At 72.2% G+C, this 46236-nt stretch carries 39 protein-coding genes and 1 pseudogene (1 of these 40 running past the window's edge); 20 read left to right on the top strand and 20 right to left on the bottom strand.

Annotation, left to right across the window (positions count from 1 at the left end; all coding sequences use genetic code 11):
* From ACZ41I_RS30780 to ACZ41I_RS30795, 4 genes are all read left to right on the top strand, one after another.
* A protein-coding gene (locus ACZ41I_RS30780; RefSeq protein ID WP_468515593.1) for a hypothetical protein crosses the window boundary here: on the top strand, positions 1-230 show its 3' portion. Its footprint begins 73 nt before the window's first position; the window shows 230 of its 303 coding nt (coding positions 74-303); the start codon falls outside the window, past its left edge; it ends in the stop codon at positions 228-230.
* Positions 227-2503: a TOMM precursor leader peptide-binding protein gene (locus tag ACZ41I_RS30785; protein WP_399776284.1), complete on the top strand. Its 2277-nt coding sequence runs from the start codon at positions 227-229 to the stop codon at positions 2501-2503. The genes ACZ41I_RS30780 and ACZ41I_RS30785 overlap by 4 nt, the downstream gene beginning before the upstream one ends.
* 162 nt (positions 2504-2665) lie before the next feature.
* Positions 2666-3832, top strand: a complete 1167-nt coding sequence (locus ACZ41I_RS30790) for a sensor histidine kinase (protein WP_468327232.1) — start codon at positions 2666-2668, stop codon at positions 3830-3832.
* Between the two features lie 38 nt (positions 3833-3870).
* A complete protein-coding gene (locus tag ACZ41I_RS30795) occupies positions 3871-4482 on the top strand; it encodes a response regulator transcription factor (RefSeq protein ID WP_363215324.1) in 612 nt (203 codons plus the stop codon).
* A gap of 192 nt (positions 4483-4674) precedes the next feature.
* On the opposite strand, the pseudogene ACZ41I_RS30800 reads toward ACZ41I_RS30795, so the two are convergent.
* From ACZ41I_RS30800 to ACZ41I_RS30845, 10 genes and pseudogenes are all read right to left on the bottom strand, one after another.
* Positions 4675-5199 (bottom strand): annotated as a pseudogene (locus tag ACZ41I_RS30800) (4'-phosphopantetheinyl transferase family protein); the annotation flags it as partial.
* Between the two features lie 109 nt (positions 5200-5308).
* Entirely contained in the window at positions 5309-6568 is a 1260-nt protein-coding gene (locus tag ACZ41I_RS30805) for an acyltransferase domain-containing protein (RefSeq protein WP_363215308.1), read from the bottom strand.
* 48 nt (positions 6569-6616) lie between these two features.
* On the bottom strand, positions 6617-8350 hold the full coding sequence (locus ACZ41I_RS30810; protein ID WP_468515594.1) for an acyl-CoA dehydrogenase family protein: 1734 nt from the start codon (positions 8348-8350) through the stop codon (positions 6617-6619).
* Entirely contained in the window at positions 8347-10134 is a 1788-nt protein-coding gene (locus ACZ41I_RS30815) for a fatty acyl-AMP ligase (protein ID WP_468515595.1), read from the bottom strand. The genes ACZ41I_RS30810 and ACZ41I_RS30815 overlap by 4 nt, the downstream gene beginning before the upstream one ends.
* A gap of 11 nt (positions 10135-10145) precedes the next feature.
* Positions 10146-10337 (bottom strand): acyl-CoA carboxylase subunit epsilon, encoded by a 192-nt coding sequence (locus tag ACZ41I_RS30820; protein WP_363215311.1) that lies wholly within the window; start codon positions 10335-10337, stop codon positions 10146-10148.
* Between the two features lie 117 nt (positions 10338-10454).
* The gene (locus ACZ41I_RS30825; RefSeq protein WP_399776276.1) at positions 10455-11084 is read right to left on the bottom strand and encodes an antibiotic biosynthesis monooxygenase family protein; all 630 of its coding nucleotides are present in this window, start codon (positions 11082-11084) and stop codon (positions 10455-10457) included.
* Positions 11071-12087, bottom strand: coding sequence for an aromatase/cyclase (locus ACZ41I_RS30830; RefSeq protein WP_399776274.1), 1017 nt, complete (start codon positions 12085-12087; stop codon positions 11071-11073). Before ACZ41I_RS30830 ends, ACZ41I_RS30825 begins: the two co-directional genes overlap by 14 nt.
* Positions 12088-12210: 123 nt before the next feature.
* The gene (locus tag ACZ41I_RS30835) at positions 12211-13242 is read right to left on the bottom strand and encodes a ketoacyl-ACP synthase III family protein (protein ID WP_399776272.1); all 1032 of its coding nucleotides are present in this window, start codon (positions 13240-13242) and stop codon (positions 12211-12213) included.
* 25 nt (positions 13243-13267) lie between these two features.
* Complete coding sequence (gene cimA, locus ACZ41I_RS30840) at positions 13268-14887, bottom strand: citramalate synthase (protein WP_399776270.1); 1620 nt, start codon at positions 14885-14887, stop codon at positions 13268-13270.
* 110 nt (positions 14888-14997) lie between these two features.
* Positions 14998-16020, bottom strand: coding sequence for a CaiB/BaiF CoA transferase family protein (locus ACZ41I_RS30845; protein ID WP_363215316.1), 1023 nt, complete (start codon positions 16018-16020; stop codon positions 14998-15000).
* Positions 16021-16239: 219 nt separating this feature from the next.
* On the opposite strand from ACZ41I_RS30845, the gene ACZ41I_RS30850 reads away from it, so the two are divergent.
* Entirely contained in the window at positions 16240-17361 is a 1122-nt protein-coding gene (locus ACZ41I_RS30850; protein WP_468515596.1) for an epoxide hydrolase family protein, read from the top strand.
* A 155-nt stretch (positions 17362-17516) separates the two neighbouring features.
* Positions 17517-18353: a mycofactocin-coupled SDR family oxidoreductase gene (locus tag ACZ41I_RS30855; RefSeq protein WP_363215318.1), complete on the top strand. Its 837-nt coding sequence runs from the start codon at positions 17517-17519 to the stop codon at positions 18351-18353.
* A 93-nt stretch (positions 18354-18446) separates the two neighbouring features.
* Here ACZ41I_RS30855 and ACZ41I_RS30860 read toward each other — a convergent pair whose 3' ends face one another.
* A complete protein-coding gene (locus tag ACZ41I_RS30860) occupies positions 18447-19511 on the bottom strand; it encodes a glucose-1-phosphate thymidylyltransferase (RefSeq protein ID WP_468515597.1) in 1065 nt (354 codons plus the stop codon).
* Between the two features lie 195 nt (positions 19512-19706).
* On the opposite strand from ACZ41I_RS30860, the gene ACZ41I_RS30865 reads away from it, so the two are divergent.
* The 4 genes from ACZ41I_RS30865 to ACZ41I_RS30880 all read left to right on the top strand — a co-directional run bounded on the left by ACZ41I_RS30865 (position 19707) and on the right by ACZ41I_RS30880 (position 24014).
* On the top strand, positions 19707-20867 hold the full coding sequence (locus tag ACZ41I_RS30865; protein WP_468515598.1) for a winged helix DNA-binding domain-containing protein: 1161 nt from the start codon (positions 19707-19709) through the stop codon (positions 20865-20867).
* Positions 20868-20965: 98 nt separating this feature from the next.
* Positions 20966-21496 (top strand): nuclear transport factor 2 family protein, encoded by a 531-nt coding sequence (locus tag ACZ41I_RS30870; protein ID WP_363218783.1) that lies wholly within the window; start codon positions 20966-20968, stop codon positions 21494-21496.
* A 27-nt stretch (positions 21497-21523) separates the two neighbouring features.
* Positions 21524-22990 (top strand): NDP-hexose 2,3-dehydratase family protein, encoded by a 1467-nt coding sequence (locus tag ACZ41I_RS30875; RefSeq protein WP_399776264.1) that lies wholly within the window; start codon positions 21524-21526, stop codon positions 22988-22990.
* A complete protein-coding gene (locus ACZ41I_RS30880; protein ID WP_468515599.1) occupies positions 22920-24014 on the top strand; it encodes a winged helix DNA-binding domain-containing protein in 1095 nt (364 codons plus the stop codon). The genes ACZ41I_RS30875 and ACZ41I_RS30880 overlap by 71 nt, the downstream gene beginning before the upstream one ends.
* On the opposite strand, the gene ACZ41I_RS30885 is transcribed toward ACZ41I_RS30880, so the two are convergent.
* The 3 genes from ACZ41I_RS30885 to ACZ41I_RS30895 are packed head-to-tail and all read right to left on the bottom strand — an operon-like array spanning position 24001 to position 26836.
* Positions 24001-24969 carry an NAD-dependent epimerase/dehydratase family protein gene (locus tag ACZ41I_RS30885; protein ID WP_399776260.1) on the bottom strand — a complete coding sequence of 323 codons (969 nt, stop codon included), beginning with the start codon at positions 24967-24969 and terminating at the stop codon, positions 24001-24003. The genes ACZ41I_RS30880 and ACZ41I_RS30885 overlap by 14 nt on opposite strands.
* Positions 24970-24980: 11 nt before the next feature.
* A complete protein-coding gene (locus ACZ41I_RS30890) occupies positions 24981-25562 on the bottom strand; it encodes a dTDP-4-dehydrorhamnose 3,5-epimerase family protein (protein WP_399776259.1) in 582 nt (193 codons plus the stop codon).
* Between the two features lie 41 nt (positions 25563-25603).
* A complete protein-coding gene (locus tag ACZ41I_RS30895) occupies positions 25604-26836 on the bottom strand; it encodes a class I SAM-dependent methyltransferase (RefSeq protein ID WP_468327221.1) in 1233 nt (410 codons plus the stop codon).
* A 182-nt stretch (positions 26837-27018) separates the two neighbouring features.
* Between ACZ41I_RS30895 and ACZ41I_RS30900 the strand changes: the two genes are divergently transcribed.
* On the top strand, positions 27019-28185 hold the full coding sequence (locus ACZ41I_RS30900) for a winged helix DNA-binding domain-containing protein (protein WP_468515600.1): 1167 nt from the start codon (positions 27019-27021) through the stop codon (positions 28183-28185).
* A gap of 153 nt (positions 28186-28338) precedes the next feature.
* Complete coding sequence (locus ACZ41I_RS30905) at positions 28339-29886, top strand: MFS transporter (RefSeq protein WP_363218776.1); 1548 nt, start codon at positions 28339-28341, stop codon at positions 29884-29886.
* Positions 29887-29978: 92 nt separating this feature from the next.
* Here the strand turns inward: ACZ41I_RS30905 and ACZ41I_RS30910 are convergent, their stop codons facing one another.
* From ACZ41I_RS30910 to ACZ41I_RS30925, 4 genes are all read right to left on the bottom strand, one after another.
* On the bottom strand, positions 29979-30701 hold the full coding sequence (locus ACZ41I_RS30910) for an SDR family oxidoreductase (protein WP_363218775.1): 723 nt from the start codon (positions 30699-30701) through the stop codon (positions 29979-29981).
* Positions 30702-30844: 143 nt separating this feature from the next.
* Entirely contained in the window at positions 30845-31867 is a 1023-nt protein-coding gene (locus ACZ41I_RS30915) for a methyltransferase (protein ID WP_468327218.1), read from the bottom strand.
* A gap of 65 nt (positions 31868-31932) precedes the next feature.
* A complete protein-coding gene (locus ACZ41I_RS30920) occupies positions 31933-32979 on the bottom strand; it encodes a methyltransferase (RefSeq protein ID WP_363218773.1) in 1047 nt (348 codons plus the stop codon).
* 82 nt (positions 32980-33061) lie between these two features.
* Positions 33062-34078, bottom strand: a complete 1017-nt coding sequence (locus tag ACZ41I_RS30925; RefSeq protein ID WP_363218772.1) for a Gfo/Idh/MocA family protein — start codon at positions 34076-34078, stop codon at positions 33062-33064.
* Between the two features lie 165 nt (positions 34079-34243).
* Between ACZ41I_RS30925 and ACZ41I_RS30930 the strand changes: the two genes are divergently transcribed.
* Positions 34244-34624: a hypothetical protein gene (locus tag ACZ41I_RS30930; protein WP_363218771.1), complete on the top strand. Its 381-nt coding sequence runs from the start codon at positions 34244-34246 to the stop codon at positions 34622-34624.
* 69 nt (positions 34625-34693) lie between these two features.
* Entirely contained in the window at positions 34694-35716 is a 1023-nt protein-coding gene (locus tag ACZ41I_RS30935; RefSeq protein ID WP_399776248.1) for a methyltransferase, read from the top strand.
* Between the two features lie 80 nt (positions 35717-35796).
* On the opposite strand, the gene ACZ41I_RS30940 is transcribed toward ACZ41I_RS30935, so the two are convergent.
* Entirely contained in the window at positions 35797-36294 is a 498-nt protein-coding gene (locus ACZ41I_RS30940; RefSeq protein ID WP_468515601.1) for a VOC family protein, read from the bottom strand.
* A gap of 225 nt (positions 36295-36519) precedes the next feature.
* On the opposite strand from ACZ41I_RS30940, the gene ACZ41I_RS30945 reads away from it, so the two are divergent.
* Positions 36520-37743: a cytochrome P450 family protein gene (locus ACZ41I_RS30945; protein WP_468515602.1), complete on the top strand. Its 1224-nt coding sequence runs from the start codon at positions 36520-36522 to the stop codon at positions 37741-37743.
* A 64-nt stretch (positions 37744-37807) separates the two neighbouring features.
* Here ACZ41I_RS30945 and ACZ41I_RS30950 read toward each other — a convergent pair whose 3' ends face one another.
* The gene (locus ACZ41I_RS30950; protein ID WP_363218767.1) at positions 37808-39034 is read right to left on the bottom strand and encodes a cytochrome P450 family protein; all 1227 of its coding nucleotides are present in this window, start codon (positions 39032-39034) and stop codon (positions 37808-37810) included.
* A 281-nt stretch (positions 39035-39315) separates the two neighbouring features.
* On the opposite strand from ACZ41I_RS30950, the gene ACZ41I_RS30955 reads away from it, so the two are divergent.
* From ACZ41I_RS30955 to ACZ41I_RS30975, 5 genes are all read left to right on the top strand, one after another.
* The gene (locus tag ACZ41I_RS30955) at positions 39316-40605 is read left to right on the top strand and encodes a nucleotide disphospho-sugar-binding domain-containing protein (RefSeq protein ID WP_363218766.1); all 1290 of its coding nucleotides are present in this window, start codon (positions 39316-39318) and stop codon (positions 40603-40605) included.
* 89 nt (positions 40606-40694) lie between these two features.
* Positions 40695-42101 (top strand): adenosylhomocysteinase, encoded by a 1407-nt coding sequence (gene ahcY / locus ACZ41I_RS30960; RefSeq protein ID WP_468327211.1) that lies wholly within the window; start codon positions 40695-40697, stop codon positions 42099-42101.
* A gap of 32 nt (positions 42102-42133) precedes the next feature.
* On the top strand, positions 42134-43342 hold the full coding sequence (gene metK, locus ACZ41I_RS30965) for a methionine adenosyltransferase (protein WP_363220994.1): 1209 nt from the start codon (positions 42134-42136) through the stop codon (positions 43340-43342).
* 1 nt (position 43343) lies between these two features.
* Complete coding sequence (locus ACZ41I_RS30970) at positions 43344-44339, top strand: carbohydrate kinase family protein (protein WP_363220995.1); 996 nt, start codon at positions 43344-43346, stop codon at positions 44337-44339.
* A gap of 62 nt (positions 44340-44401) precedes the next feature.
* A partial coding sequence (locus ACZ41I_RS30975; RefSeq protein WP_468515607.1) for a homocysteine S-methyltransferase family protein occupies positions 44402-46236 on the top strand: 1835 nt, incomplete at its 3' end.

Below are 46236 nucleotides of genomic sequence, written 5' to 3' on the forward strand. Positions count from 1 at the left end.
TGACGGCGCGTGCGGGACTCGAACCGGAGCTCGCCGCACGTTATCTCACCGACCCGGTGTCGGTCCTCGCGGAGTTCGGAGTGGTGGCGGCGGAGCCGGTGTATCTGTCCGGCGCCACCGGGGAAACGTTTGTGCTGGAGGACCTGGACCGGATGGACACGTCCATCAGTTACGACAGCATCTGGTGCAACCAGCAGGGCCCGATCGTCGGCTCCCTGCCCCTCGCATGAACAGAGCCGCCCTGCCCTCCGCGGCACCCCAGGTGGGCTTCAAGCCCCACCTGCGCGTCGAGGTCGTCGGCGGAGAGGCCGTGTATCTGCTGTCCGAGCGCGGTACGACCGCCCTGCACGGTCCGGACGTGGAGATTCTCGCGCCGCTGCTGGACGGGACCCGGACCCTGGAGGCCGTTCTCCAGGAGGCCGCGGCCGTGGTGGACGTCGCCGCTGCGGGCCGGACGATCGCCGCGCTCGCCCAGGCCCAGCTCATCGGATATCGCGCTCCGTCGGCGGACGCCGCGGCCGAAGCGTACTGGGAACTCGCGGGCCTGAGCGGCGCGGGCGCCCAGGCGGCGCTGCACGGCACGCCGGTGCACCTCCTGGTGCTGGGCCGCACGGACCCCGGGCCCGTCCGCGAGGAGTGCCTCGCCTCCGGTCTCACCCTGGCCGACGACGACGCGTCCGCCGCGTTCACGCTGGTCGTGTGCGAGGACTACCTGGACCCGGCGCTGGCCGGCGTGGACGCGCGGCACCGGGCCGCGGGCCGGCCCTGGCTGCTGGCCAAGCCGTGCGGCGTCGAGGCCTGGGTCGGCCCGGTGTTCGGGGTCGCCGGCCGGGCCTGCTGGTCGTGCCTGGCGCACCGGCTGCGCGGGCACCGCGCCACGCAGGCGCCGGTGCAGCGGGTACTCGGGCTGCCCGGTCCGGTGGCGCTTCCGCGGGCCTTTCTGGCGTCCGTCCGGGCACTGGGGCTGCAGAGCGCCGTTCTGGAGACGATGAAGTGGGTCGCCGGGATGCGCTACGCCGAACAGGCCGACCTGTGTACCGTCGACACCCACACCCTGCGTACCCGCCACCACACGGTGACCCGGCGCCCGCAGTGCCCCGAGTGCGGCGACCCCGCTCTGGTGGCGGCGGGCGTACAGCGCCCGGTGTGCTTCGTCTCCCGCCCGAAGTCGGCCACGGCCGGCGGCGGTCACCGGGCGCTGCCGCCCGAGAGCGTGCTCACCCGCTACCGGCACCTCGTCGACCCGCTCACCGGTGTGGTCCCCGAGCTGCGGCCCGCCCCCGGCACTCCCAAGGGCCTCAACCACTATGTCTCCGGCCGCAACCCCGCGCTGCGCGCCGACTCGCTCGCCGCCCTGCGGCACGGACTGCGCAGTCACAGCGGCGGCAAGGGGATCACACCGCTGGAGGCCGAGGTCGGCGCGCTGTGCGAGGCGGTCGAACGCTACAGCGCGACCCGCCAGGGGGACGAACCGGTCGTGGTCGACACCCTCGCCGGGCTCGGTGAGAGCGCGCTGCACCCCAACGCCTGCCAGTTGTACGCGGACCGGCAGTTCGCCGAGCGGGAGCGACACAACCGCACGGCCGCCGGGTTCCAGCAGGTCCCGCCGCCCTTCGACCCGCATGCTCCCACCGAATGGACGCCCGTGTGGTCGGTGACCGCGGGCACCCACCGGCTGCTGCCCACCTCGATGCTCTACTTCGGGCCCGCACCCGGCGGACGGCTGTCGGCGCCGTGGGCGGACTCCAACGGCAACGCGGCCGGCAGCAGCCTGGAGGACGCGGCGCTCCAGGGATTCCTCGAAGTGGTCGAGCGGGACGCAGTGGCCCTGTGGTGGTACAACCGCACCCGGCAGCCCGCCGTCGACCTGGACGCCTTCGACGAGCCCTGGCTCGGTGAGATCCGCGCGGCGTACGCCGGGCTGCGCCGCGATCTGTGGGTGCTGGACCTCACCGCGGACTTCGGCATCCCCGTCATGGCCGCCGTCTCCTGCCGCAACGACAGAACGGCCCAGCGCATCTGCTTCGGGTTCGGCGCCCATCTCGACCCGCGTACGGCACTGCGCCGCGCGGTGACCGAGATGGCGCAGCTGCTCCCGCCTTCGGACGTGGAAGCGGAGGCGGACGGCGGGTTCGCCTCCCTCCATCCGGAACTGGCCTCCTGGTGGTCGGGGGCGACCACCCGGAATCAGCCATATCTCCTGCCGGACCCGGCCGAGTCGCCCCGCACACCCGATAGTTATGTGTATAAGCCACGAAATGACCTGCTGGGCGACCTCACAGCGGTTCAGAGGCTGGTGGAGGAGCGCGGCATGGAACTGCTCGTCCTCGATCAGACTCGGCCTGACGTGCGGCTTCCCGTGGTGAAAGTGATCGTTCCCGGAATGCGTCCCTTCTGGGGCAGGTACGCGCCCGGCCGGCTCTTCGACACCCCCGTGGCGCTCGGCCGCCTTCCGCGCGCGACGCATTACGACGACCTCAACCCGATTCCGTTGTTCGTGTAAATCCGGTTGAGGTCAGCCATCGGTGGCCCGTTCCTACGGTGAGCCATACCATGCGTTGCGCCATGTCTCCCGGGCGAGGAGGTCACGATGCCGGAAACTTCCCGGAGAACGGAAGGTACCGAGGGTGCCGCGAGTTCCCCGCCGGCATCGAGCCGCCTGGCCATGGCTCCCCGCCTCGCCCGCACGATCGTGCAGCTCGTGCTCATCTGCTATTGCTCAGTCGTCGTCATCAACGTGCTCAGCACAGGAGGGGCCAGTACGCCCAGGCTGGCGGTCTGCGTCACCGGCGTCGTGCTGGAGTTCGGCGTACAGTCCGTCCTCGCCTCGCCCGCCGCCCGCACCTGGCCCCTGCGGCGGCGGCTGGCCACGCTGGGGGTGCAGGCAGTCCTGACCTATCTGCCCGTCGCCTGGTTCGGGCTCGACTGGGGCAGCATGCAGGGGCCGCTCGCCGCGACCGTCCTGCTCACCCTGCCCAGCCGCGTCGGCTGGCCGATGTTCGGAGCGGTCGTGGTCGGCGCCCCGATGTTCCCCCTGGTGAAGGGTTCGAGCCCGCTGTACTGCAGCTATGTCCTCATCTCCGTCATCCTGGCGGGTCTCGTGATCTACGGCCTGACCCGGCTGAACGACCTGGTGTGGGAACTCAACGAAACCCGGGGACAGTTGACACGCATGGCCGTGACCCAAGAACGCCTCCGCTTCGCCCGCGACCTGCACGACCTGCTCGGGTACAGCCTCTCCACCATCACGCTCAAGGGCGAGCTCGTCAGCCGGCTGATCCCGGTCCGGCCGGAGCAGGCCGCCGAGGAGACCACGTCCATGCTCCTCGTCGCCCGCCAGGCCCTCGCCGATGTGCGCCTCGTCTCCCGCGGCTACCGGGACATGTCACTGTGCGACGAGGCGGAGTCGGCGGCGAAGGTCCTGGAGTCGGCCGAGGTGCAGGTCGAGACCGATGTGCGAGTCGAGCGGCTGCACCCGGTGGTCGACACGGTCCTCGCGACCACGTTGCGGGAGGGAGTCACCAACATCCTCCGGCACAGCAAGGCCGAGGTATGTAACATCAGTGCAACCAGCGGGACGGAAACGGTTTTCCTCACACTGATCAACGACGGGGTCACGAACGGGCCGGAGCCTGGCACGCATTCCGGGGGTGGAAGCGGTCTGGGCAATCTCCGCACGCGGCTCACCGAGATCGGCGGGGAGCTGACGGCCGGCGTCGACGAGGACGGCCTGTTCCGCCTCGTGGCACGGGCACCGCTCCAGCCACGCCAGGGCGAGGCCGGGACGACCACGGTCGCCGCCACTCCCGACCAGGGGAGAGCCACGGCCTGACCAGACGAGACACCGCTACCTGGGGGAGGTAACAGGTGCTGTCCATCAACATCCTTCTCGCCGAGGATGTGCACATGATTCGCGGTGCTCTCGTCGCACTGCTGGAACTCGAACCCGATCTGCGGGTCGTCGCCTCCGTGGAACGGGGCGACACGATCGTCAGCACCGCGCTCGAAGTCCGGCCCGACGTCGCGGTGATCGACGTCGACCTGCCGGGGATGGACGGTCTGACGGCCGCCGCCGAACTGCACGAACAGCTCCCCAGCTGCCGCGCCCTGATCCTGACCAGCCTGGGCAAGCCCGGCACCCTGCGCCGCGCCATGTCGGCGCATGTCTCCGGCTTCCTCCTGAAGGACTCCCCTCCGGACCAGCTCGCCTCCGCCGTGCGCTCGGTGGCGCGCGGCGGACGTGTCGTGGACCCCCAACTCGCGCTGACCGCCTGGGACTACCCGGACAATCCGCTGTCCCGCCGGGAGATGGAGGTACTACGGCTGGCGGCCCGCGGGGCCGACGCCGCCGAGATCGCCGGCTGCCTGTATCTCACCAAGGGCACCGTCCGCAACTACCTCACCTCGATCGTGGGCAAGCTCGGCGCCCGCAACCGGGTCGACGCCATCCGCATCGCCGAGGAGGCCGGCTGGATCCCCTGAGCGGGCCGGGCCGGGCCCGGCTCCGAGCAGCGCGTCCAGCAGCCCCTCGTCCAGCGTCGTACCCACCGACACGTCCGCCAGCTCGCCGAACCCGCTGTCGAAGACGGCCACGCTCACCACATGGCGGTCGCCGACGGCGAAGGTGGCGAACGTCCAGCCGTCGTCGTCGGTGGCCGTGCCGTCGGGGCGGACCAGACGGGCACCGGACGCGCCGTGCAGCGCGAAGCCGAACTCGGTGAAACGGAACCTGAGGCCCTGGCCGAGCGCCTTGCTGTAGGCCTCCTTCAGGGTCCACAGCCGCACCATGGTGTCGTTGCGGGCACGGTCGCCGCCCCGGTCGAGACGGTGTTTCTCGAAGGGCGTGCAGGCCTGCGCCTCGGACCCGGTGTACGCGAGCCGGCGGTCGGCGCGTTCCACGTCGACCCCGATCCGGCCCCGGCGGGTGACGCCGACGACCATCGTCTCGTCGGTGTGGCTGAGGCTGATGTCGATCTGGTCCAGGCCCCGCACATAGGGCCGGCCGCCCGGCAGATACGCCACGTCCACCAGGTGCGGCAGCGTCTGCACGGCCGCCGCGGCGGTGTACCGCAGAAACAGCCGGGAAGCGAGGAAGCGCTCCCGCATGCCGGGCCTGCCGAGCTTCTCGTACCGGACCCAGTCACGGCCGAGGAGCAGCCGCAGGTCCGCCGCGCCGGCGTCCGGCTGCCAGCCCGGCATCCTGCCGTACACCAGGACGCTGCCGGTGCGCACGAGTTCCTCGTGCACCCGCTCCCAGGCGCTGTCCGGTCCCGGCGCGGACAGCGGCCGGCCGATCGTCGTCACCGGCTCACGCCCCTGCCAGCGCCGCCGCCAGCGGTCCCGCGTCGAGCGCCGAGATCACCCCGGCCAGGTCCACCGCGTCGCTCTCCGGCCCGCGGCACACCGCCAGGCAGGCCGGTCCCCCGCTGCCGCCCATGCGGCGCAGGAACGGCGTGAGCACCACCCGCGGCCCGATCTCCACCACATGGGTGGGGGTCTGCTGGGCGAGCATCGCCCGCGCGGCGTCGGCGAAGCGGACGGGGGAGGTGATCTGCTCGCTCCAGTACGGCCCGTAGAGCGGTTCGGTGGTCAGCCGGCCGTACAGCGTGGAGTAGAACGGCACCCGGGCGGCGCCGCCCGCGACCCGGCGGGCCACGGCGTCGAACTTCGGCACCATGGGCGCCATCAGCGGCGAGTGGAAGGGGTGGGTCACCGTCAGATGGCGGCAGGCGATGCCCCGGCTCTCCAGCTGTCCCTGGATGCGCTCCAGCCCCGCCCGGTCGCCGGAGAGCACGGTGGCCTTGGCGGCGTTGATCGCGCTGATGCCGACGCCGGGCTCGGACGCGACCAGCTCGGCCGCCTCGAACGGGGCCGCGCAGGTGGCCATCATGCCGCCGTCGGAGGGCAGGTACTGCATGAAGGCGCCGCGCAGCGCGACCAGCCTGGCGGCGTCGGGCAGCGACAGCGCCCCCGCGACGGCGGCCGCCGCGAACTCCCCGATGCCGTGGCCCAGCACGGCGACCGGCATCACGCCCTCCTCCCGCAGGGTCTGCGCGAGGGCGTACTCCACGGCGAACAGCGCGGGCTGGGTGAACGCGGTCTGGTGGATGCGCGGATCGTTGCCGAGGATCAGCTCCACCACGGACGTTCCGGTGTACGGCAGCAACTCGGCGGCGGCCTGGTCGAGATGGGCGCGGTAACCGGTGCAGTTCCAGTACAGGCCGGAGGTCATGCCGGGGTGCTGGGAGCCCTGGCCGGTGAACACGAAGGCCGCCCGGACCAGGCCGCCGCCCGCCGGACGCGGGTCGTGCTGGGCCATGTACCGGGCCAGCTCGCGCACGGTGGGATGTGTCTCGATGTCGGTGGGGTCGATCACCGGGCCGAACTCCTCCTCGATGTCGCCGTACAGGCTGAGCGCGGTCACCGAGTCGAAACCGCCGTACTCATGGAACGGAACGTTCTCGTCCACCGGCACGCCCAGGTAGTGGGTGAGCCGCTCCGTGAGCCATTCGCGCTGGGCCGCGCCGAAGGAGTCGTCGTGTGCGTCGTCGTGCTGGGGTTCGGGCATGGTCGGTGCTCCATCTCGGGCTCGGGTGGGGTGACCTCCGCCGGCGGATCACGCCAGCGCGGAACCGTACAGGTCGTAGCTGCGGCGGCCGTGCAGGCGGGCCAGTGCCTCCGCAAGTACGCGCTGTTCACCGGCGGCGGGCCGGTCGGGCAGGGGCAGGCCGAGCCGGCGGCCGAGGCGGTGGAGCACCGCGGACGGCCATGCCGGGTCGGCCAGGAACGCGTCGGTGCCGTCCCGCGCCTGCTCGCGCCAGATCCCCAGGCAGCACGCCGCCGCCAGCACCAGGGTGTAGCGGTCGGCGAGCGCGAAGGTGTGCGGGCTCGCCAGCGCCGTACGGTCACCGGGGTCGATCTCGGCGAACGCCTTGGTCAGATCGCGCAGTTCACCGGTGAAGGCCTGTGCCAGGGCGCGCAGCAGGGGCCGGTCCTCGCGTCCCGGCGCGGTGGGCCCGGCGGACTCCAGCCAGTCGGTGCAGGCGACGAGGGTGGCGGCCAGCGGGTCACCGTCGCCGAGCAGGGAAAGAAGCGGCAGGTCGAGCGGCGGCAGGTCCTCGTGGGGCCGGAACAGCGCGGCGGGCGCCTGGTCCTCGGCGAACCAGCAGTGCCGGGCGAAGTGCGGCAGCTGCGGCAGGATGCTGACCTGGCGGCCCGCGCTGCCGGCGTGGCCCAGCGAGGTGACGGGCAGGTCGCGCAGCTGCTTCTGGAACATCCCGTAGGTCCCGCTCACGGCGAAGCTCTCCTCGCCGAGCACCGCCGCCATCTCGTCCATCGTCTCGGCGGCCAGCCGGGGCGCGAGATAGGCCGCCGACGCCGCGTACGCGCTCATCTGCCGCGGCAGCAGATGCAGCGACCGGGTGGCGACCAGGGCGAGGCAGTCGATGAGCAGCAGGTCGAGGAAGGCACCGGTGAGCACGTCGCGCACATGCCGTACGTCGAGTGAGGAACGGCCGTCGTCGCGGCGCCGGGTGGCGAAGGCGGCCACGGTGCGCAGGGCGGTGTCGACGCCGGCGAGGACGATCGACGGGATGAGGCCGCGGATCAGCAGGGAGGACCGCAGGGAGAGCTGGTAGCCGTCGCCGTCCGCGCCGAGCACCGCGCCGGCGGGGACCACACAGCCGGTGAAGGAGAGACCGCCGAACTGCGCGCCGCGCATGCCGGTGGTGGTGTGCCGTTCCAGGTCGGTGATCTGCCCGGCGGGCAGCGCGGCCCGGTCGATCAGCAGCACCGCGTGGCTGCGCCCGCCCGCGGCGTCGGAGGTGCGGACGAAGACCACGAGGCCGCGGGAGCGTGCCGCGTTGGCGATGGCGGTCTTGCTGCCGCTGATGCGCAGGCCGCCGTCCGTGGCCTCGGCCCGCAGCTCGTCGCGTACGAAGTCGTTGCCGTGCGCGACCTCGTGCCGGGCGACGGCGACGCGTTCGCCGTCGAGCAGCAGCCGCGCGACCAGGGCGCGCTGCTCGGCGTCACCCGCGATCCACACCGGCACGGCGGCGAAGAAGCAGCTCAGGCCGTAGCCGAAGCCGAGCGAGGCGTCCCTGCGGAAGACCGGCCGCAGGATCCGCCCGAGTACGTCCATCCGCCGCAGCCTGCCGCCGAGTTCGGCGGGCACGAACTCGGCGTTGAGGCCGAAGGCGTCCAGGATCCGCTCGGCGCCCGGCGGCGCGGTGCCCTGCGCGTCCGCGGCGACCAGGCTCTCGCCGCCCAGCGGGTTCGCCGGGTCGTCGAGCGGCCCGAAGGCGCGCTCCAAGGCGTCGATGCGTTCCTGCACATCGTGTTGTGTCGTCATCGGCGTCCCCTCTGCTTCCGGGGCGGCGGCTGCCGCACGAGCCGCTGCACCTCGGGGTCGAGCCACTGGTGCAGGGCGGTGAGTTCCCCGTTGAGGAACAGGCGGCGCATCGCGGCCCGCTCCAGCTTGCCGCTGGTGGTGCGGCGCACGGTGCCGGGCCGCACCAGGAGCACACCGCCGGCCCGCACGTCGTACTGGGCGGTCAGGGCGCTCTGCACCGATCCGGCGAGCTCGGCGAAGTCGACGCCGTAGCGGCTGCGGCCCCGCAACTCCTGCACGACGACGACACGTTCGCGCTCGCCGGGCACCCCGAAGGCGGCCGTCGCACCGAACAGGGCGCTGACCTCGCGTATCGAGCGCTCCAGGTCCTGCGGGTACAGATTGCGGCCCGCCACCACGATCACGTCCTTGATGCGCCCGGTCACATGGAGCCGTCCGTCGACGAGGGCGCCGAGGTCCCCGGTGCGCAGATAACCGCTGCCGCCGTTCCTGATCCGGCCGCCGAAGACGTCGGCGGTCTCGGCGGGCCGTGACCAGTAGCCGCGGGCGACGGCGGCGCCGCGCACCCAGATCTCCCCGACGTGTCCCTCGGCGACCTCCTCGCAGCTGTCCGGGTCGACGATGCGCAGCTCGACGGAGGCGGGGCGGCCGCAGGACACGGTCTCGCGCTCGGGGCCGCCGGCGGTGAGCGAGGTGGGCAGAGCGCACCCGTCGAACGCGGAGGCGTCCCGGTCCCCGGCGACGAGCAGGGTCGCCTCGGCGAGGCCGTAGCAGGGCACGAGCGCGTCGGGGCGCAGGCCCGCGGGCGCGAAGCGTTCGGCGAAGGCGCGCATGGTGGCCGCGGTCACCGGCTCGCCGCCGTTGACGGCGATCCGCCAGCCCGACAGGTCCAGGCCGGCGAGCTGGCTGTCGTTGATCCTGCGTACGCACAGGTCGTACGCGAAGTCGGGGGCCCCGCTGACCGTGAGGCCGTACCGCGAGATGGTCTCCAGCCAGTGCGCCGGGCGCTTGACGAACGCGACCGGGGACAGCAGCACGGCGGTGCCGCCCAGCCACAGCGCGTGCAGCAGCTGGCCGACCAGGCCCATGTCGTGGTGGAGCGGCAGCCAGCCGCCGATCCGGCTGCCCGGCGTGGTGCCGAGCGCCGCGCTGATCGCCTCGTGGCCCGCGAGCAGCGCCCGGTGTGTGATGACGACACCGCGCGGCTCCCGGGTGGAGCCCGACGTGTACTGGAGGAACGCCGGGTCGTCGGGGTCCCGGCGGGCCGGCTGCCACGGCTCGTCCGAGGGGCGGTGGGCCTGCGGGGCCGGGTGGCCGGTGTCGGTCGGGATGCAGGTGAGGGAGCCGTGGCCGGTGCGGGCCAGCAGCTGGGTCACCTCGGGGGCCTCGGCGAGCGAGGTCAGCACACAGCTCGCGGCGGCGTCCTTGACGATGCCCGCGATGCGCTCGTCGTGCCGGGCCGAGCCGCCGGGCGGCGCGGCCGGGACCGCGACCACGCCCGCGTACAGGCAGGCGAGGAAGCTGATGCCGAACTGGGCCCGGGAGCGGTGCAGGATCAGGGCGCGCTCGCCGGGGCCGGCGTGGGCGGCGAGCCGGGCGGCGAGTGCGCGGGCCGCACGGTCGAGCCCGGCGTAGGTGTGCGTCTCGGGCCGCAGCGCACCGTCCTTCTCGGTGAGCAGGATCAGCGCGGGGCGGGCCGGTGACTCGGCGGCCCTCTCGCGCACGATGTCGGTGAATGTCCGTGCCGGCTGGTCGCTCAACGCCTCCCCCTTCGCTGTCTGCACCCTCGGCTCCCTCATCGACGGGGCCAGGACACCGCCGGGCCCGGACCGCCGCCCTTGACCCGCCAGTCCGCGAACACCGTGCCCGGCAGGTCCTCGGGCTCCTGTGCGCGGCGCGCCAGGGCGATCAGCACGGCGGTGACCGCGGCGAGTTCGGCCGCGTCGGGCCGGCCTCGCACCACGGTGATACGGGTGTCGTTCGCCATGGGGACAGCGTGCACCCGCCCCCTAGAGAGGTCCTCGTGCCGCGGACGCAGCAGAGCCGAGGACCGGCGGCCCTCGGCTCGTCTCCCGCTGGATCACGGGCGGTCCCCTGCGGGGTGTCATTCGATGGTGCGCTCGTACGCCACGTGCTGCGTGCGCTGTACGTCGAGCCGGGCGAAGCGGCCGAGGTCCTCGCGGGCGCTCTTGAACACGGCGCTCTCCAGTCCCTGGTCCATGGCGTCGGTGTCGCGCCACCACAGGACGCCCGTGTAGACGGCCGGCCGGAGGATGGAGCGCAGCAGATCACTGCCGCCGAAGCCGTCCGACTCGCCGAGCTTGCCGGCGAGTTCACCGAAGTCGCGTTCGAAGGCCCGCCAGTCCCCGGTGACCTGGGCGCGCAGCAGCAGCACGCTGTGGGTGCCGGGCTCGGCGGCGTCGCGCAGTACCCGGCCGGTGCTGACGGCCTGGTCCGCCTCCGTCTCGACGAGCGGTTCGAGCCGCTCGACGTGGCCGAGGAACGTCTCGTCGTGCACGGTGTCGAGGAAGCCGCGCAGGGTGCGCCAGTGGCCGAGGTGCACATAGACGTGCGGCAGATCCACCAGCCGCACCGTCACCAGGAACGAGAAGTCCTCTCGTCTGCGCAGGAACTGGGAGTGCTCGCGGAACAGCCGCTCGAACTTCTTGGTGTCGCCCTTGACCTCGAACGTGTTGATGACGGTGACAGGGCCGGCGATCTCACGTCCCGGCATGCACTTCCTCCGCGAACTTCTTGGCGTGGCGCAAAGTGGTGGAGCTGTTGGTGCCCAGGGCCTTGCGGACCAGGGCCCTGGCCTCGGCGAGCGTGGCCTGCGGGCCGAGCGTGCTGCTCACCCCTGCGGGGTCGAGCACGACCGTGTGCCAGGAGGTGACGGTGAGGGTGCCGTCGTCGTCGCCGCTCGGCTCGATGGTCCAGCGGCCGGTGTGCACCCGCATCGCGACCGGTACCCGCAGCTGCTTGTAGACGATCTGCCTGCGGTCCTCGAAGCAGACCCGCACCGAGGTGGTGTTGTGCAGGGAGCCGTCCGGGCTGCGGGTGTCCATGTCGATGTGCTGGATGCCCGGCTCGTCCTCGGTGAGGCCGAGCCGGGCCACGTGCGGCAGCCGCTCGGGCCAGCGGTCGGCGCGGTCGAGGAAGGCGTAGACGTCGCCGGCCGCGCCCGCGACGGTCACCGAGTCACTGAACGTGAACTGCAGCTCCGCGCCGGCGTCGCCGAGTTCGGCCGCGTTCTTGAGCGCGGCGAGCTCGGCGACGCTGTTGCGGTCGACGGCGCGCTCGATCAGCTCCTCGGCGGCCGGGTCGCCGCCGATGGCCCGGTAGTCGTGCAGCAGCACCACGCGCGTCGTGCCGTCGTCGACGGGCTCGATGCGCCAGGTGCCGCCCATGGCGGCGACGGGGGCCGCCGGGACGGTCTGCCGGAAGGTGATGACGCGGGCGGCGGGGTCGAGGGTGCGGCGCGAGGTCCACGTGCGTACCTGCTCGTTGGCGATGGCCCAGATGCGCAGGACCTGGTGGTGCGTGTCTTGGGTGTCCTCCTCTTCGAGAACCTCGACGTGGACCGTCGGCCCGAACACCTGGGGCCACGCGCCGACATCGGCCACCAGCGCGTAGACGGCGTCCGGGGACGCGGCCACGGTGATGGTGTGCTCGGTGACGTGCAGCTCCCCGGCCAGGGGCTGTCCGGCCGCTGTCTCGCTCGTAACGATCGTCGCCACGGCGGTGTCCTTCCTCGGTTCGCGCCGTACGGGACGGCGATCAGCAGATTGACACAGGTGCCCTAGAGCCCGCCTTGATCCCCGGTGGAAACCGGCCGGGCCGAGGGCGGGGCGAAGGGCCTCTCAGGGGGCCCAGGCGGGCCGTTCGGTGATCTCCAGCACGGCGCAGCCCCAGCTGTAGCCCGCGCCGACACCGATCAGGACGCAGCGGTCACCGGGCCGTGCCCGGCCGGAGACCAGCAGGTGGTCGAGGCCGGCGAACTGGTCGCCCGCGCCGAGATGGCCGACGGTTCTGCTGAACTCCCAGGCGGTGCGCTCCGGTTCGATGCCGAAGGGCTTGTAGTAGATGGCCTGCAGCCGGCGGCGCCCGAAGTGCGGCAGCACCACCCAGGAGGCGTCGCCGAGTTCCATGCCGGCGTCGGCGAGGGCCTGTTTGACCACCGTCTGCTGGCCGTTGTTGGCCCGTGTGATGGCGAACGACATCCCGACCCTGCCGACGAAGGCGCGCTTGGCCTCCTCGAAGTCCACGGGGATGCGGTTGCTGAACGGGGCCGGGGTGAACGGCTCGTCGCCGCGGTGCATCGGCTCCAGCTGCGGGTCGGCGTGCACCGCGAGCGAGACCAGCCGGGCGAAGCCGCCGCGCCGGGACAGGACGAGGGCGGTGGCGCCGTCCGCGTAGGGGGTACCGGGGTCGGTGCGCCAGCGGTCGATGCCGGGCTCGCAGAACCGGTCGGCGGTGGTGAGCAGTGCATCGCCGTGGCCGTGGCCGGCGGTGAGGTAGGCGGTGGCGAGGTCGAGGGCGGCCAGTCCGCCGTTGGACATCTGCCGGATCTCCAGCGCCGGGCAGTGGTTGCCGAGCGCCTCGCGCTGCACGTACGAGGCGACCGGCCACAGGTCCTGCCCCTGGTGGTACGTGTCCGCGTGCAGCAGCAGGTCCACGTCGCCGGGTCCGCTGCCGGCCCGCCGCAGCGCGTCCCGCGCGGCGCGGGCCGCCATCTCGGCGGCGGACTCGTCGGGCGAGTACGCCACCGACACCACCCCGGTGGTCGCGGCGAGCCCCGCCGGGCAGGAACCCGCGGCCACCGCGTCGTCGATGCTCAGCGAGGCCGGGAGACGTACGGAGGTCGCCCGCAGGTAGATCTCTTCCACGCGCACAGCCGCTCCTGGGAGTTCGAAGGTGTCAGCCGGCCGGCGCGGCCACCAGGCCGGGGGCGGTGGTGCCCCCGGGCCGGCCCGGGCCGCCGGACAGGACGTGGTGGAGGCCGTCGAGCAGGGCGCGCAGGGCCGCTGCCGTGGCGTGGGTGTCCACACCGACGGTGCCCCAGTCGCGCTCTCCGTCCTGGAAGGTCAGCAGCACCCGCACCAGGGGCGGCTGCCCGCTGTCCCCCGCCAGCTCCCGTGTCCGGTGCTCCCGGAGCCGCAGCCGGGCCGCCTCGGGGAAGAACGGGTCGAGTGCCCGGTGCAGGGCGTCGTCGAGGGCGTGCACGGGCTCGCGGCCCCGGCCGGTGGCGGTCAGCGGCGCCCCGTCGGAGCGCAGCCGCACCGTGGCCGTGGCGCCCGCGCCGTCCGAGCCGAGACGGACCTGCCACGACTCGACGTCGAAGGGCGGCCGGCCGGGCTGCTCGCCCAGTTCCTCGCGCAGCAGCAGCGCGAAGGAGGCGTCGGCGGACTCGAAGGTGTAGCCGCGGCTCTCCAGTTCCTTGACCCGGGCCGCGGCCCGGCCCACCGCGGCGGAGTCCGCGTCCACCTCGTAGCCCAGTTCGCGGGCCTTGAGTACGACGGAGGAGCGGCCGCCCATGTCGGAGACCAGCACCCGCATGGCGTTGCCGACGCGGGCCGGGTCGATGTGCTGGTACAGGGCGGGGTCGACGCGCAGCGCCGAGGCGTGCAGTCCCGCCTTGTGCGTGAAGGCGGCGGAGCCGACGTACGGGGCCGCGGGGGCGCCGGGCAGCCCGGTGACCGCGGCGACGGCCCGGCCGGTCGGCTCCAGGTCCGCGAGGCGTTCGAGGGGGATCACCTTGCGGTCCCGCTTGAGGACGAGGTTGGCGATGACGGTGAGCAGGTCGGCGTTGCCGCAGCGTTCGCCGTAGCCGTGCACGGTGCCCTGGGCGTGGTCGGCGCCCGCGTCGACGGCCGCCATGGTGTTGGCGACGGCGCAGCCGGTGTCGTCGTGGCAGTGGATGCCCACGGCGGCGCCGGTCATGGCGATGGTGTCGGCGACGACGGCCTTGACCTCCTCGGGCAGCGAGCCGCCGTTGGTGTCGCACAGCACCACGGTCTCCGCGCCGGCCTCGGCGGCCGTGCGGACCACTTCGAGGGCGTACTCGCGGTTGGCGACGTACCCGTCGAAGTAGTGCTCGGCGTCGAGGAACACGCGGCGGCCGGCGAGCACCAGGTGCTGCACGGTCGAGCGGATCATGGCGAGGTTCTCGGCGAGCGTGGTGCGCAGGGCCGCCTCGACGTGCCCGGTGTGGCTCTTGGCGACGAGGGTCACCACGGGCGTGTCCGCCTCCAGCAGGGCGCGTACCTGCGGGTCCTGGGAGACGGCGACGCCCGGCCTTCGGGTGGCGCCGAAAGCTGTCAACCGGGCTGTCCTCAGGTCGAGTTCGGTGCGCGCCCGCCGGAAGAACTCGGTGTCCTTCGGGATCGCGCCGGGCCAGCCGCCTTCGATGAAGCCCACGCCGAGGGCGTCCAGGCTGCGCGCAATGGCCAGCTTGTCGTCGACGGTCAGGGACAGCCCCTCCATCTGCGTTCCGTCGCGCAGGGTCGTGTCGTAGAGCTGGAAGCCGCGCTCCGCCATCGCCCCTCCTTCACTGAGGTCTTCCGGCTGGGGTTCCCACAGATTCCGGGCACTGCCTCGAAGCCGCCCTGAGCCGGGCTCGAACCCGTCCGCGCACGTCACGGTGTGCGTCACGGGAGATCGGCCCGAGCGCGGCTGAAGCGGGGCGCGGGCGCGGCGGGACCGCTGCCGCGCGCCCGGTGGTGGGGGTGGGCGGCGGCTTCCTCGACGCTGAGCACGGGTGTCACGCACGCCTCCGTCTCCTCGAAGAGACGGGCCCATGCGTCCCGGTCACGGGTGCCGAAGCGGTGCGCGAACACCCGTCTGAGCGTGGGCCAGTTGACGGGGTCGCCGCGGTCGGGCAGACAGTCGGGGTCGAGTCCGAGGCCGTCGAGCAGCGCCCGGTAGAAGCGGTCCTCCAACGCCCCTACGGCGACGTATCCGCCGTCCGCGCACGCGTAGCAGGAGTAGAAGGGGGCGCCGCCGTCGAGCAGGTTGACGCCGCGCTCGTGGGTCCACTGGCCCGCGTCGGCCATCGCGGTGAGCATGCCGAGCATGGCGCCCGCGCCGTCCACGATCGCCGCGTCCACGATCTGCCCGCGGCCCGAGGCCTGCCGTTCGTACAGCGCGGCCAGCACTCCGGCGACCAGGAACATGGCGCCACCCGCGAAGTCGCCGAGCAGGTTGACCGGGGGCACCGGGGGGCCGCCGCGCTCGCCGATGGCGTACAACGCACCGGTCAGGGCGAGGTAGTTGATGTCGTGCCCGGGTGCCTTGGCGAGCGGTCCGTGCTGGCCCCAGCCGGTCATCCGGCCGTAGACCAGACGCGGGTTGCGCCCGATGCAGACGTCGGGCCCGATGCCGAGGCGTTCGGCGACGCCCGGCCGGAATCCCTCCACCAGGACGTCGGAGCGCTCCACCTGGCGCAGCAGCCAGCCCACGTCCTCGGGGTCCTTGAGGTCGAGCTCCATCGTGCGGCGCCCGCGGTCCAGCTCGCCGTGCCAGTCCGCGAACGAGCGGGCTCCGTCGGCCCGGTCGACCCGCATCACGTCGGCGCCCAGGTCCGCGAAGATCATGCAGGCGAACGGGGCGGGCCCGATCGCGGCGAGCTCCACGACCCGCAGGCCGTGCAGGGGTCCAGTGCCTGTCTCCATGAGCGGCTCCCCATCGTCCCCATCGTCGACGTCAACGGCACCGGCACGCTGCAAGCGGCACCTGGAGCCCGGCCGCAGCGCCCCTCGCGCCGCGCTCGGGCCGATCCGGCACCCGTCTCCCGCGGCGGTCCCTTCGACCTGCGCTCAAGTCGCCGCGCCTAGCCTCCGCGGGACACGTCACGAGACCGGCACGGCCTACGCGATCCGGGAGGACCATCGATGAGCAGGGACGTCACGCCGTTCCGCGTGACCTTCGACGAGGCGGATCTGGAGGACCTGCGCGGCCGCCTCGCCCGCACCCGCTGGCCCGAGGCGCAGACGGTGGACGACTGGTCCCAGGGCGTGCCCCTGGCGTATCTGCAGGAGCTCGCCGCGTACTGGAGGACGGCGTACGACTGGTGGCCCACGCAGGCGCGGCTGAACGCGTTGCCGCAGTTCCGCACCGAGATCGACGGCCTCGGCATCCACTTCCTGCATGTGCGCTCCCCGCACCCGCAGGCGCTGCCGCTGCTCGTCAGCCATGGCTGGCCCGGCTCGGTCGTCGAGTTCCTCGACCTGATCCGGCCCCTGACCCACCCCGACGACCCGGCCGACGCCTTCCATGTGGTGGCGCCCTCCCTGCCCGGCTTCGCCTTCAGCGACAAGCCGGACGCCACCGGCTGGACGGTGGAGCGCACGGCCGCCGCCTGGGCGGAGCTGATGGCCCGGCTCGGCTACGAGCGGTACGCGGCACACGGCGTCGACTGGGGTTCGTTCCTGACCGGCGTGCTCGGCGAGACCGACGGTGCGCATCTGGCCGGCATCCATCTCGCGATGCCGTTCGCACGGCCGCCGCAGCACGACGTGGCCCTGGACGAGCGGGACCTGGCCGGGCTCGCCGCGCTCAAGGAGTTCCAGCAGAACGAGGGCGGCTACTCGGCGATCCAGGCGACCCGGCCGCAGACCCTCGGCTACGGGCTCGTCGACTCTCCCGTCGCCCAGCTGGCCTGGATGGTCGAGAAGTACTGGGCGTGGACCGACCACGACGGTGACCTGGAGAAGGTCGTCCCGCGCGACCGGCTGCTCGACGCCGTGACGCTGGCGTGGCTGTGCGGCACCGGCGCCTCCTCGGCCCGCATCTACTGGGAGAGCCACAACAGGATGGCCCTCGCCCCCGTCCCCGTACCGGCCGCGCTGGCCGTCTTCCCCAAGGACGCCCGGATGCCCCGCGCCTGGTGCGCGGCCCGCTTCACGGATCTGCGCCGCTGGACGGACCACGACCGCGGCGGGCACTTCCCGGCTCTGGAGCAGCCGGAGCTGCTGGTGGACGAACTGCGCTCGTTCTTCGGGCCGTTGCGCTGAGCGCACCCACGGACCGGCCGAGCAACGCTCCAGCCGAAGCCGACCCGGGACGCCGATGGTGGGCCGGAGACCGGCCGGCTCACGATGCGCCGACCGACGGTGCGCCGACCGGCGTGCGCCCGACGATGCGCCAACCGACGATGGGGAGGAAAGCGATGGGAAAGTTCGACGGCAAGGTGGTGCTGGTCACAGGTGCGGCCCGGGGACAGGGCCGCTCCCACGCCGTCAGGTTCGCCCGCGAGGGAGCCGACGTGGCCGTCCTCGACGTCGCGGCGCAGGTCGGCTCCGTGCCGTACGCCATGCCGGGCGCCGACGACCTGGACGAGACCGTGAAGCTGGTGGAGAACCTCGGCCGCAGGTGTGTCTCCGGCAGGGTCGACGTGCGGGACGCGGAGCGGCTCGGCAGCTTCGTCGCGCAGGTCGAGGAGGAGCTGGGCGGTGTCGACTTCCTGCTCGCCAACGCCGGGGTCTTCTCCTTCTCCACGATCGCCGAGATGCCGGACCAGACCTGGCGCGACATGGTCGACGTGAACCTGACGGGCGCGTTCCATTCCATCCGTGCCGTGCTGCCCGGCATGATCGCGCGGGGCCGGGGCCGGATCGTCGCGACGTCGTCGATGGCCGGCAAGATGGGCATGGCGAACGTCGGACACTACGCGGCGACCAAGTGGGGGCTGATCGGGCTGGTCAAGTCGGTGGCCACGGAGGTCGGCCAGTACGGGATCACCGCCAACGTGGTGTGCACGGGCGCGGTCGACACCCCGATGATCAACAACCCGAGTTCCCTCAAGCTGTTCCTGCCGCACCTGGACAATCCCAGCCGGGAAGAGGTCGTGCAGGCGTTCAGCCAGTTCAACACCATCCCGAAGGCCTGGGCTGAGTGCGAGGACATCTCGAACACGATGGTGTTCCTGTGCTCCGAGGAAGCCCGCTTCATCACCGGCGAGACGATCGCCGTCGCGCTGGGCCAGAACGCCTCGAACGCGACCTGAGCGGCCTCCTCGGCGCTACCGTCGCTCCCGCTGAGCACGCGCGCCGGCGGCTCCCTCGCGGGAACCGCCGGCGCGCCGGTGCTTCCGGGCCCGTCACGCGGCCACTTCGACGCTGGAGTGGTCGCCGACGACGAGCCTGCCGCAGCGGGCGAACCCCGTCGAGCTGACGGTGGCGTCCCGGCCGATGACCGACGCCCGCACCCCGCCGACCCGCCGGAGCGTCGCGCCGTCCAGCAGGATCGAGTTGCGTACGTCGGCCGTGTCGAGCACGCAGCCCCCGCCGACCGCCGTGTGCGGGCCGACGACGCTGTCCCTGACGACCGCGCCGGCACCGATGATCACGGGGCCGGTGAGGCGGGACCGGATGACGCGTGCGCCCTCCTCGATCACCACGGGGCCCTCCAGTTCGCTCGCCCCGTCCACCTCACCGCGCAGCGACGGCGCCAGGCGGTCCAGGAGTTCCCGGTTGCACTCCAGTACGTCCTCGATCCGTCCGGTGTCCTTCCAGAAGCCGGAGTAGACCCGGGCCCGCACGTCCGCGCCCCGGTCCACCATCCACTGCAGGGCGTCCGTGATCTCCAGCTCTCCCCTGGCGCTCGGGGTGATCGCGGCCACCGCCTCGTGCACCGCGGCCGTGAAGAAGTACACGCCGATCACCGCCAGATCGGTGCGCGGCCGGGACGGCTTCTCGGTGAGCACCAGCACCCGGCCGTCCTCGTCCACCTCGGCCACGCCGAACTCCCGGGGGTCCGGGACCTTGTGCACCACGATCTGGGCGCTCGGGCGCCTGGTGCGGAACGCGTCGGCGATGTCCTGCACCCCGTCGGCGAGCATGTTGTCACCGAGGTACATGACGAAGTCGTCGTCGCCCAGGAACTCTCTGGCGACGAGGATGCAGTGGGCCAGGCCGCGCGGCTCGTCCTGCCGGACATAGGTGATCCGCACACCCAGCGAGCTGCCGTCACCGAGGGCCGAGGCGATCTCGTCGCCCCGGTCGCCGACCACCACGCCGATGTCGACGACACCCATGTCCTTCAGGCTGGTCACGACATGGGCGAGGACCGGCCGGCCCGCGACCGGGATCAGCTGTTTGGGCATGGAGTGGCTGAACGGACGCAGTCTGCTGCCCAGCCCTCCGGACAGCACCAGTGCCTTCATGGGGAGTCCTCCGTCGCGGTGTCACCGGCCGCCGTGCGGGCGGCCGTCGGCCCCTCACGTGCCGGCGCAGAATGCGGCCGTCAGGTCGCGGCACGCTCAACCCCCGCTGGTGCTCGGCCGGGTTTCGAGCCGACGCCGAGGCCCACGCCCCCATACTGGGGCGGACATCGCCCGCCCCCGATCCGAGGACATCAGATGGCCACCCGGACCACACGCAGCGGCCCCCCGCAGCAGGGCGCCCACCCCGACGTCCCCGTCCTGAGCGACGCCGCCCTGAACCGGGCACTGCTGGCCCGCCAGCTGCTGCTGCGGCGCCACCGGATGGGCGTGGCCGAAGCGGTGACCCACCTGGTGGGTATGCAGGCGCAGGCGCCCAACCCGCCGTACATCGGCCTGTGGTCCCGCCTGGCGGACTTCTCGACCACGCACCTGGCCCGGGCGGTCGAGGACCGCTTGGTGGTGCGCCTCGCCGTCATGCGCGCCACCGTCCATCTGGTCACCGCCGCCGACTGCCTGGAGCTGCGTCCGCTGACCCAGCCCGCTCTCGACCGCAATCTGCGGGCCAGTGGCTCGGGCGCGCACGTGGCGGGCGTGCCTCGGCAGGCGCTGGCGGACGCGGCCCGTGCCGCGCTGGCGGCACGCCCTCTCACCACCGGCGAACTGGGCACGGCGCTGCAGGAGCGGTGGCCGGACATCGAGGCGGGGCACCTGGCGTACGCGGCGCGGGCCCTGCTGCCCCTGGTGCAGGTGCCGCCCCGGGGCATCTGGGGCGTCGGCGGCCAGACCCGCTATGCGACCGCCGAGTCCTGGCTCGGTGAGCCGCTCGCCGCCCGGCCGTCCGCGCCGGACATGGTGCTGCGCTACCTGGCGGCCTTCGGCCCCGCGACGGTCAAGGACATCCAGACCTGGTCGGGCCTGACCCGGCTGCGTACGGTGCTCGACGGGCTGCGTCCGCGCCTGCGCACGGCCCGCGACCCGCGCGGCAACGAGCTCTTCGACGTCCCCGGGGCTCCGCTGCCCGCCGCCGGCACCCCCGTGCCGGTGCGTTTCCTGCCGGAGTTCGACAACATCCTGCTGTCGCACGCCGACCGGAGCCGGATCATCTCGCCCGAGGACCGTGCCCGGATCTTCACGCGCAACGGCATCGTCCGCGCCACGATCCTGGTCGACGGCTTCGTCCGCGGCACCTGGCGGATCCACCGCGAGGACGGCGCGGCCACCCTGCTGATCGAGCCGTTCGCCGCGCTCACCGGCGCGGACCGCGCCGCGCTGGCCGAGGAGGGCGCACGGCTCCTCGCGTTCGCCGCGGCCGACGCGGACGGCCACCGGGTGGACTTCACCGCGCCGGTTCTGTAGCGGCGCTCCAGAGCGCGTCCAGGCTTCGGTCCCACCGTGTGAGCTCCCGGCCACGCCCGCCGTGAACAGCGGGCGCGGTCCCGAAGGAAGGAGCCGGTGTGCCTCAGACAGTGCGGGAAGACCGACAGCGGGTGACCGCGGACCTCTACATCGAGGTGCAGCAGTTCTACGCGCACCAGATGCCGCTCCTGGAGGAGCGCAGGTTCGAGGAGTTCCTGCAGACGCTCACCGAGGACGGCTCGATCGAGCACCGTCCCGGGGGGTGGAGGATCGAGGGGCGCCGGCAGCTGCTGACCGAGATGCAGCAGCGCCGGGGCGACCCGGAGCGACCGCTCGTCGACGAGGTGTCGGCGCGCGAGGCGCGGGAGAAGAACATCGCCTACTACGACGGCCTCGTGTACCGGTACTGGTTCGACCGGATGCGGATCGAGCCGGTCGACGAGGACACCCTGCACGTCCGGTATCAGGCGATCGTGAGCATGACCGACGCGTCGGGCAAGGTGAGCTTCGAACCGACGACCGTCGTGGAGGACGTGCTGGTCCGCGTCGACGGCGAGCTGTACACCCGTTCCCGCGTCGTCACGCACGACTCGCCGGCCTGGGCCGACAAGATCCACAACCCGTCCTGACCCGCCTGTTCGCAGGGGAGGTTGACCTTGTTCTTCCAGCCATCGGCGGCCGAGCGGTTCGCGCGCTCCGCCGCCGTCACCGACTCCGGCTCCTGGCTGCGGACCCGTGACGTGCCGGGATGGCTGGCGCAGCGTGCCCACGCGCACCGCTTCGCCGTGCAGCGCATCCCGTTCGCCGCGCTCGACGGCTGGGCCTTCGCCCCCGGCAGCGGCAATCTGACCCATCACAGCGGACGTTTCTTCAGCGTGGAAGGGCTACGGGTGTCCGTGGACACCGGGCCGTTCAGGACCTGGCAGCAGCCGATCATCCGGCAGCCGGAGGTCGGCATCCTGGGCATCCTGACCAAGGAGTTCGACGGGGTGCCGCACTTCCTGATGCAGGCCAAGATGGAGCCGGGCAACCCCCGTCCGCTCCAGCTCTCCCCCACGGTGCAGGCGACCCGCAGCAACTACACCAAGGTGCACCGCGGCGCGGACGTGCCCTACCTGGAGCACTTTCTGCGGCCCCGACCGGGCAGCGTGGTGGCCGACGTGCTGCAGTCCGAGCACGGCTCCTGGTTCTTCCGCAAGCACAACCGGAACATGATCGTCGAGACGTCCGAGGACGTGCCGGCCGGTGACGACTTCTGCTGGCTGACCCTCGGCCAGATCGGCGCGCTGCTGCACCAGGACAACCTGGTGAACATGGATGCCCGCACCGTCCTGTCGTGCGCGCCCCTGCCGTTGTGCGGGGACGAAGCACCGTACGAGACCACGGAGTTGCTGTCCTGGTTCACCGCGGAGCGCTCCCGTCACACGGTCCGCGCCGAACTGATGCCGCTGAACGCGGTCGAGGGCTGGCACCGCACGCCGTACGAGATCGAGCACGAGCACGGCCGGTACTTCCGGGTGGTGGCGGTCGCCGTGGAGGCCGGCAGCCGGGAGGTGGGCGGCTGGACCCAGCCGCTGATCGAGCCCGTCGGCCACGGTGTCACGGCCTTCCTGACGCGCCGCTCCGCGGAGGGCGTCCAGGTCCTGGTACGCGCACAGGTCGAAGGCGGTTTCCTCGACACCGTCGAGCTGGCGCCCACCGTGCAGTGCGTGCCGGACAACCACGCCTGGCTGCCGGCCGCCGACCGGCCGCCGTTCCTCGACGCGGTGCTGCGGGCGACTCCCGACCGGATCCGGTACGAGGCGGTCCACTCGGAGGAGGGCGGGCGGTTCCGCAACGCCGTGAGCCGCTACCTGCTCGTCGAGGCCGCGCCCGGCGACGTACCGGACGTGCTGCCGCCGGGCTATCGGTGGGTCGCGCCCGGCCGGCTCGCCGCGCTGGTGCGGCACGGGCACTATCTCAACGTCCAGGCACGCAGCCTGCTGTCCCTGTTCACCACCCGGGCCGTCACGTTCGAGCGGGGATCCAGCGCGGGCCGCGACAATGGCGCGCATGCCTCCTCAGCTCAGCGTGCGCACGCTCAACCGCACCTACTTGCAACGGCAGTTACTGCTGCACCGTAGTCCGCTGTCCGCCCTCTCGGCCGTCGAGCGGCTGGTGGGACTGCAGGCCCAGGAGTCCGACTCGCCCTACGTGAGCCTGTGGGCGCGACTGGCCGGCTTCCGGCACGCCGATCTGACGGCGCTGCTGCACGGCCGGGACGTCGTGCGGGCCAAGCTCCACCGCAACACCCAGCACCTGGTCACCGCCGGGGACTTCGGCCGGCTGCGCCCGCTGCTCGAACCGGTGCTGAAAAAGGCCCGCCAGGGCGCCTTCGGGCGGGCCATCGCCGGTCTCGACCCGTCCGAACTCACCGCCGCGGGGAGGGAGTTCATGGCCGGTGACGGGCTGACCCGGCCGCAGCTCGCCCGCCGGCTCGCCGAGCGCTTCCCCGGCCGGGACCGGCAGGCCCTCGTGTATGCGACACAGTCCCTGGTGGCCCATGTGCACCCGCCGCCCAGCGGCACCTGGGGCGACCGCGGCGCCACCCCGATCGTGCTCGCCGAGGAGTGGATCGGCCGCCCCCTGGAGACGGCACCGCGCATCGAGGACGTGATCACCCGCTATCTGGCGGTGTACGGCCCGGCCTCCGTGATGGACGTCCAGGCCTGGTCGGGCCTGACCCGGCTGCGCGCGGTGCTCGACGGCATGCGCTCCGCTCTGCGCACCTACCAGGACGGCTCGGGTCGCGAGCTGTTCGACCTGCCGGACGCGCCCCTCGGCGACCCGGACGAACCGGCCCCGGTGCGCTTCCTGCCCGCCTTCGACAACCTGATCCTCAGCCACGCCGACCGTACGCGCGTCATCGGCGACGAGGACCGGGCGCGGGTGATCACCGGCAGCGAGGTGCGGCCCACGTTCCTGGTCGACGGATTCGTGCGCGGCACCTGGTCGTTGCGGGACTCCACCCTGCGGGTCCGGCCCTACCGCGCACTGAACCCGGACGAGGCCGAGCGGACCGGTGCGGAGGCCGAGCGGCTGCTCGCCTTCCTGCTGCCGCCGTCCGCCGCGCGGCCCGTCGGCGGCGCGGTGGTCATCGAGGGCTGAGCGGCACCGGAGGGGCCGGCTCGACGGTGCGCCACACCGCCCGCAGCGCGTCGGTCAGCAGGTGTCCGGGACGCCAGCCGAGTGACTGCCGGGCGCGGCTGGGGTCCACCTGGATCCAGTCGGCGCCGGCGCTGCGGCTGCGCACCTCGGCGTGGCGGATCCGCACCGCGTCCGGTGGCAGCCCGCTCACCTCGACCAGGGTCCGTACGAGCGTCTCGACGGCGACCGCCTCACCCCGGCCGATGTTCAGCAGCCGCTCGGGGGCGGCCCCGGCCGCGGCCGCGTACACGGCGGCCGCGGCGTCCCGTACGTCGACGAAGTCCCGGTGGGCCGCGGCCACCGCGACGTCGGTGACCTCGCCCGGGGCGGCGGCGGCCCGGCGCAACCGTGCCGCCAGCGCACCGAAGAAGCTCTCCGGGGCCGTGTACGGACCCAGGGTGTTGGTCAGCCGCAGTACCACGGCGTCGAGTTCGCCGCGCGCCGCCGCGTCGAGCACCAGACGCGACGCGGTGAGCTTGGACCGGGCGTACAGCGAGGTGGGGCGCGGCTCGGCCGTCTCGTCGACAGCGGTGCCGTACGGGATCGGGCCGTACTCGTGGATCGTGCCGAGATGGACGTACCGCACGGGGTCGGGCAGCGCCCGCAGGGCGGCGAGCAGCCGCTCCACCGGCCGCACATTGGCGTCGTCCATCTCGCGGGCGCTCCGCCCCCAGCCGAGCATGGCGTTGACCACCGTGTCGACGCGCGACTCGGCGAGTACGGCGGCGAGTTCCCCACCCGTGAGGCGCCCGGCGTCCAGGGACCGGAACGGGTAGGGGCCGATGTGCGGGGCGGGCCGCCGGGCGATCGCCACGACGTCCGCCCCCCGCTCCGCGAACGCGGCGCAGACGTGCCGGCCCACACAGCCGGTCGCTCCCAGGACCGCGACCCTGCGGGGCCGCCCGGCCAGGCTCATCGTCTCCCCCGTCAGCCGTGCACGCAGTCGGCGTAGCGGGGCAGCATCCCCCGGGCCGCCGCCTCGGCGAGGGTGGGCGCGATCCGGTCCCGCTCGGACAGCAGCGGTGTCAGGTCGCGCGGCCAGGGCAGCGCGAGCTCCTTGTCCAACGGCGATACGGCGTGCTCCAGTTCGGCCCGGTAGCCGGTGGTCACCAGGTAGGACATGACGGTGTCGTCCGCCAGGGCGAGGAAGGCGTGGCCCACGCCCTCGGGGTAGTAGGCGGCCCGGCAGCTCTCCTCGTCCATGTCCACGCGGTCCCAGACCCCGAACGTCGGGGAGCCGACGCGCAGGTCGACGACGACGTCGACGGCCCGGCCGCGCGCGCAGTGGACGTACTTGGCCTGGCCGGGCGGCGCGGTCGTGAAGTGGACGCCGCGCAGCACACCGCGGGCCGAGCGGCTGTGGTTGGTCTGCGCCACCGGGAAGGGACGCCCCACCGCGGCGAGGAACGGCTCCTGCTGCAGCGGCGAGACGAACCGGCCCCGGGCATCGGTGTGCACCTGGGGGGTGAACTCGAAGGCGCCGGCGACGGCGAGTTCACGGGTACGCATGGTGGGCCCTCCTGGACGGGGACGGGTGGGGTGCGGGCCGGTCACGAAACGGTGAGGTCGGGCAGCGGGAAGATCAGCCTGCCGCCGCCGGCCCGGTACGCCGCCTCCCGCTCCAGGAATCCGTCGCGGTAGATCCAGGGCAGGACGAGCAGCTGGTCCGGGGCGAGCGCCTTCGCCTCGGCCTCCGAGACGATGGGGATGCCGGTGCCCGGGGTGAAGCAGCCGTGCTTCTCCTCGTTGGGTTCGCCGATGCACGGCAGGTCGTCGGGGCCCAGGCCGCAGTACTGCAGGATGACGTTGCCCTTGGTGGAGGCGCCGTAGCCCACGGTCGACAGGCCGGCCTTGCGGGAGTCGGCGAGCAGGTCCAGGAGCTGGTCGCGGCTGTCGCGGGTCCGCCCGGCGAACGCCTCGAAGGGGGCAAGGGTGTCGAGGGCGAGCGCGTGCTCCCGGGCGCGGATACGGTCGAGGCCCTCGTGGTCGACGCGGTGCCGGGAACCCGCCTTGGCCAGGGTGACGGACAGGCTGCCGCCGTACACCTCGGTCAGCTCGGCACCGATGACGGCCAGACCGGCGCGCTCGGCCATCCACTCGATCTGCCGCAGGGCGTAGTACTCCAGGTGCTCGTGGCACACCACGTCATAGGCGCCCGCCTCCAGCATCGCGGGCATGTAGCTCTGCTCCATCACCCAGACCCCGTCGTCGTGCAGGATCGCGGCGACGTCCCGCATGAAGTCGAGCGGACGCGGCAGGTCGTAGAACATCGCGATGGACGTGACCGCCTTGACCCGGCGGTCACCGAACCGCGCGGCGAAGACCTCCTTGGAGAAGAAGTCGCAGATCAGCTCCGCACGCTGCGGATACAGCGGGCGGAACTTCTCGCCCGAGGGGTCGATGCCGACCAGCGCGGGACCGTCCTGGGGGTAGCAGCGCAGCAGCGTCGAGTCGTTGCTGCCGATGTCGAGCACCAGGTCGTCGGGGCCGAGGTCGATCCGGTCCGTGACCGCACGGACCTTGCCGCGCAGGTGCTCGATCATGAACGGCCTGATGCCTGAGCGGTATCCGTAGTGCTCGCCGTACATGAGGCCGAAGTCCGCGGTGTGCCGCAGCTGCAGAAGTCCGCAGCCGTCCGGCGAGCACAGCACCAGCTCCAGCGGTACCTCGGGCACCTCCTGCTCACGGCTCCTCGGGAAGACGCAGGTGAGCGGGGATGACCCCAGGTCGAGCACGGGCAGCAGGCTGCGGTTGCCACAGATACGGCAGGCGTCGATGACCATTCGTCTCGTCCTCCAGGGCGCGTGAGCCGTACGGGCTCGGATCGGTTTCACCGTGGCGGGTCGGGCTCGAACGGCTGTGGAGTGCGGCTCGGACGGGACGGCGCCGCTCCAGCCGTAATCGAGCGGCACTGGGTATAGATGCGTTCGGACCCTGATCTGTCGCTGCAGCACGGAGGAGACCCATGAGTTCCGGCATGCCGAAACTGTCGTGGACCGAGGTGTCCGCCCGCCGTCTGGAGCGCAGCCGGCTCGCCGCGCCGTCCACGGCGGACGATGCCGCGGGGATCGTGGGCGCCCTGTGCGGCGTGCACGCCCAGGTCCTCTCGGCGGCCGAACTGTCCGTCGGCACCCGGCTCGCCGGGGCCACCCGCACCGACGTCCAGGACGCCCTGTGGAAGGGGCGCAGCCTGGTCAAGATGTTCGGCCCGCGCGGCACGGTCCATCTGCTGCCGACCGCCGAACTGCCGATGTGGATCGGCGCGTTGGGCTCGATACCGAGGCCCGCGAGCGCGTTCCCCGCGCAGGTGCGGATGACGCCGGAGCAGACGGAGGCGGTCGTCGCGGCCATCGGGCAGGTGCTCGCCGACGCGGAGCTGACCATCGACGAGCTGAGCGACGCCGTCGTCGAGGCGACCGGCCCCTGGGCCGGTGACCTCGTCATGCCCGCCTTCCAGGGCATGTGGCCGCGCTGGCGGCAGGCCATGACGCTCGCCTCGCACCGCGGGATGCTGTGCTTCGCGCCGAACCGGGGCCGCAAGGTCACGTACACCAACCCGCGGCGCTTCCTGCCCGGCTTCCGGCCCGCCGAAGGGCCCGCCGCCCAGGCCGACCTGCTCCACCGCTATCTGCACGCCTACGGCCCCGCCACCCCCCAGAACTTCGCGCAGTGGCTGAACGCCCCGCGCGGCTGGGCGAGCGAGCTGTTCCGCTCGCTGGAGGGGAAGATCGAAGAGGTCGACCTGGCGGGCACGGTCTGCTGGGTGAACGCGGGCGACACCCAGCTGCCGTCGGCTCCGCCGAGCGGCGTTCGCCTGCTGCCGTACTTCGACGCGTACGTGGTGGCGGGGCGCCCCCGCGAACTTCTCTTCCCCGGGCGGGCCGCCGAGCGTGCTCTGGTGCCCAGCGGGCAGGCCGGCAACTACCCGGTGCTGCTGGTCGACGGAACCGTCGCCGGTGTGTGGCACCAGCGCAGATCGGGCCGGCGGATCCACCTCACCGTGGAGCCGCTCGAACCGCTGGGCACCGGGGTGCTCGGTGCGCTGCACGAGGAGGCCGAGCGTGTCGGCGCCGTCCTGGAGGGCCGGCCCGAGCTCACCGTCGGCACGGTGACCACCGGTCCGCACGCCTGAGGACGTCGCGCGCGATACACCGGAGTGCCCTGCGGAACAAGGGTCGTTGAATGCCGGAATGGTCGGCTCCGGCGCGACGCGAGTGGTCTTCGAGTCTCCTGCCCCAGACTCGCCGCACATCCAAGTTCCCTCACAGGAGAGGTCAAGAGGCCCATGAGCTCCGCCAGTGAAGCAGCGGCCCCTCCCGCTGCAGACCCGAAGCGCTGGGTGGCCCTGGCCGTGTTGCTGACCGCAACTCTGCTGGATCTGCTCGACGCAACCATCATCAACATCGCGATCCCGAGCATCCAGCGGGACATCGGCGCCTCCAACACGGCCGTCCAATGGATCACGGCGGGCTACACGCTGTCCTTCGCCGTCGGCCTGATCACCGGCGGCCGGCTCGGCGACATCTTCGGCCGCAAGAAGGTCTTCCTGCTCGCCATGGCCGGGTTCACCGTCGCCTCGGCGTTGTCCGGTGTGGCCGCAGGGCCTCAGATGCTGATCGCCACACGCATCCTGCAGGGCCTGATGGCCTCCCTGATGGTGCCGCAGGTGCTGTCGATCATGCAGGTCACCTTCGCCCCGCAGGAGATGGGCCGGGCCTTCGGGATGTTCGGTGCGGTCAGCGGCATCGGCGCCGTCTCCGGTCCCGTCCTCGGCGCGCTGCTCACCGAGTGGAACGTCTTCGGTCTGGAGTGGCGGCCGATCTTCCTCATCAACGTGCCCGTGGGAATCGTCGGCCTCCTCCTGGGACGGCACTACCTCAACGAGTCGAAGGCCCCCTCGGCGCCGCGGCTCGACCTGGTGGGCATCGCCGTCGCCACACTCGGTCTGCTGATGCTGCTGTTCCCGCTCACCCGGGGCCAGGAGCTGGGCTGGCCGGTGTGGAGCCTGGTGTGCATGCCCGCGAGCCTGCTCGTCTTCGCCGCCTTCGTGCTGCATCAGCGGTCCAAGATCCGTCGCGACGGGTTCCCGCTGGTCGAGCTCTCGCTGTTCAAGGTCAGGAGCTTCTCCGCGGGTATCCTCGTCCAGCTCATCTTCGGCACGGCCTTCGGTCTGTTCTCGCTGACCGGAGCGCTGTACATGCAGATCGGCCTCGGCTGGTCGCCCGTGCACGCCGCGCTGACCAGCCTGATCTTCGGTGTGACCATGTCGGTCGTGGCCATCACGTCCGTGCAGAAGCTGGTCCCGCGGTTCGGCCGCAAGGTGCTGCAGACCGGCGCGCTGCTGCTGATCGCGGGCCTCGCGCTCTACGGGTGGCTCGCGCGGGAGCACGGCACCGGTGTCACGACCGCGCATCTGATCGTGCCGCTCGTGGTGGCCGGTGCGGGCCTGGGGATGATCATGGCGCCGCTCACCAGCGCGGTGCTCTCCGAAGTGCCCGGCGCGCACGCCGGTTCGGCGTCCGGCCTGGTCAACACCGTCAACCAGCTCGGCCTGTCGTTCGGCCTCGGGCTGACCTCGGTGGCCTTCTTCAACGGTGTGCCGTCCCATGTCACGAGCGGCAAGCCCTACATCGGCGCCTTCACCGACACGCTGTGGTGGGTGGGCGGTGCCATGGCTCTCGCCTTCCTGCTGATGTTCGCCCTGCCGAAGGCGGCGCAGGCCCAGTTCGCGGCTCCTGAGCCGGCCGAGCCGGACGACGCCGCCGCGCCGGGGGCGACGGAGCAGGCTTCGCGGCTGTCGGAGGGCGGGTCGGCCGCCGCCGCGACCGCCTGAGGCCGCCGGTCCCCTTCCGTACGACCACGGTCCACAGACCCGTCCTCGGGTCTGTGGACCGCTGTCGTGCGGGGGCATCGGCGGAAAGGAGGTCACCAGGGGACGGTGCCGTCCGCGGTGAGGAAGACCCCGGAGGGGCCGTCGGCGTCCAGCGTCGCGGCAGTGACCTCCACCTGCGCGCCCTGCTCGGCCGTCAGCACGCCGACGCCGTGGTTGATGTCGGTGGCGACGAACCCCGGCGAGCAGGCGTTGACCTTGACGGCGGTGCCGCGCAGCTCGTTGGCGTAGAGCACGGTCAGCATGTTCACCGCGGCCTTCGACACCGAGTAGCCGGTGATCGCCGGCATCTCGGAGCCGGCCAGCCAGGCCGGGATGCCCATCTCGCTGGAGACGTTGACGATACGGCCCTGGGGGGAGCGGCGCAGCAGCGGGAGCATCGCGTTGGTGACCGCGACCAGGCCGCAGACGTTCGTCTCGAAAGTGATCCGCAGCGCGTCGAGGGAGACCTCGCTCGCCTTGGCCGCGGGCCACTCGACGTTGATTCCGGCGTTGTTGACGAGGATGTCCAGGCGTCCGTACGTCTCGTCGATCCGGCGCGCGGCGGCGGCGATGCCGGCGCCGTCCGTGACGTCCAGCTGCACGAAGTGCGCATCCGCGCCCTCCTCGCGCAGCAGCTTCACCGCGGCCTCGCCGCGGGCCCGGTCCCTGGCGCCCATCAGCACGACGGCGCCCAGCCGTCCCAGGCTCCGGGCGGCTTCCAGACCGATGCCCTTGTTGGCACCTGTGATCAGGGAGATCTTCGATGTGGCTGTCATGCGGGGAGGGTGCCACGGGCCCCTAGGGCGCGGCTGGTCCATGGCTCGGCGCAGCCCGGTACGGCTGGGTACGACCGACGAAAGGGGCCGCCGGCCTCAGCCGGCGGCCCCTTTCGCGGTGGTGGCCCGGGACGTGCAGGACGTCAGCGCCCGGTGTCCACGGGCCGCGCCTGAACGATGCTCAGCACCGACTCGGTGCCGATGACCCGCTCGACGCGGAACCCGGCCTCGGCGAGCAGCGCGGTGTACTCCTCCTCGGTCCGCTCCTGACCGCCGGCCATGATCAGCATGGCCAGGTCGAACGCCTTGCTCGGATGCGGGGCGTCGCCCGCGGGGATGACCCGCTCGATGAGCAGCAGTCTGCCGTCCGGCTTCATGGCCGCGCGGACGCCCCGCAGGATCGTGACGACCTCGCTGTCCGTCCAGCCGTGCAGCACCGACTTCATCATGTACAGGTCGCCGCCGGCGGGGAGTTCCCCGAAGACGTCTCCCCCGACGATCTCGCACCGGTCGCCGAGCCCGGCGTCCGCGATCCGGTTGCGCTCCACCACGTGCGGCAGGTCGAACAGCACCCCGCTCTCCCCGGGGCACCGGGCGAGCACGGTGGCGAGCAGGGTGCCGTCGCCGCCGCCGATGTCGACGATGCGGCCCGCGCCCGTGAAGTCGTACGCCTTGACGATGGCGGCCCGCTCCACGCGGCTGTGCTCGTGCATCGCGGTGTCGAAGTCGGCGCCCTCCTCCGGGTGCTCCTTGAGGTAGTCCCAGACCGGCTGCCCGAACGCCTTGCTGAAGGTGCCCTCGCCGGTGCGCAGGGCATGTTCGGCGTACTGGAACGTACGCACGGTGAGCCGCCCCTGCTGGGCCACCGTCGTGCGCACCGAACGCGGGTGGTCCGAGCGCAGGGCCTCGCCGACGTCGGTCAGCGCGAAGCGCCCGGTGTCGTCCTGGCGGAACACACCGCAGCCGGCGAGCGCGCGCAGCAGGCGGTGCAGGCTCGGTGCGTGGGTACCGGTGGGCCCGGCGAGTTCCGCCGCCGAGCGGGGGCCCTGCGCCAGATGGTCGGCCAGCCGCAGCTCGGCCGCCAGGTGCAGGGCACTGGCGTAGATGAAGCCGTCGCCGATCTCCAGCAGCCGCAGGCTGCCGTCCAGTTCCGTTGCGTTGCCCATGGGCTGCTCGCCCTCCTTGGGGGTCTCGGAGCGGGGGGTACGGGCGGACGTGGCGGAGGCTGCCGTCATCGGCGGGCCACGGCTTCCACGAGGCTGTCGGGGCCGGCGCTGTGGATGATCCGGGTCAGCCGCAGCCCCGACCGGTCGAGCAGGTCACGGAACTCGGACTCGGTGCGCTGCCGGCCCGTGGTGCCGACGAGCGTCTCCAGGTCGAGGAGCTTGGCGACGGACGGCTCGGGCCCGTCCGGCACGACCGGCTCACCGAGCAGGACCGTGGCGTGCTCGGGCATCGCCGCCCGTACGTTGCGCAGGATGTCGACCGAGCGCTCGTCGTCCCAGTCGTGGATGACGGCCGTCAGGACGTAGGCGTCGGCTCCCCCGGGGACCCGGTCGAAGAAGGAGCCGCCGATCACCTCGCAGCGGTCGGCGACACCCGCGCCCTGCAGCACGGACCCGGAGCGCTCGACGACGTCCGGCAGGTCGAGCAGGATGCCGCGCAGCCCGGGGTTCTTGGCCAGGATCCCGGCGAGGTAGGCACCGTTCCCGCCGCCGATGTCGGCGACCTTGCCGAACCGGCCGAAGTCGTACGCCTCCAGCGTGGCATAGATGGTGGAGGCCACCGAGGTCATGGCCCCGTCGAAGATCGCGGCCTCCTCGGGATGGGTGCGGTAGTAGTCGAACTGCGGCTCGCCGTGGGCGAGGTCGAAGCCGGGCCTGCCGCTCACCACGCTCTCGTACAGGTGGCTCCAGGCGGCGCGGTGGAAGTGCGAGCCGAAGTGGGTGGCGAGCCCGCGCAGCGACGGGGAGTGGTCGCTGCGCAGCAGTTCGCCCTGCGCCGTGAGGGCGAAGCGGCGGCCGGGCAGTTCGGTGAGCACACCGAAGTCGGCGACGACCCGCAGCACCCGGTACAGGCCGAGTGTCTTCGCCCCGACCTCGGCGGCGATGTCCTCCACGGGCCGGGGTCCGCCGGCGAGCACGTCCGCCACCCCGAAGCGTGCCACCACGCTGATGGCCTGGGTGACGAACCCGCCCATCAGGAGCGGCATCAGAGCTGCCTCGGGCGGCACGCCCGCCGGCGCCGGCGGGTCCAGCTCGCTTGCCGTGTCGGTCATCGCCTCGTCCCCTTCGCTGGCATGTGCTGGCAGTGGCCTTCCTCGGCCGTCCTGTGTCGCAGAGCACCTTGCAGCAGCGGCCTCAACGACCGGTCGAGGCCCGGTGCAGTGCCCGTGCGCCGTCCGTGGCGCACCGCCGGACCTCGTCGAGCAGCCGGATCTGCTCGCGCACGGCGTCCGCGGGGGCCGCCCCCGAGCGCACCGCGGCGCAGAACCTCCGTACCGTGCCGGCGACCTGGTCGTCGGCGGCCGCCAGGATCTCCCGGGTCCCCGTCGCGTCCCGCAGCCGGATGCGCGGCACATGGTCGGCGGGTGGGGTGAAGGCGCGGTCGACCGTGATGCGCCCGGTGCTGCCGCACAGCTCGTAGTCGCTGCGGTAGGCGTGGTCGAGGCCGAACGACAGCTGGGCGCTCACCCCGTCGGGGCTGCGCAGCAGTGCGGCGCCACCGGTGTCCACCTGGTGTCCGCGACCGCGGGTCAGGCTCGCCCCGACGACCCGCAGCCCGGACCCGAGGAAGTGCACGGCCGCCCTGACCGGGTAGACGCCGGTGTCGCGCAACGCGCCGCCGCCGAGGTCGGCGCGGTAGCGGATGTCGTCCCGCGGCAACGCCGGCACGGCGAACGTCGCCTGGAAGGCGCGCAGTTCGCCGATGGCGCCGTCGGCGAGCAGCCGGCGTACGACGGCGTGCTGACCGTGCGCGGGGAACATCACGTTCTCCATCAGGGCGAGCCCGCTGCCGGCCGCGAGCGCGAACAGGCGGTCCGCCTCACCGGGTGTGTCGGCCAGCGGTTTCTCCACGAGTACGTGTTTGCCGGCCCGCAGCGCGGCCTCGGCCCAGGGCGCGTGCAGGGCCGCGGGCAGCGGGATGTAGACGGCGTCGACATCGCGGGCCCGCAGCAGTTCGGCGTATCCGTGCACCCCGCGGCAGCCGTGCGCACGACCGCTCGCCTCGGCCGCGGCGGCGTCACGGCTGGCCACCGCCGTGAGACGGGCATCCGGTTCGGCGGCGAAGGCGGGCAGCATCCGGCGCACAGCGATGTCGGCGCGGGCGCCCAGGACCCCGATGCGGACGGGACCCTGCGACGGTTCGACGGCCACGGCGGCTCCTTCACGGTGGGCGGCGGCCCGGCCGGCCGCTGCGGACGACCTCTGACGGGTCGCGGACAGTTGTCTCCCCTCACGGAAGACCGCGGCTCGAGCGTGTGTCGAGCCCGAGGCCCGATGGTGGCCGGGCCTGCGCGGCACACGGAGTGAGGAGAAGAGATGAGTCAGACGGCGACCACCCCGGAGGCCGTGACGCAGTCACCGGTCGGTACGTGGCGGGAGGAGCTCTTCCTGTCCCGGGGGACCTATGCCAGCACCCTGCGCTTCACCGAGAACGGCCGGGCGCTGCTGCTGCGCGGTCCGCGTCCCGGCTGTGTGGGCGCGGGCGACTGGAGCGCGACCGGTGCGAACCGGTTCACCTTCCGGATCGCCGAGCTCGTCTTCGAGCCGGACGGCACGTACACCGGGTGGGTGGGCATCGAGCAGCACGCGACCCTGGACGGTGACACCTTCACCAGCTCGGGCACGTCGTACGTCTACGACGCCGAGGACCGGCTGCTCGACCAGGCCGATGTCAGGGCCCGCGGCACCCGCGACTGAACCGCCGCCCCTCCCCCGCACAGGCCCGCCGACGGGCTCGTTCCCACCCCTCGACACAGGAGGCACACGATGACTTCCGCTCCGTCCGATGTGAATGAACTGAGCGCGACGCTCTCGGAGCACATGAACGGCTTTCTGTACACCGCCTCGCTCTACACGGTGACGCGCTTCGGCATCGCCGAGCATCTCGTCGACGGCCCGCGCACCCCGGCCGAGCTGGCCGGGCTGGCCGGCGTCAACGGCCCCCATCTGCACCGCATCCTGCGCTACCTGGCCACCCGGGACGTGTTCCGCGAGGACGAGCAGGGCCGCTTCCACCTGACGCCGATGGCGAACCTGCTGCGCCCCGACGTGCCCGGCTCACTGCGCGACAGCTTCCTGATGCTGGGCAACGAGGAGCTGTACTGGAAGCCGATGGGCAGGCTGCACGAGACCGTGCGCACCGGCCACACGGTCTTCGACGACATGTACGGCGCACAGTTCTTCCCGTATCTGCAGACGGTCCCGGAGCTGTCGACCCTGTTCAACTCGGGTACGGCGGGCTTCTCGCGCCAGTGGATCGGCCAGATCGCCGCCAGCTACGACTTCCCCGACGGCGCCCGTGTCGTCGACGTCGGCGGCGGCCGGGGCGACCTGCTGCGCGGGGTGCTCGCGGCCCACCCGGGCATCACCGGAACGCTCTACGACCAGGAGTCCGTGCTCGCCGAGCACCGCCTGGACGTACCGGAGCTGGCGGGCCGCTGGAGTGTCCAGGCGGGCGACTTCTTCGAGCGGGTACCGGCCGGCTACGACTACTACTTCCTGAAGTCGGTCCTGCACGACTGGAGCGACGACGACTGCCTGCGGATCCTGAAGTCCGTGCGGGAAGGGATGCGCGAGGACAGCCGGCTGCTGGTCGTCGACCCGGTCATCCCGCGGGGCAACGAGCCGCACGCCAGCAAGACCATCGACGCGATGATGATGGTCATCCACGACGGCAAGGAGCGCACGCAGGAGGAGTTCGAGGAGATCCTCGGCACGGCCGGCTTCTCGGTGCTGCGGACGCTGCCCACCCCCGGCCTGATGTCCATCGTGGAGGCCACGGTCGCCTGACCTGCCTTCGCCCGCCCGCTCGCCCTGCCTCCTCGTCCCGCCCGCGGTCCGTCGCCGCGGGCAGGACGAGGAGGCCCGGCTCAGTGCCGTCCCGTCCGCTCCGGGAAGAGGTCGGCGCTCTGCACGTACTCCATGCGCGCGGTGAACTCCGGGTCGGTGAACCGCCGTCGCAGCTCCTCGGGGGTGACGTCCTCGACGTGCGTCTGGATCCACCACAGATTGCCCAGCGGGTCACGGACCCGGCCCACCCGGTCGCCGAAGGCCAGGTGGGTCACCTCGGTCACCGGCGTGGCCCCGGCCTCGACCGCCTGCCGGTACACCGCGTCGGCGTCCTCGACGAACAGGCGCAGATGGGCGGGGGTGTGCGGCCAGTCGGGGGAGTGCCGGTCGAACATCATGACCACCGCGTCCCCGATCCGCACCTCGGCGTGCTCGATCCGTCCGCCGGGGCCGACCATGCGGCCCAGTTCCTCGGCCCCGAAGGCTCTCTTGAGGAAGTCGATGAGAGCGGCGGTGTCGGCCGAGATGATCCAGGGGGTCACCGCGGTGTAGCCCTCGGGGATCGGTGCGACGGCCATGCTGTTCCTCCTTGCGTACGGCGTGCTGGGCACCTTCCTCACGCTAGGCGGCAGTAGGACAGCTGCTGACCTAACGGCGCCGCGGGACGGCGTAACCACCCCTGGAACACGTGTGCCATGCCCCGTCCGGGGCGTTCACCGGGCTTGACCTGGGTCCCATCGGTCCTCCAGTGGCCCCCCATAGCGTGCGGGCACCACCGGAAACCCGGCCTGAAAGGGCACATGATGAGCGAAGAGGACGTCATTGACCTGGCGGCGCTCGGCGAGGACTTCGCCCGCGACCCGCACCCCGTCTACGCCGAACTGCGCCGCCGGGGACCGGTGCACCGGGTCCTGCTGCCCGAGGGGTTCACCGCCTGGCTCGTGGTCGGCCACGAGGCCGCGCGCACGGCCCTTTCCCATCCGCACCTGTCCAACGACATGCGCAACGCCAAGGACGCGGACCTCACCGATCTGGTCGCCGACGCGCCGAACATGCTGATGTCCGATCCGCCCCGGCACACCCGGCTGCGCAAGCTCGTGGTCCGGGAGTTCACGCCGCGGCGCATCCGGGCCCTCGAAGGCCGCGTCGAGCAGATCACGCACGAGCTGATCGACACGATGCTGGCCCGCCCCGACGGCCGCGCCGATCTCGTCACGGACTTCGCCTATCCGCTGCCCGCCGCGGTGATCTGCGAACTGCTCGGCGTGCCCTTCGACGACCGCGAGAAGTTCCACGCCTGGTCCACGGAGATCACCAAACGGCTCGGGGACGGCGGCGCCGAGGCGGCCATGGGCGAACTGATGGGATATCTGACGGCGCTCCTGCGGGACAAGCGCAGCCGGCCCGGCGACGACCTGCTCAGCGCACTGGTGCGCACCAGCGGCGAGGACCAGGACGCCTTGTCCACCGAGGAGCTCGTCGGCATGGCGGTCCTGCTGCTCGTCGCCGGCCAGGAGACCACCACGGGACTGATCGCCAACGGCGTCCTTGCGCTGCTCCGCCACCCGGACCAACTGGCGGACCTGCGGGCCGACTTCTCCCTGCTGGACGGCGCGGTCGAGGAGATGCTGCGGCACAGCGGGCCGACCGGCACCTCGCTGCACCGCTTCACCACCGCGCCGGTGGAACTCGACGGCGTGGTCGTGCCGGGCGGCGGCGAACTGGTGCTGATCGGCAACACCCCGGCCAACCAGGACCCGGCGCGGTTCCCCGACGCGGCCCGGTTCGACATCCGCCGCGACGCGAGCGGGCACCTCGCCTTCGGTCACGGCATCCACGCCTGCTTCGGCGCGCCGCTGGCCCGTCTGGAGGCCAAGGCCGCCGTCCGCGCGCTCCTGGAGCGCTGCCCCGATCTGGCGCTGGCCGTCGACGCGGACGCGCTGCTGTGGCATCCGAGCGTCATGATGCGCGGGCTGACCTCGCTGCCGGTGCGGGTACGCGCCGCGGCCGTCTCCGCCGCCCCGTGAGCCGCACGACGGCGCCCGGGTGCCCCTCCGCCGGTCGCGGAGGGGCACCCGGGCGCCGTCACCGTCAGAATCGCACGGGCAGCCGTTCCAGGCTGCGCAGGAACAGCGTCGGCGGACGCCACACCAGGTCGGCCGGGTCGACCGCGAGCGCCAGACCGGGGCAGCGCTCCAGCAGCGTGCGCAGGGCGATGCCCGCCTCCAGTTTCGCCAGCGGGGCGCCGATGCAGGCGTGGATGCCGTGGCCGAATCCGATGTGGCCGCGGGTCTCGCGGGGGTCCCGCAGGATGTCGAAGCGCTCCGGGTCGGTGAACCGCTCCGGGTCGCGGGACGCGGAGGCGAGCCCGGCCATCACCACTTCGCCGGCCGGTATCTCGGTGCCGCCGACGACCACGGGCTCGGTGGTGTAGCGGAAGGCGGAGACCTCCACCGGCCCCTCGTAGCGCATCGTCTCCTCGATCGCACCGTCGAGCAGCGACCAGTCGGCGCGCAGCGCCGCGAGCTGGTCGGGGTGCTGCAACAGCGCCGAGACGGCACTGGCGATCAGGTTGTTCGTCGTCTCGTGCCCGGCGACGAGCAGCAGGAAGGCCATGCCGAAGAGTTCGTCGTCGGAGAGCCGGTCCCCGGACTCGTCGGAGGTGCGCACCAGATCGCTGAGCAGATCCGTGCCGTCGCCCGCACGCTTGCCCGCGATGAGGGCCCCCAGATAACCGGCCATGGCCTCCCCCGCGGCCTGACCCGCCTCAGGGTTCGGCGGCGCGGACATCTCGCTCGACCAGCGGTGGAAGTCCTCGCGGTCCTTCTCCGGTACGCCGAACAGCTCGCAGATCACGGACAGCGGCAGCCGCAGACTGAAGGTGTCGACCAGGTCGGCGGTGCCCAACGGCAGGGCGGCGTCCAGGAGTTCGTCCGTGAGCTGCTGTATCCGGGGCCGCAGCGCCTCGATGCGGCGCGGCGTGAACTCCTTGGAGACCAGCTTGCGCAGCCGCGTGTGGTCCGGCGGGTCCGCCTGCAGCATGTTGGTGCCGATGGCGCTGCGGCCCATGTCCGGCCAGGCCGTCAGATACCGCTGGTCCGTGCTGAACCTCGGGTCCTTCAGCGCGGCACGGGCTTCGGCCGGACCCACGATCAGCCAGGCCAGCCTGCCGTCCATGACGCGGGCGCGGTGCACCGGGCCGAGCGCGCGCAGCCTCGCGAAGTACGGATAGGGGTCGGCGGTGAACTCCGGGTCCGTTCCGGTGAGGTCGGCGATGATCTCCGCCCCCGGCGGCGTCCCTGCTTCGGTTGTCGTCATGGCCGGAAGGTAGGGTCCGGCGCTCGACTGCCGCTCAGGAACGGCTCATGCGGAGCGCTCCGCGGGGAGAGCCGCGTCGGGGCCGTCGTACGTCTGCGGCGCGCCCCTTCGGGGCGCCGGCGCGCCGTCCTCGACTCGGCCTCGACCCTCGCATGTGACCCTGCCGCCTCGTCATCGTGACCGGTCGCCCGCGGCGTGTGCCGTGACGCTCCCCGGTCCTCCGCCCGTCCCAGGCCCTCGGCTGCCCTCGGTCACAGCCCCGGGGCCGTAGAGGAGCATCCATGCGCGTCCTGATCGTGGTGTGGCCCCTGACGGCCCACCTGAACCCGGCTCTCCCCCTCGCCCACGCCCTCCAGGGCGCCGGTCACGAGGTCCGGATCGCCTCGCACCCCGACCTGTCCCCGGCCATCACGGGGGCCGGTCTGCACGCGGTCCCGCTCGGCACCCCGCAGACCATCGCGGCCCCGCACACCGTCGGCGACCACCTGCTCCCCCAGGACCGGGTGGACCGGCTCGCGAAGGCACTGTCCGTCTCGGCGGACGTCGAGGCCGACGTGTGGGCCACGCTCAGCACGTACACCCTGGCGTCCTCGCGGGTCTTCCACCCGGCCGACAGCGCGGGCGGCGCCGGGTGGGGCGGGGTGGACGACCTGGTGGCGGTGGCCCGTGACTGGCGGCCGGATCTGGTGCTGTGGGACCCGAACTGGCCGAGCGCCGCGGTCGCCGCCCGGGCCTGCGGTGCCGCGCAGGGCCGGCTCCTGTGGGGCCGGGACTTTCTGGGCTGGGCGGACCACCGGGCCACGGCGCACCGGGACGAACTGGCCGCCGCGGGCCTGGCACATCCGGTCGCCGAGATCATCCGCCCGGCCGCCGAGCGGCACGGGGTGGCGGTCGACGACGAGCTCCTGCTGGGCCAGTTCACGCTCGACCCGACGCCGGCCGACATGCGGCTGGCGAGCCGTGCCCGCACCGTGCCGATCCGGCGCATCCCCTACTCGGGAGCCGCCGAGGTCCCGGGCTGGCTGCGGGCCACGCCCGAGCGGCCCAGGGTGGCCCTCTCGCTCGGCGTGACCCAGCGGATGTTCGACAACGACCGGGTGATGATCCCGGCGCTGCTCGACACGGTCGACGGCCTCGACGTCGAGGTGATCGCCACGCTGGACTCCTCCCAGCTGGCCGGCCTGCGCGTCCCCGGCAATGTCCGCACCGTCGACTACCTCCCGCTGAACCTGCTCCTGCCGAGCTGCTCGGCGATCATCCACCACGGTGGCATCGGCACGTTCACGGCCGCCGTCGCGCACAGCGTGCCGCAGCTCTCGGTCGTCGACGACCGGGGCATCGCGTACGCCGCCCACGCCCATTACGTGGTGCGGCACGGCGCCGGCCTGTATGCGCACCCGGGGCACCTGTCGGTGGCGCAGATGCGCGAGCGGCTCCTGCGGCTGCTGTCCGAGCCGTCGTTCCAGGAGGGGGCCGCGCGGCTGCACGCCGACTGGCTGGCCATGCCGAGCCCCCATGACACCGTCCCCGTGCTGGAGGAACTCGTCGCCCGCCACCGGAACAGCGGCTGACCGGGTCCGGAGTCGGTCAAGGGGCGCTCAAGGCAGCGCCCCGACACTCGCCACGCCCACCCCGCCCCCCTTTTCCGAGAGGCCCGCGCATGCCCACCAAGACCGCTGAGTTCACCGACTTCAAGGTTGCCGACCTCTCCCTGGCCGAGTTCGGCCGCAAGGAGATCACACTGGCCGAGCACGAGATGCCGGGCCTGATGGCGATCCGCGAGGAGTACGCGAAGGCCCAGCCGCTCAGGGGCGCCCGTATCACCGGCTCCCTGCACATGACGGTCCAGACGGCCGTGCTGATCGAGACCCTGGTGGCGCTCGGTGCGGAGGTCCGCTGGGTCTCCTGCAACATCTTCTCCACCCAGGACCACGCCGCCGCAGCGATCGCCGCCGCCGGCATCCCGGTCTTCGCCTGGAAGGGGGAGACCCTTCAGGAGTACTGGTGGTGCACCGAGCAGGCCCTCACCTGGCCCGGACACAGCGGCCCGAACATGATCCTGGACGACGGCGGCGACGCCACCCTCCTCGTCCACCTCGGCGTCGAACACCGCAAGACGGGCGCCCTGCCCGAGGCCGACAACGAGGAACTGGCCGTCGTCCGCGCCCTGCTGGAGAACAGCACCCTCGACTGGACCCGGCTCGCCTCCGAGATCCGCGGTGTCACCGAGGAGACGACGACGGGTGTGCACCGCCTGTACGAGATGCAGCGCGACGGTGTCCTTCTGTTCCCGGCGATCAACGTGAACGACGCCGTCACCAAGTCGAAGTTCGACAACAAGTACGGTTGCCGGCATTCGCTGGTCGACGGCATCAACCGTGCGACGGACACTCTGATCGGCGGCAAGACCGCGGTGGTGTGCGGTTACGGCGATGTGGGCAAGGGCTGTGCGGAGTCGCTGCGGGGTCAGGGTGCCCGTGTGATCGTCACGGAGATCGACCCGATCTGTGCGCTGCAGGCGGCGATGGACGGCTATCAGGTCACGACCCTGGAGGAGGTCGTCGACCAGGCCGACATCTTCATCACCACGACCGGCAACAAGGACATCATCATGGCCTCGGACATGGCCAGGATGAAGCATCAGGCGATCGTCGGGAACATCGGGCACTTCGACAACGAGATCGACATGGCCGGTCTCGCGAAGGTTCCGGGGATCGTGAAGGACGAGGTCAAGCCGCAGGTCCACACGTGGACGTTCCCGGACGGCAAGAAGATCATCGTGCTGTCCGAGGGCCGTCTGCTGAACCTGGGCAACGCCACCGGCCACCCGTCGTTCGTGATGTCGAACTCCTTCGCGGACCAGACGCTGGCGCAGATCGAGCTGTTCACCAAGCCCGACGCGTACCCGACCGGCGTGTACGTGCTGCCCAAGCACCTCGACGAGAAGGTCGCCCGCCTCCACCTGGACGCGCTGGGCGTCAAGCTCACCACGCTGCGTCCGGAGCAGGCCGCGTACATCGGCGTCGAGATCGACGGCCCGTACAAGCCCGACCACTACCGCTACTGACCCGGCCGGAACCACCGACAACTGGAGTGCGCATGTCTCGCCGTCTGTTCACCTCGGAGTCCGTGACCGAGGGCCACCCCGACAAGATCGCCGACCAGATCAGCGACGCCGTCCTCGACGAACTGCTGCGCCAGGACCCGGCCTCGCGCGTCGCCGTCGAGACGCTGATCACCACCGGACAAGTGCACATCGCGGGTGAGGTGACCACGTCCGCGTACGCCGACGTCGCCACCCTCGTCCGCGAGAAGATCCTGGAGATCGGCTACGACTCCTCGGCCAAGGGCTTCGACGGCGCGTCCTGCGGTGTCTCCGTCTCCATCGGCGCGCAGTCCCCGGACATCGCCCAGGGCGTCGACGTCGCGTACGAGAAGCGCCTGGACGAGTCCGACGACGAACTCGCCCAGCAGGGCGCGGGCGACCAGGGGCTGATGTTCGGCTACGCCACGGACGAGACCCCGAACCTCATGCCGCTGCCCATCGAACTCGCGCACCGCCTCGCCCGCCGGCTGACCGAGGTCCGCAAGGACGGCACCGTCCCCTACCTGCGCCCCGACGGCAAGACCCAGGTCACCATCGAGTACGAGGGCAGCCGCCCGGTCCGCCTGGACACCGTCGTCGTCTCCTCGCAGCACGCGAGCGACATCGACCTCGGCTCGCTGCTCGCCCCCGACATCAAGGAGTTCGTCGTCGAGCACGTGCTGACGCGGCTCGCCGACGACGGCATCAAGCTGGAGACCGACGACTACCGTCTCCTGGTCAACCCCACCGGCCGTTTCGAGATCGGCGGCCCGATGGGCGACGCGGGCCTGACCGGCCGCAAGATCATCATCGACACGTACGGGGGCTACGCCCGTCACGGCGGCGGCGCCTTCTCCGGCAAGGACCCCTCCAAGGTGGACCGCTCCGCCGCGTACGCGATGCGCTGGGTCGCCAAGAACGTCGTCGCCGCCGGTCTCGCCAAACGCTGCGAGGTCCAGGTCGCGTACGCGATCGGCAAGGCCGAGCCGGTCGGCCTGTTCGTCGAGACCTTCGGCACCGCGGTCGTGGCCACCGACCGGATCGAGAAGGCCGTGGCCGAGGTCTTCGACCTGCGCCCCGCCGCGATCATCCGGGACCTGGACCTGCTCCGCCCGATCTACTCCCAGACCGCCGCCTACGGGCACTTCGGCCGCGAACTGCCCGACTTCACCTGGGAGAAGACGGACCGTGTGGCCGCGCTGCGCACGGCTGCGGGGATCTGACATGCGTATCGCCGTGAGCGGGTCCATCGCCACCGACCACCTGATGGTCTTCCCCGGGCGGTTCACCGAGCAGCTGCTGCCCGACCAGCTCGCCCGGGTCTCCCTGTCCTTCCTGGTCGACAAGCTCGACGTGCGCCGCGGCGGCGTCGCCGCCAACATCGCCTACGGCCTCGGTGGGTTCGGGCTGGCGCCCGTCCTGGTCGGCGCGGTCGGCGACGACTTCGCGGAGTACCGGGTCTGGCTCAAGGACCACGGGGTCGACACCGACGTCGTGCACGTGTCCGAGACCCGGCAGACGGCACGGTTCCTGTGCCTGACCGACCGCGAGCTGAACCAGATCGCCGCCTTCTACGCGGGCGCCATGGCCGAGGCGCCGGCGACCGGCATCCAGCGTGTCGTCGAGCACGCGGGCGGCCTCGACCTGGTGCTCGTCTCGCCCAACGACCCCGAGGCGATGCTGCGGCACACGGCCGAGTGCCGGGCCGCGGGCATCCCGTTCGCCGCGGACCCCTCACAGCAGCTCGCCACCTTGGACGGCGACCAGGTGAACCGTCTCGTCGACGGCGCCCGCTGGCTGTTCACCAACGAGTACGAGGCAGCCCTGCTGCTCGAACGCACGGGCCGGCAGCGCGAGGACGTGCTCGGCCGGGTGGGCACCTGGATCACCACCCTCGGCCCGGACGGCGTACGGATCGACCGCTCCGGCGCCGATCCCCACCTGGTGCCCGCCGTGCCCGCGTGGGAGACCAAGGACCCGACCGGCGTCGGGGACGCGTTCCGCGCCGGGTTCCTGGCCGCCGTCAGCCAGGGCCTGCCGCCCGAGTCCGCGGCCCTGCTCGGCTGTGCCCTGGCCACCACCGCCCTCGCCACCCTGGGCTCCCAGGAGTACGAGGTGCGGCCCGCCGACCTCTTCGCGCGCATCTCCGGCACCTACGGCGCCCACGCGGCGCGGCCCTTCGAGGGCTGGCTCACCGGCGCACCGGGGCAGGCGTCGTGAGCGCCCGGGTGGACGCCCTGCGGGAAGCCCTCGCCACCCGTGTGGTGGTGGCCGACGGCGCGATGGGCACCATGCTCCAAGCCCAGGAACCCACGCTTGAGGACTTCCAGCAGCTGGAGGGCTGCAACGAGATCCTCAACGTGACCCGCCCCGACATCGTGCGCTCCGTCCACGAGGCGTACTTCGCGGTGGGCGTGGACTGCGTCGAGACCAACACCTTCGGCTCCAACCACACCGCTTCCAGCGAGTACGAGATCGCCGACCGGATCTTCGAGCTGTCCGAGGCCGGCGCCCGGATCGCCCGCGAGGCCGCCGACGACTTCACCGCGCGGGACGGCCGGCCCCGCTGGGTCCTCGGCTCGATCGGCCCCGGAACCAAGCTGCCGTCCCTCGGCCACATCGACTACCGCACGATCCGCGCCGGCTACCAGCAGAACGCCGAGGGTCTGCTGGCCGGCGGCGCCGACGCGCTGATCGTCGAGACCACCCAGGACCTGCTGCAGACCAGGGCCGGCCTGATCGGCGCGCGCCGCGCGATGGACGCTCTCGGTGTCGACGTGCCGCTGATCTGCTCCCTCGCCTTCGAGACCACCGGCGTGATGCTGCTCGGCTCCGAGATCGGCGCGGCCCTCACCGCGCTGGAGCCGCTGGGCATCGATCTGATCGGCCTGAACTGTTCGACGGGCCCGGCCGAGATGAGCGAGCACCTGCGCCATCTGGCCCGGCACTCCAGGACGCCACTGATGTGCATGCCCAATGCCGGGCTGCCGATCCTGGGCAAGGACGGCGCGTACTTCCCGCTGACGCCGTCCGAGCTGGCCGACGCGCAGGAGACCTTCGTTCGCGAGTACGGCCTGTCCCTGGTGGGTGGCTGCTGCGGCACGACGCCCGAGCATCTGCGCCAGGTCGTGGAGCGCGTGAAGGACCTCACCCCGCCCGCCCGCGACCCGCGTCCCGAGCCGGGGGCGGCCTCCCTCTACCAGTCGGTGCCGTTCCGGCAGGACACCTCCTACCTGGCGATCGGTGAGCGCACCAACGCCAACGGCTCCAAGAAGTTCCGCGAGGCCATGCTGGAGGGCCGCTGGGACGACTGTGTGGAGATGGCCCGGGAGCAGATCCGTGAGGGCGCGCACATGCTGGATCTGTGCGTGGACTATGTGGGCCGGGACGGCGTTGCCGACATGGAGGAACTCGCGGGCCGTTTCGCCACCGCCTCCACCCTGCCGATCGTGCTGGACTCCACCGAGGTCGACGTCATCCGGGCCGGCCTGGAGAAGCTCGGCGGCCGGGCGGTGATCAACTCGGTGAACTACGAGGACGGTGCCGGTCCCGGCTCCCGCTTCGCGAAGGTCACCGAGCTCGCCCGGGAGCACGGCGCGGCGCTGATCGCGCTGACCATCGACGAGGAGGGGCAGGCCCGCACGCCCGAGAAGAAGGTGGAGATCGCCGAGCGGCTGATCGCCGATCTGACCGGGAACTGGGGCATCCGTGAGGAGGACATCCTCATCGACACCCTGACCTTCACGATCTGCACCGGTCAGGAGGAGTCGCGCCGGGACGGTGTCGCCACCATCGAGGCCATCCGCGAGCTGAAGCGGCGCCACCCGGCCGTGCAGACCACTCTGGGCCTGTCCAACATCTCCTTCGGCCTGAACCCGGCCGCCCGTATCCTGCTCAACTCGGTCTTCCTCGACGAGTGTGTGAAGGCGGGCCTGGACTCGGCGATCGTGCACGCGAGCAAGATCCTGCCGATCGCCCGGTTCTCCGAGGAAGAGGTCCAGACCGCGCTGGACCTGATCCACGACCGCCGCCGCGAGGGCTACGACCCGCTGCAGAAGCTGATGCAGCTGTTCGAGGGCGCCACCGCCAAGTCGCTGAAGGCGGGCAAGGCGGAGGA

It is taken from the genome of Streptomyces sp. NPDC030799 (assembly GCF_055572255.1).

Bases quoted from the DNA above. Each gene is read 5' to 3' on its own strand.
- ACZ41I_RS30785 (WP_399776284.1), top strand. From the start codon at position 227: ATGAACAGAGCCGCCCTGCCCTCCGCGGCACCCCAGGTGGGCTTCAAG.
- ACZ41I_RS30790 (WP_468327232.1), top strand. From the start codon at position 2,666: ATGGCTCCCCGCCTCGCCCGCACGATCGTGCAGCTCGTGCTCATCTGC.
- ACZ41I_RS30805 (WP_363215308.1), bottom strand. From the start codon at position 6,568: ATGCCCGAACCCCAGCACGACGACGCACACGACGACTCCTTCGGCGCG.
- ACZ41I_RS30810 (WP_468515594.1), bottom strand. From the start codon at position 8,350: ATGACGACACAACACGATGTGCAGGAACGCATCGACGCCTTGGAGCGC.
- ACZ41I_RS30820 (WP_363215311.1), bottom strand. From the start codon at position 10,337: ATGGCGAACGACACCCGTATCACCGTGGTGCGAGGCCGGCCCGACGCG.
- ACZ41I_RS30825 (WP_399776276.1), bottom strand. From the start codon at position 11,084: ATGCCGGGACGTGAGATCGCCGGCCCTGTCACCGTCATCAACACGTTC.
- cimA (WP_399776270.1), bottom strand. From the start codon at position 14,887: ATGGCGGAGCGCGGCTTCCAGCTCTACGACACGACCCTGCGCGACGGA.
- ACZ41I_RS30845 (WP_363215316.1), bottom strand. From the start codon at position 16,020: ATGGAGACAGGCACTGGACCCCTGCACGGCCTGCGGGTCGTGGAGCTC.
- ACZ41I_RS30850 (WP_468515596.1), top strand. From the start codon at position 16,240: ATGAGCAGGGACGTCACGCCGTTCCGCGTGACCTTCGACGAGGCGGAT.
- ACZ41I_RS30855 (WP_363215318.1), top strand. From the start codon at position 17,517: ATGGGAAAGTTCGACGGCAAGGTGGTGCTGGTCACAGGTGCGGCCCGG.
- ACZ41I_RS30860 (WP_468515597.1), bottom strand. From the start codon at position 19,511: ATGAAGGCACTGGTGCTGTCCGGAGGGCTGGGCAGCAGACTGCGTCCG.
- ACZ41I_RS30865 (WP_468515598.1), top strand. From the start codon at position 19,707: ATGGCCACCCGGACCACACGCAGCGGCCCCCCGCAGCAGGGCGCCCAC.
- ACZ41I_RS30880 (WP_468515599.1), top strand. From the start codon at position 22,920: ATGCCTCCTCAGCTCAGCGTGCGCACGCTCAACCGCACCTACTTGCAA.
- ACZ41I_RS30885 (WP_399776260.1), bottom strand. From the start codon at position 24,969: ATGAGCCTGGCCGGGCGGCCCCGCAGGGTCGCGGTCCTGGGAGCGACC.
- ACZ41I_RS30890 (WP_399776259.1), bottom strand. From the start codon at position 25,562: ATGCGTACCCGTGAACTCGCCGTCGCCGGCGCCTTCGAGTTCACCCCC.
- ACZ41I_RS30895 (WP_468327221.1), bottom strand. From the start codon at position 26,836: ATGGTCATCGACGCCTGCCGTATCTGTGGCAACCGCAGCCTGCTGCCC.
- ACZ41I_RS30900 (WP_468515600.1), top strand. From the start codon at position 27,019: ATGAGTTCCGGCATGCCGAAACTGTCGTGGACCGAGGTGTCCGCCCGC.
- ACZ41I_RS30905 (WP_363218776.1), top strand. From the start codon at position 28,339: ATGAGCTCCGCCAGTGAAGCAGCGGCCCCTCCCGCTGCAGACCCGAAG.
- ACZ41I_RS30910 (WP_363218775.1), bottom strand. From the start codon at position 30,701: ATGACAGCCACATCGAAGATCTCCCTGATCACAGGTGCCAACAAGGGC.
- ACZ41I_RS30915 (WP_468327218.1), bottom strand. From the start codon at position 31,867: ATGGGCAACGCAACGGAACTGGACGGCAGCCTGCGGCTGCTGGAGATC.
- ACZ41I_RS30920 (WP_363218773.1), bottom strand. From the start codon at position 32,979: ATGACCGACACGGCAAGCGAGCTGGACCCGCCGGCGCCGGCGGGCGTG.
- ACZ41I_RS30930 (WP_363218771.1), top strand. From the start codon at position 34,244: ATGAGTCAGACGGCGACCACCCCGGAGGCCGTGACGCAGTCACCGGTC.
- ACZ41I_RS30935 (WP_399776248.1), top strand. From the start codon at position 34,694: ATGACTTCCGCTCCGTCCGATGTGAATGAACTGAGCGCGACGCTCTCG.
- ACZ41I_RS30940 (WP_468515601.1), bottom strand. From the start codon at position 36,294: ATGGCCGTCGCACCGATCCCCGAGGGCTACACCGCGGTGACCCCCTGG.
- ACZ41I_RS30945 (WP_468515602.1), top strand. From the start codon at position 36,520: ATGAGCGAAGAGGACGTCATTGACCTGGCGGCGCTCGGCGAGGACTTC.
- ACZ41I_RS30950 (WP_363218767.1), bottom strand. From the start codon at position 39,034: ATGACGACAACCGAAGCAGGGACGCCGCCGGGGGCGGAGATCATCGCC.
- ACZ41I_RS30955 (WP_363218766.1), top strand. From the start codon at position 39,316: ATGCGCGTCCTGATCGTGGTGTGGCCCCTGACGGCCCACCTGAACCCG.
- ahcY (WP_468327211.1), top strand. From the start codon at position 40,695: ATGCCCACCAAGACCGCTGAGTTCACCGACTTCAAGGTTGCCGACCTC.
- metK (WP_363220994.1), top strand. From the start codon at position 42,134: ATGTCTCGCCGTCTGTTCACCTCGGAGTCCGTGACCGAGGGCCACCCC.
- ACZ41I_RS30970 (WP_363220995.1), top strand. From the start codon at position 43,344: ATGCGTATCGCCGTGAGCGGGTCCATCGCCACCGACCACCTGATGGTC.